This window comes from Pseudomonas sp. BS-2016 (genome assembly GCF_001806145.1).
GTDB lineage: Bacteria > Pseudomonadota > Gammaproteobacteria > Pseudomonadales > Pseudomonadaceae > Aquipseudomonas > Aquipseudomonas lundensis.
The window spans coordinates 344769-392397 of sequence record NZ_MLCT01000018.1 but is presented as its reverse complement, the minus strand read 5'-3'; the positions used below and the strand labels follow the sequence as shown (position 1 = coordinate 392397).

At 59.8% G+C, this 47629-nt stretch carries 48 protein-coding genes and 1 pseudogene (1 of these 49 running past the window's edge); 21 read left to right on the top strand and 28 right to left on the bottom strand.

Annotated features, from left to right (window positions below; all coding sequences use genetic code 11):
• The 4 genes and pseudogenes from BKD70_RS25190 to BKD70_RS10345 form a co-directional block, all read right to left on the bottom strand.
• Nucleotides 1–254 (bottom strand): annotated as a pseudogene (locus tag BKD70_RS25190) (hypothetical protein); the annotation flags it as partial.
• A 4-nt stretch (nucleotides 255–258) separates the two neighbouring features.
• Nucleotides 259–1011 carry a hypothetical protein gene (locus BKD70_RS10355; RefSeq protein ID WP_256542553.1) on the bottom strand — a complete coding sequence of 251 codons (753 nt, stop codon included), beginning with the start codon at nucleotides 1009–1011 and terminating at the stop codon, nucleotides 259–261.
• 382 nt (nucleotides 1012–1393) lie between these two features.
• On the bottom strand, nucleotides 1394–2137 hold the full coding sequence (locus BKD70_RS10350) for a hypothetical protein (RefSeq protein WP_256542552.1): 744 nt from the start codon (nucleotides 2135–2137) through the stop codon (nucleotides 1394–1396).
• Between the two features lie 382 nt (nucleotides 2138–2519).
• Entirely contained in the window at nucleotides 2520–6161 is a 3642-nt protein-coding gene (locus BKD70_RS10345; protein ID WP_047273392.1) for a toxin VasX, read from the bottom strand.
• A 402-nt stretch (nucleotides 6162–6563) separates the two neighbouring features.
• Here BKD70_RS10345 and BKD70_RS10340 point away from each other — a divergent pair, with 402 nt between their 5' ends.
• Entirely contained in the window at nucleotides 6564–7712 is a 1149-nt protein-coding gene (locus BKD70_RS10340) for an AGE family epimerase/isomerase (protein ID WP_047273393.1), read from the top strand.
• Here the strand turns inward: BKD70_RS10340 and BKD70_RS10335 are convergent.
• The 6 genes from BKD70_RS10335 to BKD70_RS10310 form a co-directional block, all read right to left on the bottom strand.
• Nucleotides 7709–8050, bottom strand: coding sequence for a HopJ type III effector protein (locus BKD70_RS10335; RefSeq protein ID WP_047273394.1), 342 nt, complete (start codon nucleotides 8048–8050; stop codon nucleotides 7709–7711). The two genes, BKD70_RS10340 and BKD70_RS10335, sit on opposite strands and share 4 nt — an antisense overlap.
• Nucleotides 8043–8339 carry a DUF1244 domain-containing protein gene (locus tag BKD70_RS10330; RefSeq protein ID WP_047273395.1) on the bottom strand — a complete coding sequence of 99 codons (297 nt, stop codon included), beginning with the start codon at nucleotides 8337–8339 and terminating at the stop codon, nucleotides 8043–8045. Before BKD70_RS10330 ends, BKD70_RS10335 begins: the two co-directional genes overlap by 8 nt.
• Before the next feature lie 30 nt (nucleotides 8340–8369).
• Nucleotides 8370–8741 (bottom strand): dihydroneopterin triphosphate 2'-epimerase, encoded by a 372-nt coding sequence (gene folX / locus BKD70_RS10325; RefSeq protein ID WP_047273396.1) that lies wholly within the window; start codon nucleotides 8739–8741, stop codon nucleotides 8370–8372.
• On the bottom strand, nucleotides 8741–9301 hold the full coding sequence (gene folE, locus BKD70_RS10320) for a GTP cyclohydrolase I FolE (RefSeq protein WP_047273397.1): 561 nt from the start codon (nucleotides 9299–9301) through the stop codon (nucleotides 8741–8743). Before folE ends, folX begins: the two co-directional genes overlap by 1 nt.
• Before the next feature lie 23 nt (nucleotides 9302–9324).
• Nucleotides 9325–10035 (bottom strand): dihydromonapterin reductase, encoded by a 711-nt coding sequence (gene folM / locus BKD70_RS10315; RefSeq protein ID WP_047273398.1) that lies wholly within the window; start codon nucleotides 10033–10035, stop codon nucleotides 9325–9327.
• A 115-nt stretch (nucleotides 10036–10150) separates the two neighbouring features.
• Entirely contained in the window at nucleotides 10151–10720 is a 570-nt protein-coding gene (locus BKD70_RS10310) for an antibiotic biosynthesis monooxygenase (protein WP_047273399.1), read from the bottom strand.
• Nucleotides 10721–10897: 177 nt separating this feature from the next.
• Between BKD70_RS10310 and BKD70_RS10305 the strand changes: the two genes are divergently transcribed.
• The gene (locus BKD70_RS10305) at nucleotides 10898–11839 is read left to right on the top strand and encodes a MerR family transcriptional regulator (protein WP_047273400.1); all 942 of its coding nucleotides are present in this window, start codon (nucleotides 10898–10900) and stop codon (nucleotides 11837–11839) included.
• A gap of 2 nt (nucleotides 11840–11841) precedes the next feature.
• Here BKD70_RS10305 and BKD70_RS10300 read toward each other — a convergent pair whose 3' ends face one another.
• Together BKD70_RS10300 and BKD70_RS10295 are read right to left on the bottom strand one after the other, a co-directional pair.
• Complete coding sequence (locus BKD70_RS10300; RefSeq protein ID WP_047273401.1) at nucleotides 11842–12447, bottom strand: hypothetical protein; 606 nt, start codon at nucleotides 12445–12447, stop codon at nucleotides 11842–11844.
• Nucleotides 12448–12506: 59 nt separating this feature from the next.
• Nucleotides 12507–12974 (bottom strand): PAS domain-containing protein, encoded by a 468-nt coding sequence (locus tag BKD70_RS10295; RefSeq protein WP_047273402.1) that lies wholly within the window; start codon nucleotides 12972–12974, stop codon nucleotides 12507–12509.
• A 160-nt stretch (nucleotides 12975–13134) separates the two neighbouring features.
• Between BKD70_RS10295 and BKD70_RS10290 the strand changes: the two genes are divergently transcribed.
• Nucleotides 13135–13590, top strand: a complete 456-nt coding sequence (locus tag BKD70_RS10290) for a flavodoxin (RefSeq protein WP_047273403.1) — start codon at nucleotides 13135–13137, stop codon at nucleotides 13588–13590.
• On the opposite strand, the gene BKD70_RS10285 is transcribed toward BKD70_RS10290, so the two are convergent.
• On the bottom strand, nucleotides 13571–14467 hold the full coding sequence (locus BKD70_RS10285; protein WP_047273404.1) for a LysR family transcriptional regulator: 897 nt from the start codon (nucleotides 14465–14467) through the stop codon (nucleotides 13571–13573). The two genes, BKD70_RS10290 and BKD70_RS10285, sit on opposite strands and share 20 nt — an antisense overlap.
• 99 nt (nucleotides 14468–14566) lie before the next feature.
• Here BKD70_RS10285 and BKD70_RS10280 point away from each other — a divergent pair, with 99 nt between their 5' ends.
• From BKD70_RS10280 to BKD70_RS10265, 4 genes are all read left to right on the top strand, one after another.
• The gene (locus BKD70_RS10280) at nucleotides 14567–14953 is read left to right on the top strand and encodes a CidA/LrgA family protein (RefSeq protein WP_047273405.1); all 387 of its coding nucleotides are present in this window, start codon (nucleotides 14567–14569) and stop codon (nucleotides 14951–14953) included.
• Nucleotides 14943–15629, top strand: coding sequence for an LrgB family protein (locus tag BKD70_RS10275; RefSeq protein WP_047273406.1), 687 nt, complete (start codon nucleotides 14943–14945; stop codon nucleotides 15627–15629). The genes BKD70_RS10280 and BKD70_RS10275 overlap by 11 nt, the downstream gene beginning before the upstream one ends.
• Before the next feature lie 488 nt (nucleotides 15630–16117).
• Nucleotides 16118–16489: a hypothetical protein gene (locus tag BKD70_RS10270; protein ID WP_047273407.1), complete on the top strand. Its 372-nt coding sequence runs from the start codon at nucleotides 16118–16120 to the stop codon at nucleotides 16487–16489.
• Between the two features lie 104 nt (nucleotides 16490–16593).
• Nucleotides 16594–16953 (top strand): hypothetical protein, encoded by a 360-nt coding sequence (locus BKD70_RS10265; RefSeq protein ID WP_047273408.1) that lies wholly within the window; start codon nucleotides 16594–16596, stop codon nucleotides 16951–16953.
• A gap of 12 nt (nucleotides 16954–16965) precedes the next feature.
• Here the strand turns inward: BKD70_RS10265 and BKD70_RS10260 are convergent, their stop codons facing one another.
• Complete coding sequence (locus BKD70_RS10260) at nucleotides 16966–17760, bottom strand: IclR family transcriptional regulator (protein ID WP_047273409.1); 795 nt, start codon at nucleotides 17758–17760, stop codon at nucleotides 16966–16968.
• Nucleotides 17761–17924: 164 nt separating this feature from the next.
• On the opposite strand from BKD70_RS10260, the gene hmgA reads away from it, so the two are divergent.
• The 4 genes from hmgA to BKD70_RS10240 all read left to right on the top strand — a co-directional run bounded on the left by hmgA (nucleotide 17925) and on the right by BKD70_RS10240 (nucleotide 22326).
• Nucleotides 17925–19229, top strand: coding sequence for a homogentisate 1,2-dioxygenase (gene hmgA, locus BKD70_RS10255; RefSeq protein WP_047273410.1), 1305 nt, complete (start codon nucleotides 17925–17927; stop codon nucleotides 19227–19229).
• A gap of 2 nt (nucleotides 19230–19231) precedes the next feature.
• A complete protein-coding gene (gene fahA / locus BKD70_RS10250) occupies nucleotides 19232–20536 on the top strand; it encodes a fumarylacetoacetase (RefSeq protein ID WP_047273411.1) in 1305 nt (434 codons plus the stop codon).
• Between the two features lie 10 nt (nucleotides 20537–20546).
• Entirely contained in the window at nucleotides 20547–21185 is a 639-nt protein-coding gene (maiA, locus tag BKD70_RS10245; protein WP_047273412.1) for a maleylacetoacetate isomerase, read from the top strand.
• A 118-nt stretch (nucleotides 21186–21303) separates the two neighbouring features.
• The gene (locus tag BKD70_RS10240) at nucleotides 21304–22326 is read left to right on the top strand and encodes a Glu/Leu/Phe/Val dehydrogenase family protein (RefSeq protein WP_047273460.1); all 1023 of its coding nucleotides are present in this window, start codon (nucleotides 21304–21306) and stop codon (nucleotides 22324–22326) included.
• Nucleotides 22327–22428: 102 nt separating this feature from the next.
• On the opposite strand, the gene BKD70_RS10235 is transcribed toward BKD70_RS10240, so the two are convergent.
• A complete protein-coding gene (locus tag BKD70_RS10235) occupies nucleotides 22429–22686 on the bottom strand; it encodes a YebG family protein (protein WP_047273413.1) in 258 nt (85 codons plus the stop codon).
• A gap of 256 nt (nucleotides 22687–22942) precedes the next feature.
• On the opposite strand from BKD70_RS10235, the gene BKD70_RS10230 reads away from it, so the two are divergent.
• Nucleotides 22943–23443, top strand: a complete 501-nt coding sequence (locus tag BKD70_RS10230; protein ID WP_047273414.1) for a phosphate-starvation-inducible protein PsiE — start codon at nucleotides 22943–22945, stop codon at nucleotides 23441–23443.
• 77 nt (nucleotides 23444–23520) lie between these two features.
• Here the strand turns inward: BKD70_RS10230 and BKD70_RS10225 are convergent, their stop codons facing one another.
• The 4 genes from BKD70_RS10225 to BKD70_RS10210 all read right to left on the bottom strand — a co-directional run bounded on the left by BKD70_RS10225 (nucleotide 23521) and on the right by BKD70_RS10210 (nucleotide 28034).
• On the bottom strand, nucleotides 23521–23949 hold the full coding sequence (locus BKD70_RS10225; RefSeq protein WP_047273415.1) for an HPF/RaiA family ribosome-associated protein: 429 nt from the start codon (nucleotides 23947–23949) through the stop codon (nucleotides 23521–23523).
• A gap of 202 nt (nucleotides 23950–24151) precedes the next feature.
• Nucleotides 24152–26488 (bottom strand): TonB-dependent Fe(3+) dicitrate receptor FecA, encoded by a 2337-nt coding sequence (gene fecA / locus BKD70_RS10220; RefSeq protein ID WP_047273416.1) that lies wholly within the window; start codon nucleotides 26486–26488, stop codon nucleotides 24152–24154.
• A 95-nt stretch (nucleotides 26489–26583) separates the two neighbouring features.
• Nucleotides 26584–27549 (bottom strand): FecR domain-containing protein, encoded by a 966-nt coding sequence (locus tag BKD70_RS10215; protein WP_047273417.1) that lies wholly within the window; start codon nucleotides 27547–27549, stop codon nucleotides 26584–26586.
• On the bottom strand, nucleotides 27546–28034 hold the full coding sequence (locus BKD70_RS10210) for a sigma-70 family RNA polymerase sigma factor (RefSeq protein ID WP_047273461.1): 489 nt from the start codon (nucleotides 28032–28034) through the stop codon (nucleotides 27546–27548). Before BKD70_RS10210 ends, BKD70_RS10215 begins: the two co-directional genes overlap by 4 nt.
• Before the next feature lie 181 nt (nucleotides 28035–28215).
• Between BKD70_RS10210 and BKD70_RS10205 the strand changes: the two genes are divergently transcribed.
• The 3 genes from BKD70_RS10205 to BKD70_RS10195 all read left to right on the top strand — a co-directional run bounded on the left by BKD70_RS10205 (nucleotide 28216) and on the right by BKD70_RS10195 (nucleotide 32432).
• Nucleotides 28216–28770: an RNA polymerase sigma factor gene (locus BKD70_RS10205; RefSeq protein ID WP_080960300.1), complete on the top strand. Its 555-nt coding sequence runs from the start codon at nucleotides 28216–28218 to the stop codon at nucleotides 28768–28770.
• A complete protein-coding gene (locus BKD70_RS10200; RefSeq protein ID WP_186347813.1) occupies nucleotides 28770–29756 on the top strand; it encodes a FecR family protein in 987 nt (328 codons plus the stop codon). The genes BKD70_RS10205 and BKD70_RS10200 overlap by 1 nt, the downstream gene beginning before the upstream one ends.
• Nucleotides 29757–29996: 240 nt before the next feature.
• Nucleotides 29997–32432, top strand: coding sequence for a TonB-dependent receptor (locus BKD70_RS10195; RefSeq protein ID WP_047273420.1), 2436 nt, complete (start codon nucleotides 29997–29999; stop codon nucleotides 32430–32432).
• A gap of 4 nt (nucleotides 32433–32436) precedes the next feature.
• Here the strand turns inward: BKD70_RS10195 and BKD70_RS10190 are convergent, their stop codons facing one another.
• Nucleotides 32437–33312, bottom strand: coding sequence for a helix-turn-helix domain-containing protein (locus BKD70_RS10190; RefSeq protein WP_047273462.1), 876 nt, complete (start codon nucleotides 33310–33312; stop codon nucleotides 32437–32439).
• Nucleotides 33313–33447: 135 nt separating this feature from the next.
• Between BKD70_RS10190 and BKD70_RS10185 the strand changes: the two genes are divergently transcribed.
• Nucleotides 33448–34344 (top strand): DMT family transporter, encoded by an 897-nt coding sequence (locus BKD70_RS10185; RefSeq protein ID WP_047273421.1) that lies wholly within the window; start codon nucleotides 33448–33450, stop codon nucleotides 34342–34344.
• 12 nt (nucleotides 34345–34356) lie between these two features.
• Here BKD70_RS10185 and BKD70_RS10180 read toward each other — a convergent pair whose 3' ends face one another.
• Both BKD70_RS10180 and BKD70_RS10175 read right to left on the bottom strand, forming a co-directional pair.
• Nucleotides 34357–35346, bottom strand: coding sequence for a D-glycerate dehydrogenase (locus BKD70_RS10180; protein WP_047273422.1), 990 nt, complete (start codon nucleotides 35344–35346; stop codon nucleotides 34357–34359).
• 127 nt (nucleotides 35347–35473) lie between these two features.
• Nucleotides 35474–36406, bottom strand: a complete 933-nt coding sequence (locus BKD70_RS10175) for a LysR family transcriptional regulator (RefSeq protein WP_047273423.1) — start codon at nucleotides 36404–36406, stop codon at nucleotides 35474–35476.
• A gap of 220 nt (nucleotides 36407–36626) precedes the next feature.
• Between BKD70_RS10175 and BKD70_RS10170 the strand changes: the two genes are divergently transcribed.
• Genes BKD70_RS10170 through BKD70_RS10155 form a run of 4 tightly spaced genes read left to right on the top strand, consistent with a single transcriptional unit; the run spans nucleotide 36627 to nucleotide 41462 of the window.
• On the top strand, nucleotides 36627–38138 hold the full coding sequence (locus BKD70_RS10170; RefSeq protein ID WP_047273424.1) for an efflux transporter outer membrane subunit: 1512 nt from the start codon (nucleotides 36627–36629) through the stop codon (nucleotides 38136–38138).
• A 58-nt stretch (nucleotides 38139–38196) separates the two neighbouring features.
• Nucleotides 38197–40383 carry an FUSC family protein gene (locus tag BKD70_RS10165; protein WP_047273425.1) on the top strand — a complete coding sequence of 729 codons (2187 nt, stop codon included), beginning with the start codon at nucleotides 38197–38199 and terminating at the stop codon, nucleotides 40381–40383.
• On the top strand, nucleotides 40373–40573 hold the full coding sequence (locus BKD70_RS10160) for a DUF1656 domain-containing protein (protein WP_016781859.1): 201 nt from the start codon (nucleotides 40373–40375) through the stop codon (nucleotides 40571–40573). The genes BKD70_RS10165 and BKD70_RS10160 overlap by 11 nt, the downstream gene beginning before the upstream one ends.
• Nucleotides 40574–40583: 10 nt before the next feature.
• The gene (locus tag BKD70_RS10155) at nucleotides 40584–41462 is read left to right on the top strand and encodes an HlyD family secretion protein (protein ID WP_047273426.1); all 879 of its coding nucleotides are present in this window, start codon (nucleotides 40584–40586) and stop codon (nucleotides 41460–41462) included.
• 68 nt (nucleotides 41463–41530) lie between these two features.
• Here BKD70_RS10155 and BKD70_RS10150 read toward each other — a convergent pair whose 3' ends face one another.
• Complete coding sequence (locus BKD70_RS10150; protein WP_047273427.1) at nucleotides 41531–41926, bottom strand: hypothetical protein; 396 nt, start codon at nucleotides 41924–41926, stop codon at nucleotides 41531–41533.
• Nucleotides 41927–41940: 14 nt separating this feature from the next.
• Entirely contained in the window at nucleotides 41941–43143 is a 1203-nt protein-coding gene (locus tag BKD70_RS10145; RefSeq protein WP_047273428.1) for an MFS transporter, read from the bottom strand.
• A 109-nt stretch (nucleotides 43144–43252) separates the two neighbouring features.
• On the opposite strand from BKD70_RS10145, the gene BKD70_RS10140 reads away from it, so the two are divergent.
• Complete coding sequence (locus BKD70_RS10140; RefSeq protein ID WP_047273429.1) at nucleotides 43253–44161, top strand: LysR family transcriptional regulator; 909 nt, start codon at nucleotides 43253–43255, stop codon at nucleotides 44159–44161.
• Here the strand turns inward: BKD70_RS10140 and BKD70_RS10135 are convergent.
• The 4 genes from BKD70_RS10135 to BKD70_RS10120 all read right to left on the bottom strand — a co-directional run.
• On the bottom strand, nucleotides 44118–44951 hold the full coding sequence (locus tag BKD70_RS10135; protein ID WP_047273430.1) for an SDR family oxidoreductase: 834 nt from the start codon (nucleotides 44949–44951) through the stop codon (nucleotides 44118–44120). The two genes, BKD70_RS10140 and BKD70_RS10135, sit on opposite strands and share 44 nt — an antisense overlap.
• 30 nt (nucleotides 44952–44981) lie before the next feature.
• Nucleotides 44982–45446 (bottom strand): hypothetical protein, encoded by a 465-nt coding sequence (locus BKD70_RS10130; protein ID WP_047273431.1) that lies wholly within the window; start codon nucleotides 45444–45446, stop codon nucleotides 44982–44984.
• A gap of 230 nt (nucleotides 45447–45676) precedes the next feature.
• Nucleotides 45677–47128 (bottom strand): mannose-1-phosphate guanylyltransferase/mannose-6-phosphate isomerase, encoded by a 1452-nt coding sequence (locus tag BKD70_RS10125; RefSeq protein ID WP_047273432.1) that lies wholly within the window; start codon nucleotides 47126–47128, stop codon nucleotides 45677–45679.
• Nucleotides 47129–47206: 78 nt separating this feature from the next.
• Nucleotides 47207–47629: the 3' portion of an alginate O-acetyltransferase AlgF gene (locus BKD70_RS10120; protein ID WP_047273463.1), read on the bottom strand. 234 nt of this gene lie beyond the right edge of the window; only the last 423 of its 657 coding nucleotides appear in the window; its start codon lies off the right edge, out of view; it ends in the stop codon at nucleotides 47207–47209.

Genomic DNA, 47629 nt, shown 5'->3' with positions numbered 1-47629 from the left:
ATAATACAGGCACACGTAAATGGTGCTCCCAACGACATCTGGTACGAGAACACTTGCGGGTTACCGCCCCCAAAGTCTAAATACACATCGTTGATGTCGCTGATATATGGGCAATACGGATGGGCATCTGTAGGAAGAGGTAATGGTGCCAGGTATGTCTTGCGACCCGTCATAAAAGACTCGATATCACCTGCTTGTGGCGAGGGAGGAGGAGTATCCGGGCGTAGTATTTGGTCATTGATTTTTTTGGGCATGCCCCTAATCCCCACTACCTGGAGCCTGCCGCTCAGCGCGATACACGTGCGCGAAAATCTCGGTGATGTCATGCCGCGGGTATTGCTTTCTCAGGGTGCGCACCTTGGCGCTGAGCCGCACCAAGGTGTTGCTGGGCTTGGCCCGTTGCTCCACGGGTAGGGGTTGCGACCAGTCGATCATGGCCTGAGGCAGGGCGCGGCGGCCAGTTTTGTCGATGCGCTTGATTTCCCACTCGACCAGGCGATTGGGCAGGGTCCAGAAGGTCATGACGTGGTAGACGTACCAGAAAAATGCGTACACCCAGCCCACTTTTTTCTCACGCAAACGCCGGTGCATATCGGTCCGCGCATTACGGAAAGTGTGCAGTCCTTCATGGAGCGGATCGTTTGGGCCTTGCAGCCCCAGCGGGTCTTGCATGGCCTTGAGGTCATCCAGTTCGTATGCCATATAAGCGCGAACGGCCTCCCAATGGGCGATGCCCAGTTGCGACCCGGCACACTGGAATTCCAGAGTGACCCATTCACCCTCATGTTCAAAACCCATGCCCATGCCGTACTGGCGAGTGGCGCCGTATTGCGTGGCGCTGTGGGACTGAATCACCCATGCGCAGAGTGATTCCCAAGGCACAAACAACGGCTCGTTATCCCCTGCGAGCGTAAAACAGACTTCGCGTCGTTGCCGATTGAAGCGGGTAGGGATGACTTCGGTGAAGTGTTTATGGGCTTTGAGCCAGACGTAGAGACACATGGCAGTCATGAAAAGCCACATCATTATGGCTATGGGCCAGCTAAAGTAGAAAACGTCCTCTATCACTTCCCTGATCAAATCGGGAGAAAAGTCGTTCAGGACTGCCAAAAATCCGCTAATCACCGGGAAACCAAAAGCGACGATACAGGCGCACGTAAATGGAGCTCCCAACCATGTTTGATACGAGAACACGTTGGGGTTACCGCCCCCAAAGTCTAAATACACATCGTTGATGTCACTGATATACGGGCAGTACGGATGGGCATCTGTAGGTAGAGGTAACGGTGCCAGGTATGTCTTGCGACCCGTCAGGAAAGGTTCGATATCACCTGCTCGTGGCGGAGTGGGTGTAGGCGAGTCTTTTTTCGCTATGTGTTTTTTGGCCATGTCCCTATTCCTTTCCAGGCGACGCTGGCCGCTCGGCGCGATAGACCGCAGCGAAAATCTCGGTGATGTCATGCCGCGGGTATTGCTTTCTCAGGGTGCGCACCTTGGCGCTGAGCCGCACCAAGGTGTTGCTGGGCTTGGCCCGTTGCTCCACTGGCACGGGTTGCGACCAGTCGATCATGACCTGAGGCAGAGCGCGGCGGCCGGTTTTGTCGATGCGCTTGATTTCCCACTCGACCAGGCGATTGGGCAGGGTCCAGAAGGTAATGACGTGGTAGACGTACCAGAAAAATGCGTACACCCAGCCCACCTCTTTCTCACGCAAACGCCGGTGCAGGCCGGCCCGGGCATTGCGGAAAGTATGCAGCCCTTCATGGGGCGGATCGTTTGGGCCTTGCAACCCCTGCGGGTCCTGAATGGCATTGAAGTCATCCAGTTCGTATGCCATATAAGCGCGCACGGCTTCCCAATGGGCGATGCCCAGTTGCGATCCCGCACACTGGAATTCCATGCATAACCATTCGCCCTTATGTTCAAACCCCATGCCCATGCCGTACTGGCGGGTGGCGCCGTATTGCGTGGCACTGTGCGACTGAATCACCCACGCGCAGAGTGATTCCCAAGGCACAAACAACGGCTCGGTTTCCCCTTCGGGCGTAAAACAGACTTCGCGCCGTTGCCGGTTGAAGCGGGTGGGGATGATTTCGGTGAAGAGCTTGTGGGCCTTGAGCCAGACGAAAAGGCACATGGCACTTGTGAAAAGCCACATCATTACGGCAATGGGCCAGCAAGCGAAGAAAACGTCCTCAGTAAACTCTCTGACCAGCTCAGGAGAATAGTCGAGCAGTGTTGCCGCAAAGCCGCTAATCATCGGGAAACCAAAAGCGATAATACAGGCACACGTAAATGGTGCTCCCAACGACATCTGGTACGAGAACACTTGCGGGTTGCCGCCCCCAAAGTCTAAATACACATCGTTAATGTCGCTGATATACGGGCAGTACGGATGTGCATTTGTAGGAAGAGGTAGCGGTGCCAGGTATGTCGTACGACCTGTCAAGAAAGATTCGACATCACCTGCCCGGCGTAACGCTTCAGGCGCAGAGCTCAAATGCGATTTGTTTGGGTATTCACGCATCAGGGATTTCCTTTAAGGCCAAAACGTCGACAGCTAACAAGGTCAGCGCAGGGGAGGGTAACGGGTGAGCGGCTGAGGGATAGCGACCTTCCTCAAAGGGGTTAAAGTGGATAAGGTGCGAGCGCACGACCGGTTGGCCCTGTTCATCCAAAGACTTCAGCTGAAGTTCAAGTAACAGCTCTTCATGCAACTTGTCGTTAATGCGTTCAGGGTGATTCGGATAACTCAGGTTTAACCTCAGCCCCGGCGTATTAGGTGCGCCCGTTTCCACACGAAACAGCCCGGCCTGTACCGGTTCACTGAGTTCTTGCGCGTACTTTCTGGGGCGTCTGCCCCCGTCCAATACCGTGATAAAACGCCGGGCCCCGACCTTTAACCCATGAGGGGGCTGCCCGCCTAACGGCGCTTGAAAGTCTTGCAGGCTTAAACCCGGCAGATTGATGGTGATCTCCCCGACGTGAGTGGCTGGGAACCAGCCTGCCAAATACGAGCGTTCCGGGCGGCGCTCGACCTGAACAAAGGGCGCTTGCAGTAAAGCTTGAAGGTGACTTTGAAAGCCGGCGAGGCTGAGGTTTTTTTGTTTGTCTGTTTCCAGCCCCCACGGTGTGCTTTGTAGCCACTGGTCGTGAGCGCTGGTGTTGTAGTGGTTGTACATCCAAGTTCCTGCAAGTTCGAGCAGGGTGAATAGTCCTCCTACAAGACTGAAGCGGAAAAACACCTGGGAAAGACGAGCGCCTGAAATTATCCAGGCAGTGTTTCTGGCTGGGCCTTTAGCTGCACTAAATACCTGAGCTACTGAGCTAATACTGTTTAATAGACCATATGCATTGCTGGCGCCTAAACCGCTGGCACTGATCAGCTGTAATACTGCACCGTTTTGAGTACCTCGATTGCCGCTTCGTACAGCTTCTACCCAATTGCCGTGGTAAGTACTGGAGCTAATTAATGCTGAGTATAAGCCAAAAGCATACGTCCCAACTCCCAATCCAACATGCAACTTCCCCAGAGTGACTTGTAAACTACTTGGAGAGGTCATTCTTAAACTGGCTTTCAAATTTTCAATCTGAGCATTCAATGCTGTATCAAAAGCGCCTTGAGCAGCAGCAAAACCACTTGCACCGGTCGCTGCCAGAGAGCTTATAAGTGGCATAAATTTACGATCTTTCCGCGAAACACCTAATGTCTCTTTAAGTACCTGATTCAAATTCACCATCTGCGCGAAAAACAACAACAGCGCTGCCCCGTCCCCCAGCACATTCATCACCGGCGCACGGTGAACGCCTTCTTTAAAGTTGCTCATTAAACTTGCGACTTGGCGATGGCCTTCCGGGGCGAAAATGACGGTCATGCCTGCACGCCCGGGTGCCGATCCGAAGAGCCTTACATGTTCGTCGGGCAGTTCCGGGATGGGGCTGATGCTGGCGGCCAGTCGGGCCTCTCCTTGGGTCAGTTGCCCGCGCAGGGTGTTGATTTCGTGCAGTAGCTGTTGGGATTTGAGCGAGCGGTGGCCGTCAACGCGGTTGACCTGCTGACGCTTATGCTTGAGTTTCAACAGCCTTTCGCGCTGGTCCAGCACCTCTTTCAGGGTTTCGCGCAGGCTGTCCAGCTCGGCCGGGGTGGCAAAGTGAAAGGTTGCGCCTTCCGTTTTGGCCGCCTGCAAAATGCGCAGGGTCAATGCCTGGGGCAGGTCGCGAAACAATTGGTCGAGGTCCGGCATGGTGTTGCCTTTGACAATGCCGTCAAAACTGGCAACCAGGGATTCCAGCCCGCGGTTCAGGGCCGGGCTCCAGGCGTGTTGTGCGGCATGGGCCACGTTGCGCGTGCTTTCTGGTAGCTCGTCCAGCGCTGGCAGGCGACCGCGTTCCAGGGTGTCCAGACGCGCCAGTTGCTCGGGCAAGTTGTTGTACACGGCCACGCTGCTGGCAAGTAAAAAGGCGTATTGAACCCACAACGCCGTTTGTTCGCTAATGGGCAGGGTGTAGTACAACCGGACAACGAATTGCGGGTTGCCTTCGAGGTAGGCCAGCAATTGGTCGCACGCTTCATCGCTGCGGCAAATATCTTTCAGGCAGGCGTATTCAAGTGAGAACGCGTGATCCACTTGCCCCGCCTGTTGGGCATCGAAGTACCAGGCGGCGTTGTGAAAGGCGCCGCGGGTTATTAGAGCAACCCGGTCAGCGGTGATGTTGTCCAGCACACGGTTCCAGCGCTCAAGCCCATCACGATGTGCCTGCAGCTCGCGATCCATGGCGGGGCGGTCGATGAGTTCGTTCACGCCTCGCTGGCCGAACCGTGCGCCAAACAGGATGTCTTGGGTATCCCGGCTGCGTTGTTTACCCAGGGTTATCAACGCCTCGAAATGGGCCTCGACAAACGCAGCAGGTGCTACGCGAAAATGCGCTCGCGTGTAATAACAGCGATCGATATCTTCAACGGCTCGCACCGCGAGCAATTGTAGGTCTGGCACATACGCTTGATACAGCGCTGCCTCCATCTCAGCCTCACGCCTCAGGGCTTCAAGGTCTGCTGGAATCGATGTGTTGGGGGGCGGCGTCATCAGTCCGCCTCGATTGAGGTACTCGTGTATCGCTTTGCCCGTCACCGCGCGCTCAGGCTCAGGCAGTTTTTTGAAGTCTTCCAGCAGTGCCTGGATGGCCGGGTCATCGAGGGTGGCCGCGAATGTTTGCCAGTCCGATTCGGCCAACCAGGTGAGGGACTCGATGTAACACCCCAACAGGTAATTCCGCTCGTTGTGACCCTTTTGCGCTCCACCGTTGGCCCAGTCAGTGACCCAGCCTACGACTTCATCCTGATAATTGGCCAAGTCACGTAAAACGCCCAGGGTGTCTTCCAGCACTAAATAGAGAATGTCATGGTGGTACTCCGGCGCCACGCTGCTGGCCAGGGTGCCCATGGATATCTGTTGGAAGCGTCGGGGCTGTTCCCACAGATAAGGCTGGCGCTCGTGTTCAGGGGTTTTGGCCAACTGTCGCTGGCGTTCGGCAAAAGCCGCGTGTTCGGCCAACGTCGCGGTCTGGTCAAGGTGCTGCTGGTGATAGTCCACATATTCAGTGGCCACTTCGGCCAGCCATTGCTCGGCCATTTGCGGGGTGAGCAAGTGCGTACCGCCCGTTTGGCAGTTCGTCAGGCCGGGATGCACCGCTTGCATAAAATGAGTGCGTTCTTCGGCCGAGTTGAGCACTTGCTGGCATTTTCTGGCCGTCCACTGTGTCTCGGCATACGTGACATACAAGGTGCTGTGCCTGGACACAATCAAGTGAGGCGGGCCGATTGACGTCTGCCGCTCATCTTCTGTGACGGTTGTGCTTTTTAGCAGCAACTGCGTGAGCAGGCCGTCAAGCAACCGGTATTCGGATAGTTCGCCTGTGGCACTGTCGATCACATACAGCCAGCCGTCACGGGGCAAACGTATCCCGAGCGGGCGGCTGCTCAGGCGGTACGGCATGGACAGGGCAGTGGCCGGGTCCAGCGCCGGGTTGTCTACCAAACCGTAGCGCAGTGGCACCAGTTGCAGGGTGGGCTTGCTAAGCGGACATACGCCGAGCGCGACTTTGGCGTCCAGTCGGCTTCGGTTGATGTTGTTGGGGTTTCGGCGAGGGATGCTATTGGCCATGTCTGAGGCTCCCGCAGGTGTGACGCCCGCGACGGTTAAAAGTCAGCCTCACTCAAGACTTATGCCAGCCTCCCCGCCGCCCTTGTAAACCGGCACTTTGCGCCGCAAGCCCGGTGGATCCCGGTGTTGTATGTCCGTCAATTTGCGCAAGTTGTTGCGCAGTGCTGCGCAAGTTGTTGCCCGATACGCCAGAAGGCGTTGTCTGCGGGGGCTGTAGCCTTGAGGTCGGGGCTTATCCGAAAGTCGCTGCGCAGCTTTCTGCGCAAATTGGCCTGTTTTGCCAAAACAGCGCTGGCACGCCGTTTTCTGTCCCTGCGCCGAGCGGTAAACACCCTCATCGGTGCCAGCGAACTTTGGGTGTATCATGTCGCGCAAACGCCCCAGCCGTGACGAATCCTGCCGATGCCCGATGTAACCAGCCCTGTTTTTCCTTCCGAACTGATTGCCCGGTTTGCGGCCGTGCAGCAGCATTTTCGTCAGGTCATCGTGCCGTTGTGGCAAGGCCCCGGCTGGAATGCCGAACTGGCGTTGCCCTATGAAGCGTTGAGCGCCGCCCATCAACCCCTGGCGCCTCAGCGTTACCGCGCCATGGCCTGCGCCCGTCAGTTGTATGTGTTTGCCAGCCTGATCGGTGACCCGGCCTTCCCGGGCGCGGCCGAGCGGGCAGCGGCGCTGTTTCGCTCGTTGCAGCAGCACTTTCATGACGCCGAGCACGGGGGCTGGTTCTACAGCATCGACCCGCACGGCGCGCCGCAGGATCAGCGCAAAGACCTCTACACCCATGCGTTCATCATTTTTGCCTGTGCCCATTACTGGGCCAAGGTGCGTGAGCCGCTGGTTGAATCGGTGCTCAATGCCGCGCTACAGGTCGTGGCTGAGCGGTTCAGCGATGGCGAGGGGTTGTATGAAGCCAGCCTGGACCGGGACTGGTCGCCGCTGGGCAGCGGGCCGCTGCAAAATCCGTTGATGCACCTGGCTGAGGGGTTTCTGGCCACGCTTTCGGTGCGTGACGATGTGCCCACCCGCCGTGCATTGCTGGCGCTGGCCGAGGGCATGCAAACACGTTTCATCGCCCCCGAGCATGGCGTGATGCTGGAAAAACCCCGTGGCGCGGCAGACAACTGGTTCGAGCCTGGGCATCAATTCGAATGGTATTTCCTGCTGCACTCGTCGACGTTGCTGCGCACCACGGCGCTGCACGGCTCGCTGGATCGCGCGTTCAGTTATGCCGAACAGGTCGGGGTGGATGCGCAGACAGGCGCGGTGTGCGGCATGTTGGGCAGTGATGGCCAATTGCGAGATGGTACTCAGCGAATCTGGGCACAGGCCGAGTATGTGCGGGCGCTGACATTGCGCAAGAATTGCCTTGAGCGTCTGCCACGCCAGTTGCAGGCGTTGCAGCAGCATTTCTTGCACCACGGGGGCTGGTACGAGTGCCTGGATCCGCAAGGGCATGTCAGCCGCGCCGACATGCCGTCAACAACGCCCTATCACCTGGCCACGTGTTACAGCGGCCTGGCGCAGTACTTCGCGTCAGTCGGCCCGATTTAAGCCTTGCGCGTCAGTGGCCGGGCGGTGAACTTCACCCCGGCCAGACCATGAGCGATCAGCGCGCGAATGTTGCCGTGATCGCTGCCCTCGGGGGTCGCCAGGACTGAGCGGTAATGTTCGCCAAACGCCAGCAAAGTCTCCTGATCGCTCAACCCTTCGAGCAACGCCAGCCCCACTGTTTTGCACGAACCCTCGTTTTGCTTGGCCGCGTTTTCCACGTCGCCGTTGGTGAATGCCTGCGGCTGGTAATCGTAGTGCTCGACGATGAACGCCAGGGTATCGGCAAAAACGTGTTCGCCGCTGTTCAGGCTGGCGCGCAGGGTGTTCAGGTCAGTCATGCTTTTTTCCTTGGGCAAACGCCGCCGCCTGTTCGGCAGAGGCTTCTTTCTGGTACTGGGCTTTCCACTCGGCGTAGGGCATGCCGTAAACCACTTCACGGGCGTCATCGAGGCTCAGCTCGATCTGGCGCTCATCGGCCGCGGCCTTGTACCACTTGGACAGGCAATTGCGGCAAAACCCCGAAAGGTTCATCAGGTCAATGTTTTGCACGTCCTTGCGGCTGTCGAGGTGGGCGACGAGGCGGCGAAAGGCGGCGGCTTCGAGTTCAAGGCGTTGCTGGTCAGTCATGTTGGGCTCCGGGCATAAGGGCAGGCCAGCTTAGCGGCTGGCGGCCAGGGTAATCGATACCGATTCGGCAAAACGCAGGGCGTGCGGTTTGTCGACTTCGACCTCGGCATACAACACCGCCGTATTGGCCATCACCAGATCCAGTAATTCCTGGGTCAGCCGCTCCAGCAGGGCGAAGCGGTTTTCTTCAACGTGGGCAATCACCGCCTTGGTGATGGTGCGGTAGTTGAGCGCGTGATCGATGTCGTTATCGCGCACGGCTTCTTGCGCCGCGTACAGGATGGTGAGGTTGATCAACACATCCTGTTTGTTGCGGATTTCGTCTTCATTGATCCCGATGAAGGTGCGCAGGCACAGGTCTTTGACGCGAATACGGGCCATTCCTGGCTGAAGTTGTGGCATTACGGCTTGCTCCGTCCAATCAGTTGCAAGAACTCCATGCGGGTGCTCGGTTCACGAAACGCGCCGAGCATGACCGACGTGTTCATGGTGGAATTCTGTTTTTCGACGCCGCGCATCATCATGCACATGTGCTTGGCTTCAATGACCACCGCCACGCCCGCTGCCTGGGTGATGCTTTGAATGGCATCGGCGATTTCCCGCGTCAGGTTTTCCTGAATCTGCAGGCGCCTGGCGAACATGTCGACGATGCGGGCGACTTTCGACAGGCCGAGCACCTTGCCGGTCGGGATATACGCCACGTGGGCCTTGCCGATGAAGGGCAGCAAGTGGTGTTCACACAACGAGTACAGCTCGATGTCGGCGACGATCACCATCTCATCGCTGTCCGAGGCGAAAAGGGCACCGTTGACGATGTCCTCAAGGCTCTGGCCATAGCCGTGACACAGGTATTGCATCGCCTTGGCGGCGCGTTTCGGGGTGTCGAGCAAGCCTTCGCGGTCAGGGTTTTCACCGAGACCCACCAGGATCTCGCGGTAATGCTCAGGCAACGATGTGCTCATGAAAATACTTCCTCGCGGACGGCTTATTTAAGATGCCGACCGCCGTTAACGGTCAGGGTGGTGCCGGTGACGTAGGGGTTGTCCAGCAGATAACGCAGGCTGTGGTAGATGACCTGCGGGCCGGGTTCTATGCCCAGCGCAGATTTGGCCAGCGCCTTGGTACGGTATGCCGCGTCGTCGTCCGGGTTGAACATCAACAGCGCCGGTGCGATGCCGTTGACTTTGATGCGTGGCGCCAGTTTAGCCGCGAATGACAAGGTCAGGCTGTCGAGACCGGCTTTGGTCGCGCAATAGGCAATGTGCTTGCTGCTGCCCTTGCGCGTGACATCGTCGCTGATATGCACGATGTCCGCCGGATTAGAGCGCTCCAGCAGTTCACTGCAATGCAGGTTGATCAGGTAGGGCGCAAGCATATGGACGCTGAACATCTGCGTGAAATCACTGGTTTGTGTGTCAGTTTTTTCGGGAAGCCAGGCCGAAGCGTTATGCACTATGGCACGCAGGGTGTCGGTGTGCTGTTTGAGTTGTTCGATAAACCCGAGGATGCCGTGCTCGGTCGAAAAATCCGCCTGAAGTGCCGTTGCCCCCAGATCCCTTAGCGTCTGCACGCCGGGTTTTTCAGTGCGGTAGCTGAAGATGACGTCGTAACCGTCGGCCAGTAATTGCTGCGCGCAGTGCAGGCCAATGCGCTGGCCAGCGCCCGTGATCAAAATGGGGGCAGAGTGAGAAGGCATGGCAGGCTCGGGTCAGAAGAACAGGAGAGTGCAGCGGCGTAATGGCAAAACTATACCAGCGTCCACTGGACCACGGCCATGCCCGGGCGGACTCTCCTGTTTTGAGGGGGGCGACTCAGCGGCTCTGCGGGGCGGCGGCGGTGCGCAGGCTTTTCTCAGGCGTGCTGTGCAGCCAGCCCGCCAGCAGGTGGGTCGACAGCGGAATAAACCAATACACCATCAACGGCGTTAGGGCCAACGTGCTGACCAACACGCGAGTCACCAGTCCCAGCTCGCCCAGCCACGGGCTCAGCACAACGTTGAACAGCAGCGATACCGGGAAAAAGGCGAGCCATATGGCGATTGCTTGCTTCCAGCGGGGCGGACGTTGCCCGGCTGCGCCAAACCAGCCATCGATGCCTTTGACGCGGTGCTCGTGGGGATGGGCAAACAGATCGCTGCCGCGCAGCAACCAGGATTTGCGCGAAACAGAATGTTCCCACGCGTTTAGGGTTGCTTCGTCGACAAAGCGGAAAATGATTTGGAATTCGTCGTCGCCGGGCGGCGGGGCCAGTACGCCCGACCCCAGATAGCCGGGGAAGTCCGTGGCCAATTGTTCGCCTTCGTGTAGCCAGGCGATCAGTTCCTGATAACGCCCTTGGGCGACACGGCGTGCAACCATCAAGGTGACTGGGGAGGTATACATTGTGTATCTCCATCAAACGGATGCGGCCCGGGTAGGGCAAGCATTAAGGGCAGCGCCGGGATGGTGGGCTGCAAGGCCATCAAGCAAGGATTGTTCCCAAACCCGGGTCACACGCCATTTTGAACAGCCGTGAATGCGCGTTAGACTCGCTTCTTTACCGTGAACGTGGCCCATTCCATGCCCGTGATTATTGATCGTGCGCCTGCAGTCTTGCCTGCGGCCGAGCCAGACATCGAAGGTCTTTACCCGATCCGCGAGGTCGCCCGCCTGACCGGCATTAACCCGGTCACGTTGCGTGCCTGGGAGCGACGTTATGGCTTGATCGAGCCAAAACGCACCGAAAGTGGGCATCGGCTGTATTCCATGACCGATATTGAGACAGTGCGTCAGGTTCAAGGCTGGATTGAACGGGGCGTTTCTGTCAGCAAAGTGGGTGAGTTGCTGGCCCGCCGGGCCGAGCTTGACCGCGCTGAGTCCACCCCGCAGGCGGATGAATACGCGCAGTGGCAATCACGCATCAGTGAGGCGCTCAATGCCTTTGATGAGTGCGAGTTAGAGCGGCTCTACGGGCAGATTTTTTCCAGCTATCCGCCGCAGATTGTGTTCAACGATGTGTTTATGCCGCTTTGGCAGCATTTGTTGCGTCAGCAAGACGAGTTTGGTCGTACCAGCGAGTGGCTGCTGCTCGACAGTTTCCTGCGCGGCCGTGTGCTGCAACGCCTGAACATGCAAGGCGCAACCGAGCATGCGCAGTGTGTCGTGCTGGTGGGTTTGCCAGAGCTGTGCCATGAGCTGCAATTACTGGTGACAGGCTTGTTGCTGGCGCGCAGTGACCGGGCGATCCGCGTGTTGGCTGTCGGGCAGCCGCTGAATGAACTGTCGTTGATTTGCGAAAAGGTCAATCCCCAGGCCCTGGTCCTGTTGGGTACACGCGCGCTGAGCTCTTCGCGGATCGAGCGTTTATTGCGTGTGGTACACGGCGTGAGTTGCGCGGTGTGGCTGGCGGGCGAAGCGTGCGAGTTGGCACACGACCATTTGCTGGACTCATCCATCGGTTGTCTGGGGTGTGAACCCGGCGTGATGAGTCAACGACTGGATGCGTATCTCAAGGGTGCCTGAGGCTAGGCATGCAAGGCGGGGTGGGCGAGACGATGCTGTTGCAGGATGAACTGGCGCAGGCGTTCTGTTTCACCTGCATCGCGCTGGCTTAGACGGTAAGCGTATTGCCCCAGCTCGGTCTTGCGCTCCAGCGTGCCGCGCACGGCAATGCGCTCATAGCCGGTGGGGCTGAACCATTGGCAAAACTGGCGCGGCGGGCGACTGTCATTGCGCACATCAATCAGCATGCCCTTGAACGACACCTCACTGACCCACAGTTGGCCACTGCGCCCGCGAATATTCTCCAATGCAACCGGTTCAGCGAGCGTGAAACGCCACGGGCGAATCAGCGGCCCCTCTTCAAAAATGCTCGGCGCCCCCAATTGCAAGTGCTGCGCATGGAATTCATCTTCAACCAGACGCAGCGGGAAACTCATTTGCTGGTTGGCGATTTGAGCCTGGAGCGTCACTTGCTCATGGGCGGCCAGGCGCGTGAGCAGATCGCGAATTTGTGCCACACCGTTGAGCGTCAGGCTCGACGACGCATCCCGCTGATTGAGCAGCGGGTTTTGATGCATGGTCTGAATGAAATCCAACTCGTCCTGAGTCAGAAGGGCATCGTGTGACATGGTGAAACTCAGAAGCGGGTCAATAAAAAGTCGTAACTGTTTACAACAGACCATCGATTCTACATTTTGTTGAGGCCGCTCGTCGCCTTGAGGGTTTGCAGTTCCTGCCGGACCGCCGCTAACTCGACTTCCAGTTGCGCTACACGCTGCTCAGCTTTCACTTGTTGAGAGACATCCTTCTGCACGCCAATGAAATACGTCAGTTGATCGCTTTCGTTGAAAACCGGGGTGATCGACAGCTCGTTCCAGAAGTGCGTGCCATCTTTGCGGTAATTGCGCAGCCGCTGACGGACCGGCTCGCCACGGGCCATGGCATCGCGGATCACTTGCAGCGCGACCTGGTCCCGATCACCCGCCTGCAAAAACCGGCAGTCCTGGTACAAAACCTCGTCACTGCTGTACCCCGTGAGTGTTTCAAAGGCTTTGTTCGCGTAAATCAGGATGGTGTCGTCCCCCTCAAGCTCGGCTACCACAATGCCGTCTTGGGACGCGTCAACCATGCGTTGCAGCAAACGTGCGTTGATCATCAAGCCGCTCTTCTGAAAGTGAGTGAATGGTTTCCGGACAAATGCGCCTGCAGGCCCCATGCATTCTAAGACAAAGGTACGAGCTGTCCACGTGCCATCACCGAAACGTGGCGTCACCTGCTAATATCCCAGCCTTTTAGTCAGTGACAGGATCAGATTGATGAAAGTCGCCATCCTTTGTGGCTCGGTGTATGGCACCGCAGAAGAAGTTGCCCGTCATGCCAAACAATTGCTGACCGATGCCGGGTGCGAGGTTTTGCTCAATTCTCGCGCAACCCTGGCCGATATCCAGGCATTTGCCCCCGAAGCCTTGCTGGCGGTGACCTCGACCACCGGCATGGGCGAGCTGCCGGACAATCTGGCGCCGTTATACAGCACCATCCGTGACCAACTGCCTGCGGCCTGGCGCGGCTTGCCGGGCGGCGTGATCGCGCTCGGTGATGAAAGCTATGGCGATACCTACTGCGGTGGCGGTCAACTGATGAGCGAGTTGTTCGCGGAACTGGGATTGCGTGAAGTGCAGCCGATGTTGCGCCTGGACGCCAGCGAAACCGTGACCCCGGAAAGTGACTGCGAACCGTGGGTCGAAGCCTTCATCAAAGCACTGACCCAGTAACCGGCCGTTCGCGCAGCAGCTCCAGCCACGCTTGCGCTGCGCGAGACAAATACGCCCCTTCGCGCCAGATGAACGCGATGTCCCATCGCAGATCTTCAGGCGCGATGAGTTTTAGCCTCACCACGCCGGGGCGAACCAGCCCGCGTGCCACCACGCTGGGCAGCAACACCACGCCCTGACCGGCGGCCACCAGCGCCACCAGAAAATCCGACTGCCCGCTGCGGCCCCCCTCTTTGGGGGTAAAACCCAATTGCTGACAGGCCTGCAGTAACCGATCGTTCAATACAAAACTGCGCTGATACAGCAAGAACGGGGTTTCAGACAGCTGCTCCAGTCGCACGCTGCCGTCTTCAGCCAGCGGATGATCGGCAGGAAGCAGTGCGTCCAGTGGCTCATCACAAAACGGTTGATAGGCAAAGGTCGGGTTTTTCGGCGTCAAACTGCCGCCCAACTCCAGCTCGCCGCTCAACACGGCCTGCTCAACCACCAGGCTGCCGCCTTCGAGCAATTGCACTTGAATATTGGGATACCGGCGCCGGTATTCGGCAAACAGGCTGGCGAATAGCGCATCGCTGCCCAACAGCGGCAAGCCCAGGCGCAACTCGCCGCGGGTCAGTTGACTCAAGTCGTCCAGTTCGCTCAACAACTCTTGTTGCAGACGCAACATCCCCTCAGCCCGTTGCAATACCACCGTGCCCGCTGCGGTCAGCCGCACGTGCGAACCGAGGCGGTCAAACAGCGGCGTGCCAAGGTTGTGTTCAAGCTGCGCCACCTGCTTGCTCACTGCCGATTGGCTGATGTGCAAGGTATGGGCGGCCGGTGTGAAGCCCCCGGCGCGCGCAACTTCAACGAATGTGCGCAATTGTTTGAATTCCATTTTTCAAATTCCTGTTTGGAATGGCTGTCAGTCTAACAATTCGTTTTCGGGATGGAAGGGGCGTCTTTACACTGAAAGCCTGTTTGGGATGGACACAAAATGAAACGCTTCGATGTAAAACGCTTGGGCCGTCTAGTCAGCGAAATCGCCGTATTGCTGGCTATTTATTTTCTCGGTTGCCAGATTTCGGTGTGGTTACACCTGCCCATTCCGGGTGGGGTAGTGGGCATGGCGCTGTTGCTGCTGGCGTTTGCGCTGAGTTGGGTCAAACCGGCCGCGCTGCAACTGGGCGCGGGTGTGCTGATGGCTGAAATGCTGCTGTTTTTTATTCCGGCATTGATGAGCCTGCTCGACTACGGCGCGCTGGTACGGGACGAAGGCTGGCGAATTTTGCTGGTGATCGGGATCAGCACTTTGTTGGTGATGGTCGTCACGGCGTTCACCGTCGAGGCCGTGTGCCGCTGGAGGTTGCGCCATGAAGTTTGAATGGATGCCGATGTTCTGGCTGCTGCTGACCTTGGCGACCTATGGCTTGAGTCGCTGGTTGTATCGGCGCACAGGGCGCTACCTGCTGTCGCCGCTGATCCTTGTGCCCGCGTTGCTGCTCGCCGTGGCGGTGCCCCTGCACACGGCGTACGCCGAGTACGCCAGCAACACCCACTGGCTGATGCTCGTGCTGGGGCCGGTCACGGTGGCCTTTGCTGTACCTATCTGGCAACAGCGGCTCTTGCTGGCCAAACACTGGGTGGCGTTGCTGCTGGGGATGCTGGCGGGGAGTGCGGCGTCCATCGCCAGCTCGTTCTGGCTGGCCAGGGCGCTGGCGCTGGACACCTCGTTGACCCTGTCGCTGGTGCCACGCTCCATCACCACGCCCTTTGCCATGCCACTGGCGCAAGATCTGGGCGGCGTACCTGAGCTGACCGCAGTCTTCGTCATGTTTACCGGCGTGTTTGGCGCCTTGCTCGGGGGCATCCTGCTTAAGTGGTTGCCGCTGCACAGCAGTTTGGCGCGCGGAGCGTTGTTCGGGATCGGTGCCCATGGCGCGGGCGTGAGCCGTGCCCGTGAGGTCGGCAGCGAAGAAGGCTCCGTCGCGGGGCTGGTCATGGTGCTGACCGGTATTCTCAATCTCTTTGCGGCACCGCTGTTGGCGATGGTGTTGTAGTCACCACGCTCATTGCCTGCCGGGCACTGCTATGCCCGCCCCTCAAATCCCGCTCATAAAAAAGGCCGCTGTAAAGACAGCGGCCAAGGAAGACGTTCGATCAAGGAGCTACAAATCAACGTCAAGGTGAACCTGGATGGCCCATGACCTGTAAGGCTTGGGACTGAATTCGGTCGGCAGAATCGTCGCGACTCAATGCCCGTGGGGCTCTGGCAGTGCGCCTGAAACCGGGGGCAAGAATACGGCGTGGGCGGAGCGGGAGTAAGTCTGCTTTCAGACAATCTCTGTTACAACTTCGGCAATAGTGAAATGCCTGATGCGGCTCTCTAGCCCGCATCTCTTGGGACTCTTCGCGACTATCCCGTCAATAACTATGTAGTGCATCGCCCCGTGTCAGATCGCATTTAATAAGCCATCGACAGGTTTCTGCCTGCTTTCCAATTTCAGCATGAGGCTGAAGGGCAGGTAGTTATAAAAGGAGTTTTACCTTGAACACGATTGATAAAAATGCTGCTGACGTCGACTTCACCCTCAAGCCAAGCCCGGAAATCGATACGCGCGTACGTGAATTCCTGAACGCCAAGCTTGAGGCGCACGGCACAGACAGTCAGCAGGTATACATCACCACCGTCAGCAATGCCGCCGAGCCTGTCGTGACATTCAGCCAGGACCTGAATGCCCTGGGCAATGACACGCTGGAGTGGGGCAATGTTCAAATTCACGACACCGCAGTGACCGGGTGCTTCTCGAAGCATTGGGTCTATGACGAAGCTGTTCGCGTGAGCAGCCCGTCTGTCCGTGAAGTGGAAGCGCTTATGCAAGAGCTGTTGGCGCATGCCAAAGAACACTGGAACAGCTGATATTCCCTTTCATAACCCCCGAAGTTCGCTGAAAACCTGAGGTATTGACAGGATCATGCTGTCAGAACGAACGCACTGGGGGAGATCCTTACAGGAATGGCAACGTGAACAACGTTATTGATGACTCAAAAGATCCGCAATTGTTGAACGCCTTAAATGATCGCATCCGGACCTTTTTGAACAAGCAGCTTGAAGGGTACGGTCTGGATTGCGGCGAGGTGTACATCAACATCGTGGACGATCCGGTCACGCTTGAACTGGTCTCCAGCGAATCGCTGCTCGAGGTCGGTTTTGCGTGTTTGGTGCAAGACCGTGAACCGACCTACGTCCAGGGGCTGACCCAGGCTTTCTCCAAGCCCTGGACGTTTGATGAAGCCGATCGCATCCGCAAGCCTTCGTTGTATGACATCGAAAAAATCATGCGCAAACTGCAGGATGAAGCCAAATATCAGTGGAGCAGGTAAGCCCTGAGGGTATCAGCGCTGCTGATACCCCATGCGCCAACTGATCGCCTGGCTGGCAGCCAATACACGGCTGGCAGCCGGGCCTTGTTGATCGGGATGGAACAGCGACGCCGGGCCCACCACCGTCAATACGGCGGCTACCTTGCCGGTCGCATCAAACACCGGCGCCGATAAGGCATCGACGCCAGGCATCAACAAACCGTGAACCACGTGGAGGCCGCGTTCACGAATCTTCTCGCACAACTGCTCGTAGGCTTCAGGTGCTTGTAGCGGGTGCAGGTGCTCACTGCTGAGCTCCAGTGCGCGCAACTCCCGGGTTTCGCGGTCGGGCAGGAACGCATTGAACACCAGACCCGTCGACGAGCTTAAAAGCGGCAAGACCGACCCTAATTGCGTCACCACTGTGACGGCCCGCACCGCTGGTTCAATGTGGACAACCGTTGCGCCCTGGTTGCCCCATACCGCCAAAAAACAGGTCTCGTTCAAGTCATCGCGTAACTCGGACAAGGACGCTGCGGCGACCTTCACAACATCCATGCTGTTCAGCGCGGCCAGACCGACCCGCAAGGCTTCACGCCCCAGACCATAGTGGTTGGTGGCGGGATTCTGCTCGGCAAATCCACTGGCAATCAGGGCCTGCAAATAGCGATGCACTTTGCTCGCGGGCATCTGCACGTGCTCAGCCAGACGCGACAGCGAGGTGGAGGGCGACAACTCGGCCAGTGCCTTGAGAATGTCCGTCCCGACTTCAGCGGAACGTACTTTTTGCTTGCCTGTGGTGTCGGCGCTGGGGCTGGGCTTGTCCATGGAATGGCTTACATCTCGGGATGAATGGGCGTCTTTATAGCTTGACGCTAATCGGCAATCAAATTACGTTATGCGTAATTGAATTACGATAAAAATAATGCAGTGGTGCGCGCACTGATTCAGCGCTGAGCGCAGTTAACTGCTTTCTCCACTCTGGAGGCTCCATGACCCTCGAACTGTCCTCGTCGACCCTTGAGTATCAATCCGGGTTCGGCAACGAATTTTGCAGCGAGGCACTGCCCGGCGCCTTGCCGGTTGGCCAGAACTCCCCGCAAAAAGCCCCTTACGGCCTGTACGCCGAATTGTTGTCGGGCACCGCCTTCACCATGACCCGCAGCGAAGCGCGCCGCACGTGGATGTACCGCATCCAGCCTTCGGCCAATCACCCTGCGTTCAGCAAACTTGAGCGGCAACTGGCTGGCGGCACACTGGGGCCCGTGACACCGAATCGCTTACGCTGGAACCCGCTACCGATCCCGGATGCGTCGACCGATTTCATCGACGGCCTGGTGGCAATGGCCGCCAACAGCACGGCAGACCAGCCTTCAGGCATCAGCATTTATAACTACTGCGCCAACAGCTCGATGCAGCGGGTGTTTTTTAACGCCGATGGCGAACTGTTGATCGTGCCTGAGCTGGGCCGCCTGCGGATTGCCACTGAGTTGGGGCGTCTGGACCTGGCGCCTCTGGAGATTGCGGTCATTCCGCGCGGCATGAAATTCCGCGTTGAGCTGCTGGATGCGCAGGCGCGCGGTTATGTGGCTGAAAACCACGGCGCGCCGTTGCGCCTCCCGGACCTGGGGCCAATCGGCAGCAATGGCCTGGCCAATCCGCGAGACTTCCTGAGCCCGGTGGCGCACTACGAAGACCGTCAGCAACCGACCCAACTGGTGCAAAAATTCCTTGGCGAACTCTGGGGCTGTGAACTGGATCATTCGCCCCTGAACGTGGTCGCTTGGCACGGTAACAACGTGCCGTACAAATACGACCTGCGCCGCTTCAATACCATTGGCACGGTCAGTTTCGACCATCCCGACCCGTCGATTTTCACGGTATTGACCTCGCCCACCAGTGTTCCGGGCCTGGCCAACCTGGACTTCGTGATCTTCCCGCCCCGTTGGATGGTGGCTGAAAATACGTTCCGGCCACCGTGGTTTCATCGCAACCTGATGAATGAATTCATGGGCTTGATTCAGGGCAGCTACGACGCCAAGGCGCAAGGGTTCCTGCCCGGCGGCGCATCGTTGCACAGTTGCATGAGCGCCCACGGCCCGGATGGCGAAACCTGCAGCAAAGCCATTGCGGCCGACCTGCAACCGAGCAAGATCGACAACACCATGGCCTTCATGTTCGAGACCAGCCAAGTGTTGCGTGCGACCCGGTACGCCCTGGAATGCCCGCAACTGCAAACTCAATACGACGCGTGCTGGGCCTCCTTGCCCGTCACCTTCACCCCGAACCGGAGATAAGCATGACCCAGTCCACTCTTGCCCGTAGCTGGATCGCCTCTGCCAACGGGCACAGCGATTTCCCGTTGCAGAACTTGCCCTTGGGCGTGTTCAGCCTCGCCGGTTCGACACCCCGCAGCGGTGTTGCCATCGGCGATCACATTCTGGATCTGGAAGCGGGGCTGGCGGCCGGTCTGTTCGAAGGCCAGGCCAAGGTGGCTGTTGAAGCGACACTGGGCGGCACATTGAATGCCCTCTTCGCATTGGGCCGCCGTGCCCGGGTCGCGCTGCGCGAACGCTTGATTGAACTGTTCGTTGAAGGCAGCACGCTGCGTGCAAAGATCGAAGCGCAGAGCGCCAGCCTGTTACCACTGGCTGCCGATTGCACAATGCACCTGCCAGCCCGAGTCGGTGATTACACCGATTTTTACGTGGGCATCGAACATGCGAAAAACGTCGGTAAGTTGTTCCGTCCCGATAACCCGCTGTTGCCCAACTATAAATATGTACCGATTGGTTACCACGGTCGGGCGTCCACCCTCCGCGCGTCGGGCACCGAGGTGCGTCGCCCTAAAGGTCAGACCCTGCCAGCAGGCCAGACCGAGCCGAGTTTTGGCCCGTGTGCCCGTCTGGACTACGAGTTGGAGCTGGGTATCTGGATCGGCCAGGGCAATGAGATGGGAGATGCCATTCCTGTCAGTGAGGCGGGCGAGCATATTGCCGGTTTTTGTCTGCTTAACGACTGGTCGGCCCGGGACATTCAGGCGTGGGAATATCAACCGCTGGGCCCATTCCTGTCGAAAAGCTTCATTACCTCAATTTCACCCTGGGTGGTGACGGCCGAAGCGCTGGAGCCGTTCCGTCGTGCCCAGCCCCAACGCCCGGAGGGAGATCCACAGCCGCTGGCGTACCTGCTGGATGAGCAGGATCAGGCCACTGGCGCGCTCGACATCGAACTGGAAGTGCTGCTGCTGACACAGGCCATGCGCGAACAAAACCTGGCACCTCATCGTCTGGGGCTGAGCAATACCCTGAACATGTACTGGACGGCCGCGCAGTTGGTGACGCACCACAGCGTCAACGGTTGCCAACTGCAAGCCGGTGACCTGTTTGGTTCGGGCACGTTGTCGGGGCCTGAACGCTCGCAATTGGGCAGCCTGCTGGAACTCACCGAGGGCGGAAAACACCCGGTCGAATTGGCCTCCGGCGAGGTGCGTAAATTCCTTGAAGACGGCGACGAAATCATTCTGCGTGCCCGTTGCACCCGTGATGGTTTTGCCCCGATCGGGTTTGGCGAATGCCGTGGCAAGGTGATCGCGGCGCGTTAAGGAGCGAGTCATGGAACTCTTTACTTACTATCGCTCAACGTCCTCGTATCGGGTGCGTATCGCGCTGGCGCTCAAGGGGCTGGATTATCAGTCGGTCGCGGTCAACCTGATCGCGGCCGGGGGCGGTGAGCATCGCCAGCCACACTACCTGAAGCTCAACCCGCAAGGCCGTGTACCGGCTTTGCGCACTGACGACGGCGAGGTGCTGACCCAGTCCCCGGCCATCATCGAATACCTCGAAGAGCGTTATCCGCAGCCGCCGCTGCTTTCTGACAACCTGATCACCCGCGCACATGAGCGCGGCGTGGCCAGTGTGATCGGGTGCGATATTCACCCGTTGCACAACGTCAGTGTGCTCAATCAACTGCGTGCCCTGGGGCAGGGCGAAGCCCATGTCACGCAGTGGATCAGCCACTGGATTTCCTTAGGTTTGGCCACCATCGAGCAGTTGATTGGCGACAGCGATTTTTGTTTTGGCCCGCAGCCGGGCCTGGCAGATGTGTACCTGATTCCTCAGTTGTATGCGGCCGAGCGTTTTAGCGTGTCGCTGGCAGGTTATCCACGCATCGCGCGCGTGGCGCAACTGGCCGCGCAACATCCGGCGTTCATCAACGCACACCCGTCACGGCAGCCCGATACCCCGGCCTGAGCCCAGCAACATATGCCCGAAACCGCACAGGTTGTTCGGGCTTATGCCTGCGCACTTCAACGACTTTTCAGGCGACGCCTATACTGGCGATTACCTGTCACCTCTCGAGGGCCGGAACATGTTTGCTCTCATGCAAAGCGCTCGTCTGGAGTCGCTTCATCTCAGTGTCGACCCTGTCACCGGGCTCAAAGCGGTGATTGCCATTCACAACAGTCAATTCGGGCCTGCACTGGGCGGTTGCCGTTATCTGGCTTACCCCGATGACGAAAGCGCGATCAATGATGCGATCCGCCTGGCCCAAGACATGAGCTACAAGGCGGTACTGGCCGGACTGGCAGCGGGCGGCGGCCAGGCCGTCATCATGCGCGCCCCGCATGTTGAAAGCCGTGCGGCCCTGTTTGAGGCATTCGGCCGTTGTGTCGAGCAACTGGATGGACGCTACATCACGGCCATCGACAGCGGAACGTCAACGGCCGACATGGACTGCATCGCCCAATACACCCAACACGTCACCAGCACCACTGCGGCGGGCGATCCCTCGCCTCATGCCGCGATGGGGGTGTTCGCGGGCATTCGCAGCACGGCGTCATGGCGACTGGGCAGCGATAATCTGGAAGGGTTGCGGATAGCGATTCAAGGGTTGGGCAAGGTCGGGTTCGCGCTCGCTGAACAACTGCACGCAGCAGGCGCCGAGTTGCTGGTCAGCGACACCGACGCGGGCAAAGTGCGACTGGCGATGGAGCAATTGGGTGCGCACCCCATTGCCCCGGAAGCCTTGCTCAGCACCCCGTGCGACATACTCGCGCCCTGTGGTCTGGGCGGCGTGCTCAACTGGCACAGCGTGGCGCAATTGCGCTGTTCGGCCGTGGCGGGGTGCGCCAACAACCAGCTGACCAACTTGCAGGTGGGCGACCAACTGGAGCGCCGGGGCATTCTGTATGCGCCGGACTACGTGATCAATTCGGGCGGTTTGATCTTCATGGCGTTGACCCATCAAGGGGCGCAACCTGAAGCCATCAACCAACAACTGCTGCGCATCAGCGAGCGACTGACTGGCATTTATGCCCACGCACAAGCCGAAAAGCGCTCACCGGCAAGGGTGTCGGATGAACTGGCTAAAAAAATGTTGTACGGCGAATAACCAGTACCGCATGCCTCGGGGCTCGATTGATTGCCCGCATGCCGGTCGGTCACAAGGTCGGGCTCTGCTCGCTGGCCAGAGCCCGGTGACGGCTGCAGGTGTTTACTCGCTGTCAGTCAGCAGCTCAGACAAGGCGTCCGGCTGGCTCTTGAAGGCCTTGGCAAAGATATCGCGATTTTTCGCCATGTAGATGCCTGCTTCTTCGACTTGCTGCTCGTTCAGGGACGGCACAGCTTTTTGCAACACTTCAGCCAGTAACTCTGCCAGCTCCAGCATTTTGTCATGACGGTCAGCTTCGGCTTTATCCATGAACAAACGCTCCAGATCTCGGCTGCTGCGGTATACCACTTCGACGGCCATTTACCACCTCATATGCCTTCACGATAAGTTGTCTTGCGATTACTGTATTTATATACAGCTAAAAGGATAAGCCAATCGCCAGCATTTGAATAGCGGCTTTTTTACTCTAGCTGCAATTGGGGTGTGAAGCGCAGGGCGGACGTGTCTAATGGCGCCCGGCCACCTTCTCATTCGCGGTGCTGGCCTTTTTTCTGCATGCAAAAAGTGTCATGAGCATCGCGGATTATCCGTTCGAGTCGTTTCAAGGAGCTGCATCGTGAGAGTGAACAAAGCCGAAAAGCTACGGCGCCAGGTCCATGAACTGGCCGAGTCGATGGGCAACCTGTTTGTCGAAACCTTCCATTATTTGGCGCTGTTCGCCATAGGCGCGGTCACGGCCTGGGCCGCTGTGATGGAATTTTTGCAAATGGTGGAGAAGGGCAATATCAGCATTGACGACATCTTGTTGCTGTTCATCTACCTCGAACTGGGCGCCATGGTCGGGATTTATTTCAAGACCAACCACATGCCGGTGCGCTTCCTGATCTACGTGGCGATCACGGCGTTGACCCGCTTGCTGATTTCCAACGTGTCGCACCACAACCCGCCAGACATGGGCGTTGTGTATTTGACGGGCGCCATTTTGTTGCTGGCGTTTGCGATCCTGGTGGTGCGATACGCGTCTTCGCAGTTCCCGTCCGTGAAGATCGAGAACCCGCATCGCAAGACCGGCGCAGGCTCGGGCGAGCACCCTGAAGTGGAGAAGGGCGAGCTGTAACGCCACGTTCGGCACACAAAAAAGGGCGGGTCTACCGAAGTAGACCCGCCCTTTTTTAGTGCGTCCTTTTGGCTAAATCAGCTGATTTTGTCGAGTTCTTTTTCTTTCTCCAAAAACTCTTCTTCCAGCAAATCGTCAGCGCTTTCTTTGGGTTCTTTTTCTTCAAACCCTTCAACCGCCAGTTTTGGCGAATGCTTGCCACGCAGTTTGCCGAACAGATGTTCCAGCGCGTTCTCCAGTTTTGCTGCAGCGCCTTCCACGGCTTGCGTCAGCGAATCGGCGTCCTGGGAAACGGAAATCGGTTGATGGCCTTTTGGCCGTGCTTCCATTTTGCAGCGTTTGTCCTTGGGACCGGACTTGCCACCATTCTCATCACTCAGATGCACTTCGACCCGAGTCAGGTCCTCCAAGTGGCGTTCGAGCGTAACCTCAACAGTTGCTTGTACCCATTCCTGAGTGCGTTTGTCGCTGTCGATGTGTTTATCGGAAAAGACGTTAATTTGCATAATGCTTCCCTTATTTCAGCTTGCTCGAGTGAGTTGTGACGGCCTCGAGTGGACAAAGGTTCATCGTCATCGCTCAGTTACAGTGTTTGAGCCGATGAGCAAATATTTCAAGCACTATTTTCAGCAAACGTTGCGCACTGTGATCGGCGTCAGTCTTTGGCAGCCATAAAGGCCCGGGCAGCCGGGCCTTTAACGATTTGAATCAAAATGCGACAGATGTCTGCAGGTACACGGTGCGCGGTTCTCCTACGTACTTGCCCTTGTTGTTGTCGTCGAACGAGCGGGTGAAATACTCGTGGTTCAGGATGTTTTTGATCCCGACGGCGACGTTGAGGTCCGCCAGTTGTGGGCCGAAGTCGTAGCCCACGCGGCTGCTGAACACCATGTAGCCAGGGATCTTTCCGGTGCTGCCGTCAGCGCTTTCTGCGCGTGTATTGGCATTGTCCGCAAACTGATCGGTCTGGTAGCTGCTGTCGAGGTTGGCTTTCCACGGCCCTTGCGTATAACCGATGCCCAAGGTGCCTTTGTTTTTGGAGGAGAAGGGCACACGATTGCCTTTGTTAGGCCCCTCTTCGCGGATAGTCGCATCCACGTAGGCATAGGTGGCATAGACATCAAACCCGCTGAGTATCGGGCTCACGCCCTCCAGCGCGTAATTGACACTCGCCTCGATGCCCTGATGCCGCGTCTTGCCCCGGGCAATGACGGTGTCGGTGGTCTGGTTGCTGTCGTACTGGTTATTGAAGTTGATGAGAAACGCGCCGATCTCCGCCCGCAGGTTGCCATTGTCATAACGGGTGCCGAGCTCCCACGTACGGGCTTTTTCCGGTTTGACCTCGCCACCGCTGACCCGGTTTGGCATCTGGCTGTATTGCACACTGCCAAACGAGCCTTCGGTGTTGGCGTAGAGATTCCAGCTGTCGTTGACGTGATACAGCACGTTCAGTGCGGGCAGCGCCGTGTTGTAGTCGCCTTTGTATTTAACGTGGGTCAGCAGGTTGGTCTGCTGCTGTTCAATCATTTCGTAGCGAATACCGGGTGTGAACGTCCATTTGCCGATGTCGATCTTGTCATCGATGAAAAACGCGTGAGCCTCGGTCTCACCCCGTGTGTCGCGGTCATTGCGGCTGTTGGTGGTCGGTAATTGATTGGCAGCAATCGGGGTGCGATAGCGCAGTTCGTGCCCGGCTTCGTTGATATAGCGATAGCCGACGCCGACTTCATGGGTGGTGTTGCCCAGATCGAACCCCTGGGAGAAGCGTGTTTCGATCCCGCGCACCCAGTACTCACGGGGTGACAGTGACAGGAAGGTGCCCTGGTCCAGATAACCGCTGCGCAGGGTTTTGGTGAAGAAGCTGTTGACCGTGAATTCGCGACGCTCTTGCTGATAGCGGTAACCGACGTTGACCAGCGTGCGACGGCCCCAGAATTTGTCGTTGGGGCGTGTCGACTGATACGGATCCGCTTTGTAGGCCGCTGTACTCAAACCGCCCGGCATGTCGGCTTCACCCTCGTAGTACTGGGCCATGGCATGCACGCTGTTGGCGTCATCGATTGAGTAATTGCCCTTGAGGATCAGGTCATCAATGCGCGTGTCGCTGTGTTCGCGCCAGTCGCCCCCGCGCGTGCCGGAGTACAGCAGCGCACCGCCCAGGCCGTTGTCGGCCGTGCCGCCCGCCAGCACGTTGCCGGTGGTCTTGAAGCCGTCGTGGCTGGACGAGGGGCTGGTCTGGGTCTGAAAGCCGGCCTTCACCGTGGGCGCGTCGGGAATGGCGCGGGTCACGAAATTGACGATCCCGCCCACGTTTTGCGGGCCGTAGCGCACTGCGCCGCCACCCCGAACCACGTCGACCGCGTCCATATTGCCCATGCTCACTGGGGCAAACGACAACTGTGGTTGCCCATAGGGCGCGAACGGCACGGGGATGCCGTCCATCAACACGGTGGAGCGGGTGGCCAGACGCGGGTTGAGGCCGCGAATGCCGAAGTTCATGGCCATGTCATGGCTGCCGGTGCCGTTGTTTTCGGGCGCGTTGACGCCCGGGATGCGGTTGAGCACGTCCCGCGCCGAGGTGGCGCCCTGGCGTTCGAAGTCTTCGCGTCGAATCACGTCCCGGGCGCCAGGGTGTTCGAACACATCGGTTTGTGCCGCCTCGCCCAACCAGTCGCCGACCACTGTGGAGGCGCCCAGCTCGATGCTTGCGGGCACTGCGGGCGTGCTTGCCGGTTGCAGGCTGAACGCACCTTCACCCTCCGCGCGGGCTTGCAGGCCAGTGCCTTCGAGCAGGGTGTGCAGCCCTTGCTCGGTGCTGAAGTCACCGTCGAGGCCACGGCTTTGCAGGCCGCTGGCAGTGGCCGAACCGAATGAAATCAGCACACCGGCTTCGCGACCAAACTGGTTCAGCGCGGCCTCCAGCGAAGCAGGGGCAATGTGATAGGTCCGGGCGTCGGCCAGCGCCTGGGGAAGTACGCCCAGGCTGAGGCTGGCGCCCAGCACCAGACGGGCCAGTGGAGAGAGACGTGAAGGCTGAACAGGCATGACGGGTTTCCGAGCAGGTCAAAAGTGAGGGGGCTTACCTGCTCTGTCACGCGAGATGTGAAATCGGCTCACGGCGGCACATAAAAATCAGCCGCTTAAACGTTGGACTCAACCGTCACCCAATAACGGGTAAATCGCTTGACCCGCACGGGCAGGCTGACGTGCAGCAGATCGAGCACGCGTTCAGTGTCGTCAATCGGGTAGGTGCCGGAAATCAGCAGGTTGGCGACTTTGGGATCGCAATGGAGCTGGCCGCGACGGTATCGGCTCAGTTCGGCGATAAAGTCTTCCAGGCGCATGTGCGCGGCCACCAAAACGCCATCGGCCCACGCGCCGCTGCCCGCGTCGAGTGCGTGTGGGGTGCTCCATGCCTGAGGGGTAAAGCTTACTTGCTGGCGCGCTTCGAGTTGCAACGGGCTGCCGGGGTAGGCCTGTGGCGCCAGTTGCACGCGTCCTTCAAACACGGCGATGTGGGTGCGGTCGCGGAATTGGCGCAGGTTGAAACGCGCCTTGTCCGGCTGCAACACACCGTGAGCCGTGTGCACGTGCAAGGGGCGCGCCTCTTGGGCGACGGTCATTTGCACCTCGCCGTCGAGCAAGCGAATCAGCCGTTGTTGTGCATCGAATCTCACGTCCACCGAACTACCGGTGTTCAGGCGGATCTGGCTGCCGTCGTGCAGGTTCACAGTGCGCCGTTGGCCGATCGGGCTGCTGTAATCGGCCAGCAGCGGGGTCAGCGGCAGTTGCTCGCGCAGGCCGTAGGTCATGGCCGACCCGGCGCCTAACAGCAGCAACAGTTTCAGGGCCTGACGCCGGGTGCGCGTTTGCGGGGCGTTCAAGGCCGCGTGGGCGAGGGGCGACGACAACCCGCGCAGGCGCTGGTTGACTCGCTGAATGTGGTCCCACGCCCGCTGGTGTTCAGCATGGGCGTCGAGCCACTGTTGCCACGCGCGCTGGCGCCGCGGGCTCAGCGCGCCGCCTTGCATTTCCACCAGCCAGCTCACGGCCTGTTCAGCGACCTGTGGCGCGATCTCTGGCGGGGTGTTGAAGACGCCGTTCATAGCGCGAAATAGCAGCGCATGGCGGCATTGTTCAAATGACGTTTGACGGTCGCAATCGAAATGCCCAGTTGCGCAGCGATGTCGGCGTAGCTGAGGCCATCGACTTGTGCGAGTAAAAAGGCACGCTTGACCGGGGACGGCAGGCCGTCGAGCAATTGGTCCAGCTCCATCAGGGTTTGCAGGATGATGGCGCGCTCTTCTTCACTGGGCGCCAGCGCTTGCGGTTGCTCGGCCAGGGCCAGCAGATAAGCACGCTCAAGGTCTTGGCGACGGTAATGATTGAACAGCACGCGCTTGGCGACCGTGGTCAAAAACGCCCGGGGCTGCGCGATGTCCGGCGTCTCCCGTGCCGTGAGCAATCGCATGAACGTGTCTTGTGCCAGGTCGGCGGCGCCTTGCGGGCAGCCGAGCTTGTGCCGCAGCCATCCCGTGAGCCAGCGGTGGTGGTCCAGATACAGGCCTTCAATGGTATTTGACTGCGACAACCACCACCCCGAGTGCACCGAGCGCGCTTTAGAGAACAAGAATTGTTCGCATTGTAGGGGTGAGCCCTTGTCTTGAGCAATCACTGACGATCGTCAGGCGGATGCGCAGGCCATCATCTGCTTTTGCATATGAGAATATTTATCATTAGTATCGCTTTCCTTTAGCCCACCTTCGACGCCCATGAATCCTCCCCAACATCAGGAAGGCCCTGACAGCGAATCGCGCCATGGACGTGCGCATTTCCTTCAGGTGTTTCTCTCCCAGCGCCCGCAAATGGAAGCCTTGGTCAGTCGTCGCGTGGGCTGTCGGGCCACCGCGGCGGATCTGGTGCAGGATTTGTTCGTGCGGTTTTGGCGTCGCCCGCTGGTGCAGGTCGAAGAATTGGGCACCTATTTATTGCGTTGCGCGGGCAATATCGCCATTGACCATTTGCGCAGCGAAGGCTCGCGCGGGCGGATCAATCAGCACTGGCAGCAAGACGCTGACACCCACGGCTGCGAGCCGCAGGCTGCGTTGGAAGCGGGCAATGATTTGCGTCAAGTCGAGGCTGCCTTGCGCGGTTTGCCGGAACGCACGCGGCATATCTTTTTGCTCAACCGCATTCATGGCCGCACCTATGCCGAGATCGCCAAGGTCATGGGCGTGTCCCAAAGCGCCGTGGAAAAACATATGATGCGCGCCCTTGAGGCCTGCAAGGCCAGCCTGCGTGAGCCGCCGACCGGGAAAGCACCGTGATGAACCGTTCGACGATTGAGGTAACGCCCGAGCAAGAGCGCACCGCGCTGGCATGGTTGAGCGTATTGCACGACCAGCCCGACAGCGGCGATCAGGCCACCTTCAGCCGCTGGCTGCACGCCGACCCCGCCCATGCCGAGGCCTACGCACAAGCCCAGGTGGTGTGGGAGTTGAGCGAAGTGGCGGGCAGCCGGTTGGCCGGAGAAGAGGCGCTGGTCATGCAGCGCTACCTGTCGGCCATGAACGTCTCGAAACGCAACCGCGTCTGGCAATGGTCCAGTGGCGTGGCCGTCGCGGCGTGCCTGCTGCTGATGCTCGGGGTATTCGCCGGGTGGCAGCCGGCGCGCTGGATCGACGACCTGGGCGCCGATTATGTCAGTGCGCCAGGCCAGGTTCGGACCCTGACACTGGCGGACCAATCCCGGGTCACGCTGGATGCCGACAGTGCCATTGCGGTGAACTTCAGCGGCGGCGAGCGCCATGTGCAATTGCGACGTGGCGTGGCGTTTTTTCAGGTCAGCCACACGGGCGAGCCTTTTGTCGTGGACGCCCAGAACGGCGAAGCGCGAGTGCTGGGCACCGAATTTGAAGTGCGCAGGCAACCGGAAGGCGCGCAAGTGACGGTGTTGTCCGGGCGCGTCGGCGTGAAGGCCGGTGCGCACGCGCCTCAGCAGATTCTCAGCGCCGACCAGCAAGTGGCGTATGACGGCGGGGTGTCGGGTGCTGTGCAGGGGGTCGACAGCAAGGCTCGGCTGGGCTGGCGATCAGGCTGGCTGACCTATTCGAAAACCCCGCTGGTGGACGTGGTGGCCGATCTCAAGCGCTACTTCCCGGGCCAGATCGTACTGTTGAATACCGAGTTGGGTCAGCGACGTATCAGCGGCAGCTTCCCCAGCCATGACCCCCAGGCCGTGCTCAATTCGCTGCAAGGTGTGCTGGGGTTTGAACAGAACACCGTGTTTGGGCGCTTGATCGTGTTGCGCTGACACGGCCCTCACGGTAGAGACCGGGGACATCGTTTACACATGAGACCGGGGCCGGTAGCAGGTGAACCTCAGTTCACGCACATCCCGTTCCCTCTCCTTGCGCAAGAGGGGGCGGGGGAGGAGAAAACGGCGCAATTATTTTTCAGTCTGGGGGTGAGGTATACCCCGCGCCCATCCGTGTAGTGCTTGAAAATGCGAAAAATTCGCATTACGTAACAGGTCGGCACACAGGTCATGAGCATGAAGTCCCAGGCAAGGTCAGCGCATCGCGGTTCGATTACACAGGGGTTAGGCGCTTCGGCGTTGTTGATGGTCGGTCTGGCCTTAACCCCGTTGAGTGTGGCCATCGCGGCTGACACCCCGGTGCAGCACAGCGCGACGCAATTTGCGTTCAACCTGCCCGCAGAACCCTTGCCGCAAGCCTTGAATGACTTCAGCCGCGTGACCGGCCTGAGCGTGGTGTACACCGACGAAGCGCCCTATGGCCTGCAAGCGCCCGCCATCAACGGCCGCATGAGTGCCGAGCAGGCGCTGCAACAATTGCTTGCCCAGTCGGGCTTCAATGCGCGTCGCACCGACGCCAATACCTTCGCCCTTGAGCCTGCGCCCACGGCCGGGGCCTTGAATCTGGGGGCGACCAGCATCACGTCGCTGGCCATGGACGACTTCAGTTACCAGCCGCCTGCCGTGACCTCGGTCATGCGCGGGCAGGGCGACAGCATGGAGATCCCGCAAACCGTCAACGTGGTGGCCGCGCAGGTGATCCGCGACCAAGCGCCGCGCAATCTGGATGACGCGCTGAACAACATCAGCGGCATTACCCAGGGCAACACACTGGGCAGCACTCAGGACTCGGTGATGAAACGCGGGTTTGGCGACAATCGCGACGGCTCGATCATGCGCGACGGCATGCCGCTGGTGCAGGGCCGGGCGCTCAATGCCACGGCTGAGCGGGTCGAAGTGCTCAAGGGCCCGGCGTCGTTGCTGTATGGCATTCAAGACCCCGGCGGTGTGGTCAATGTGGTGAGCAAAAAGCCGCAACTGGCGCAGTTCAACGCGCTGACCGTGCGCGGCTCGACCTACGGTTCGGGCAAAAACGGCAGCGGCGGCCGTTTTGACAGCACCGGCGCACTGGGCGAGTCGGGGCTGGCGTATCGGATGATCGTTGACCACGAAGACGAAGATTACTGGCGCAATTTCGGCACTCACCGTGAAACGCTGATCGCGCCTTCGCTGGCGTGGTATGGGGACACTACGCAGGTGTTGCTGGCGTACGAGCACCGCGAATTCCTGTCGCCGTTTGACCGTGGAACGGCCGTCAACCCGGCCACCAACCACCCGTTGGACATCCCGGCCACCCGCCGTCTGGATGAACCTTTCAACAACATGGAAGGGCGCTCGGACCTGTACCGGCTGGAAGTCGACCACACCCTCAACGACAACTGGAGCGCCCATGTTGGCTACAGCTGGAACCGCGAAACCTACGACGCCAGTCAGGTGCGGGTCACGGCGGTCAATCCGAAGACCGGCACGCTGACGCGCAAAATGGACGGCACCCAAGGCGCAATCACCACCGACCGCTTTGCCACGGTCAGCCTGCAAGGCAAGGTGCAAGCGGCGGGCATGCAACACGATCTGGTGGTTGGGCTGGACGACGAGTACCGCAAAATCTATCGCGCCGACCTGATCCGCCAGAACAGCCAGTACCCTTTCAGCTACCTCAACCCGGTGTACGGCAAGGAGGTGGCGGGCACCACCGTCAGCGCCAGCGACAGCAATCAGACCGATGTGCTGCGCAGCGACTCGCTGTTCCTGCAGGACTCGATTCACCTCACCGATCAATGGATTTTCGTCGCGGGCGGGCGCTTCCAGAAATACGACCAACTGGCAGGCAAGGGTCGCCCCTTCACCGCCAACACCGACACCGACGGCCAGACCTGGGTTCCGCGTGCCGGGCTGGTGTACCGCTACACCGATGAGCTGTCGTTTTATGGCAGCTATACCGAGTCGTTCAAACCCAACTCCACCATTGCCCCGCTGACCGGTGGCGTGGTGCTGGACTCGGCCATAGCCCCCGAACAGGCCAAGTCCTGGGAAGTGGGCGCCAAACTGGACATGCCGGGGCGCATCACGGGCACGCTGGCGCTGTATGACATCAAAAAACGCAACGTACTGGTGTCTACCACCGTGGGCGACGACACGGTGTATTCGGCGGCGGGCGAAGTCAGCTCGCGCGGGTTGGAACTGGACGTCAGTGGCCAGCTCAGCGAGCAGTGGAGCCTGATCGGCAGCTATGCCTACACCGATGCGCAAGTGACCAAGGACCCGATCTACAAGGGCATGCGCCTGCAAAACGTGGCGAAAAACAGTGGCTCGCTGTCGGCGGTGTATGACTTTGGCACGGTCGTGGGCGGCGATAAATTGCGCGTGGGGGCGGGTGCCCGGTATGTGGGCGAGCGCGCCGGGGATGCGCTCAATGACTTCGACCTGCCCGGTTACACCGTGGCCGATGCCTTCGCCACTTACGACACCCGGGTCGAAGGGCAAAAGGTCACACTGCAACTCAACCTCAAAAACCTGTTCGACCGCACCTACTACACCTCGGCAGCAAGCCGCACCTTCGTCTCCATGGGGGATTCTCGGCAAGTCTCGGTGGCCAGCACGCTGGAGTTTTGAGGCGTCAGGGCCTGAACGCCGCGCGGTATTCGCCCGGCGTCGCGCCCAGGGTTTGCCTGAACCGGTTGGTGAAGTGACTGGCGCTGGCAAAACCGCAGGCCAGTGCAATCTCGCCCAATGCCAGTGAGCTGTGGCGCAACAACTCCCGCGCCCGGTTCAGGCGTCTGGCCAAGACGTATTGATGCGGCGCCAGACCAACACTTTCGCGAAACATCCGGGCGAAGTGATAGGGCGACAACGCGCACTGCGCCGCCAGTTGGCCGATGCTCAATGGCTCGGCCAGTTGCTGCTCGATGGTCTCGACCAACTGCCGACGTTGATACGCCGCCAACCCGCCTTTCAGTGGCAAACCGTCGCGTTTGCCGACCTGACTGAGCACGGCATGATCGAGCAATTCATTGGCCAGGCTGCTGGTGAGCAGGCGCTCGCCCGGTTCGGCCCAGTTGAGTTTTAACAATTGATGAAAGCGCCCGGTCTGCTGTGCGTCGTCCAGGAACGTGAACTCGCGCAATTGCAGGGTGCGCGGTTCTTTATCCAGCAAATGAATGCAGCCCAGCGCGAATTGCTCCTGACTCACGTACACGTGGGCCAGGCGAATCGCGCCATTAATCACCCAGGCCGACGCATGCTCGGCGGGTAATACGCAGAGTTTGCCCGGCGCGCCTTTGGTGCCCGGTTGTTCCCGGCGAAACGTGCCGGTGCCGCCCGAGATGTAGCACGACAACGTGTGGTGGGTCGGGGCTTGGTAGTCGCGGGCGTCGTGATGGTTGCTCCAAAGGGCTGCGGCCATGCCGTCACCGAGCTCGGCACTGTGCTCAAGGCGAGCATTGGGCGAGCGGCTCATGGATTGAAACACTTGCAGGGTATCGAAAGCAGGCATGGTCAGTTCTCCAACGTTTTGCATCCTACTCCTGCGTGCGCGCACTGCCAGCCCTGCGCCCAACAAAAGCGCAAGAATCTGCAAGTGCGCCCACGGGCGCGGATTCACACTGAGGCCCACCTTCAGGAGCGCGCCATGAACCTATCGTTATATGTGTTGACCGTGTTGATTTGGGGCACCACCTGGATCGCCCTCAAGTTGCAACTGGGTGTGGTGGCGATTCCGGTGTCCATCGTGTATCGCTTTGGGCTGGCGGCACTGGTGCTGTTTGCGCTGTTGTTGCTCAGCCGCACATTGCAGGTCATGAACCGGCGCGGGCACCTGATTTGCCTGGCTCAGGGGCTGTGCCTGTTTTGCGTGAACTTCATGTGTTTTTTAACCGCCAGCCAATGGGTGACCACCGGTTTGATCGCGGTGGTGTTTTCCACCGCCACGCTGTGGAACGCGTTGAACGCGCGGATCTTCTTCAAGCAGAAAATCGCCCGCAACGTGCTGCTGGGCGGTGGTTTGGGGTTGACCGGACTGGGCTTTCTGTTCTGGCCCGAGGTGAGTGCACACACCGCAACCCCTGAGACGATGTTGGGCCTGGGGTTGGCCTTGCTGGGTACGATGTGTTTTTCGGCAGGCAACTTGCTGTCGAGCCTGCAACAAAAGGCCGGCCTCAAACCCCTGACCACCAACGCCTGGGGCATGCTGTATGGCGCCAGCCTGCTGGCGCTGTACTGCGTGATAAGGGGCATCCCGTTCGACATGGAATGGAACACCCGTTATATCGGCTCGTTGCTGTACCTGGTGATCCCCGGATCGGTGATCGGCTTTACCGCGTACTTGACGCTGGTGGGGCGCATGGGCCCGGAACGCGCCGCCTATTGCACGGTGCTGTTCCCGTTGGTGGCGCTCAACGTGTCGGCCTTCGCGGAGGGGTATCAGTGGACAGCACCGGCCTTGATGGGGCTGGTGCTGGTGATGCTTGGCAACGTGCTGGTGTTTCGCAAGCCCGCCCGGCCGGTGTTGCAGGCCAAAGTGGCTTGAGGCTGCCCGGCGTCAGCCTTTGAACACCTGCGGGTTGACCAGATCCTGCGGCCGCTCGCCGAGCAACGCGCTGCGCAAGTTAGCCAGCGCGCGCTGGGCCATGGCGTCGCGGGTTTCGTGGGTCGCGGAGCCGATATGGGGCAGGGTGACCGCATTCTTGAGCTGGAACAGGGGTGAGTCGCTGAGCGGCTCTTTTTCGTACACATCCAGCCCGGCCCCGCGAATCGTGCCATGTTGCAGGGCGTGGACCAGCGCGGCTTCGTCCACCACGGGGCCACGGGAAATATTCACTAAAATGGCGCTGGGTTTCATCAGCTGCAACTCACGCTGACCGATCAGGTGACGGGTCTTCTCGCTCAACGGCACCACCAGACACACGAAGTCAGCTTCGGCCAGCAACTGCTCAAGGCTGCGGTATTGCGCGCCCAGCTCGTGCTCAAGGTCGGTCTTGCGGCTGTTGCCGCTGTAGAGGATCGGCATGTTGAACCCCAAACGGCCCCGGCGTGCCACCGCCGCGCCGATATTGCCCAGGCCGACGATGCCCAGCGTTTTGCCATGCACATCGCAACCGAACAGCGCAGGCGGCACGCTGGCCTGCCATTGACCGGCCTTGGTCCAGGCGTCCAGTTCTGCGACACGCCGGGCGCTGCTCATGATCAGGGCAAAGCCCAAGTCCGCCGTGCTTTCGGTGAGCACGTCCGGGGTGTTGGTGAGCATGATTCCGCGTTCGTTGAAGTAGTCGACGTCGTAATTGTCGTAACCCACTGAGACGCTGGACACCACTTCCAGCTGCGTGGCGTTTTCCAGCTGCTGGCGGCCCAATTTGCGCCCGACGCCGATCAAACCGTGGGCGTGGGGCAGGGCCTGATTGAACTGTTCATTGATGTCGCCCAGCTTGGGGTTGGGCGCGATGACGTTGAAGTCCTGTTGCAGGCGCTCGATCATCTCGGGGGTGACGCGGCTGAAGGCGAGAACGGTTTTCTTTGTGCTGGAAAGGCTCATCGGAACAAGGCTCATCGGCTGGCGGGAATGTGAGCACGCTAACATTCATGGCCGAAGATTGCAGCGTTTCAAGCCCTTCCCGATCCTCCCTCGCGGGGGGAGAAGATCAGGAGGGGCTGGCTGCGGGTCAGCTGTACGTCGCCAACTCTGTCTGATGCGCGGTCAAAATTTCCGGCAGCGAACCGCGCAGGTATTCCACCCACGTTTTGATCTTCGCATCCAGGTACTGGCGCGACGGATAGATGGCGTACAGGTTCAGTTCCTGCGAGCGGTACTGGGGCAGCATGCGCACCAGGGTGCCGTTGCGCAGGCCGTCGATGGCCGCATACACCGGCAACACGCCCACGCCCATGCCACTGGTGATCGCGGTTTTCATCGCGTCAGCCGAGTTGACCAAAAACGGTGAGGTGTTAATCAGCACCATTTCCTGGCCTTCAGGGCCGTCGAACACCCATTTATCCAGCGGTATGACCGGGCTGACCAGCCGCAGGCAGGCGTGGTTGAGCAGGTCGCTGGGTTTGGTCGCGGTGCCGTTGGCTTTCACGTAACCGGGCGAGGCACACACAATGCTGTAGGTAATGCCCAGACGCTGGGACACAAATCCCGAGTCCGGCAGCTCACTGGCCAGCACGATGGACACGTCATAGCCTTCGTTGAGCAAGTCCGGGACGCGGTTGGCCAGGGTCAGGTCGAAGGTCACGTCCGGGTGGGTCTTGCGATAGCGGGCAATGGCGTCGATCACAAAGTGCTGACCGATGCCGGTCATGGTGTGCACTTTCAATTGCCCGGCAGGGCGCGAGTGGGCGTCGCTGGCCTCGGCTTCGGCTTCTTCTACATAGGCCAGGATTTGCTCGCAGCGCAGCAAGTAGCGTTTACCGGCTTCGGTCAGGGCGATGCGCCGGGTGGTGCGGTTCAGTAAGCGGGTTTGCAGGTGGGCCTCAAGGTTCGAGACCGCGCGCGACACGTTAGCGGTAGTGGTATCCAGCATGGCGGCTGCCGCCGTAAAACTTCCGGCTTCAGCCACGCAACTGAACGCGCGCATGTTTTGCAAGGTGTCCATGGGGTGCTCTCAGAGGGCAATAAAAGGGACAACAACAACGTAGACAGCAACAAATTGTGACATGAAGTTTCAGTGTTTACCGAGGCTTATGCATTCGACCAACGGATTATCCTGATAACGGTAATAAAGATTCACAGTTATGCCAGCTTATCGTTGCGTGTGCCAACCCATAGACTTATCCGACTCAAGCCTTCTCCCCCTCATGCAGGAATTTGCAGCAGTGCCGCGTCGCATCAGCAGAGAGCTTAAAGCCCTCAGTGTTCTGGCTTTATCGTTAGCATTAAACGGCTGTATCGGTTTCGGTGGCATCGGCCCCAAAAGCCAGATGATGTCCGCCAATACCCTGGCCACGGACGAAGCGATTCAAGACGCCGCTAAAGACGCAAACTGGCCCAGGGCCCAGTGGTGGCACGCCTATGGCGACCCCCAACTGGATGCCTGGATCAGCCTCGCGGTGCAGGGCAGCCCCACCATGGCCATGGCCGCCGCCCGTGTGCGTCAGGCCAAAGCCATGGCGGGTGTGGCCGAGTCTGCCGAGTCGCTGCAAATCAATGGTGAATCGACGCTCAAACGTCATAACTGGCCGTCCGACCCCTTCTATGGGCCGGGCGCGCTGGATAACGCCACCACCTGGGACAACAACGCGGCGCTGGGCTTCAGTTTTGCCCTCGACCTGTGGGGCCGTGAAAGCAATGCCACCGAACAGGCCGTGGACATGGCGCACATGAGTGCCGCCGAAGCCCGCCAGGCCCAGCTCGAATTGCAGAACAACGTGATCCGCGCCTACATCCAGTTGTCGCTGCATTACGCCCAGCTCGACATCATCGAGTCGACCCTGCACCAGCAGGAGCAAATTCTCGACCTGGCGCAAAAACGCCTGGATGGCGGCATCGGTACACATTTTGAAGTGAGTCAGGCGCAAGCCCCGCTGCCGGAGATTCACCGTCAGATCGATGCGCAGGAAGAAGAAATTGCCTTGACCCGAAACCAGTTGGCCGCATTGGCCGGTAAAGGTCCGGGCGAGGGCGCCCGATTGAAGCGCCCGACACTGGCGTTGGGCACCGCCCTCAAATTGCCGTCTGCCTTGCCTGCCGAGTTGCTCGGCCAACGGCCTGACGTGGTCGCCAGCCGCTGGGAAGTCGCCGCTCAAGCACGCGGCATTGACGTCGCCCATGCCGGTTTTTATCCCAACGTTGATTTGGTGGGCAGCATCGGTTTCATGGCCACCGGCGGCGGGGCGCTGGAGTTCCTGACCGGTAAAAAACTCACTTACAACGTGGGCCCGGCCATCACGTTACCGATCTTCGATGGCGGCCGATTGCGCTCCGAATTGGGGGTGGCTTCAGGCGGGTATGACATGGCCGTGGCCAAGTACAACCAGACCCTGGTCACTGCGCTCAAGGGCATTTCCGATCAACTGATCAAACGTGAGTCGATGGAAAAACAGCAAGCATTCGCCGCCGAGTCGGTTGAAGCGGCGCAGAAAACCTACGACATCGCCATGGTCGCCTTCCAGCGCGGCCTGACCGACTACCTCAACGTGCTCAACGCACAAACCCTGCTGTTCAAACAGCAGCAGATTCAGCAGCAGGTTCAGGCCGCGCGCCTGAGTGCCCATGCCGAGCTGGTGACGGCGCTGGGTGGCGGCCTGGGGGCGGGCAACGACGTGCCCAAGGACGACCGCTATGTCCCGGACAAACCGCCAGCGGTGATGGCGATTTTCAACCATTGATCTTCGTTCGCCTTCCATGACTTCCAAACCCCTGATGGCTAACGCTGAGAGCCTATAGATGAACCATTTGCCCGCCCCGGTACGCTGGCTGTATTCGCTGGAATGGCGCCGAGGCTTTTTTGACTGGGCACGCAGCGATGGCGTGACCTGGGTGCATATTTTCAAAGTACTGGTCGCGGCGTTTCTGACCCTGTGGCTGGCCATGCGCCTGGAGTTGCCGCAGCCGCGTACCGCGATGATCACCGTGTTCATCGTGATGCAACCGCAGAGCGGTCAGGTGTTCGCTAAAAGCTTTTATCGCTTTTTGGGCACCCTGACCGGCTCGGCCGTGATGGTGGCGCTGATCGCGCTGTTCGCGCAAAACACCGCCCTGTTTCTCGGTGCCATGGCGATCTGGGTCGGCATTTGCTCGGCCGGTGCCGCGCGCTGCCGTAACTTCCGCGCCTATGGCTTTGTACTGGCCGGGTACACCGCCGCGATGGTGGGCTTGCCCGCGCTGGCGCACCCCGATGGCGCGTTCATGGCCGCCGTGTGGCGGGTGCTGGAAATCTCGCTCGGCATCCTCTGCTCCACCGTGATCAGTGCCGCGATTTTGCCGAAAACCGCAGGCGCGGCGATGCACAACGCCTTGTACCAGCGCTTCGGTGTGTTCGCCGGATTCGTGGCCCAAGGCTTGCGCGGCCAGTCCACCCAGCAAGACTACGAATCCAGCAACGTGCGTTTCATTGGCGAAAGTGTCGGGCTCGAAGGCATGCGCAGCGTGACCGTCTTCGAAGACCCGCACATGCGCCGCCGCAGCGGTCGCCTCAGCCGCCTGAACAGCGAGTTCATGGCCATCACCACGCGCTTCAATGCGCTGCACCAATTGCTGGCCCGTCTGCGCAGCCGTGGCGTGGTGCAAGTGGTGGGCGCCATTGAGCCGGAGCTGGAGCTGCTGGCGCAGTTGCTCGACACCTACAGCGGCCGTTCGCTGACCGACAAGGACGCCGCCGTGCTGGCTGAACAACTGGCGGCGTTCAAGGCCGGTTTGCCGGAGCACGTGCGCAACCTGCGGGTCCAGTTTCTGGAAACCGACCCCAGCCCTTCGGACTTTCTGGACTTCAACACCGCTTATGAGCTGTTGTACCGGTTTGTCGACGACATGCTCAGCTACGCACTGACCCACGCTTCGCTGGCCGATCACACCCACGAGCGCGAGCGCTGGGATCAACCGTTCATCTCGCAAACCAACTGGTGGTCGGCAGCGGCCTCGGGCATACGGGCCTCGTTCATTCTGGTGGTGCTGGGCACGTACTGGGTGATGACGGCCTGGCCCAGTGGCGCCACCATGACCCTGATTGCCGCCGCCACGGTGGGCCTGTCGGCGGCGACGCCCAACCCCAAGCGCATGGCTTTTCAAATGGCCTGCGGGACGTTCATCGGTGCGGTGGTGGGTTTTTTCGAGATGTTCTTCGTGCTGCCCCACATCGACGGTTTCCCGTTGCTGTGCCTGGTGCTGACCCCGGTGATCATGCTCGGCTCATTCCTGACATCGCGTGCCAATTACGCCGGGGTCGGGCTGGGGTTGTTGATCTTTTTCAGCACCGGCTCAGTGCCCGACAACCTGACCGTTTACAACCCGTACCAGTTCATCAACGACTACATCGCCATGGTCATCGGCATGCTGGTCTGCGCCGCTGCTGGCGCAATCATCCTGCCGCCTAACAGCCGCTGGTTATGGAGCCGTCTGGAGCAAGACCTGCGCGAGCAAGTGGTGTACGCCATCAGCGGCAAGTTGAAAGGCTTGAGCTCCAGCCTCGAAAGCCGCACCCGCGACCTGATGAATCAGGCCTACGGTTTGGCCGCCGGTCAGCCGCAGGTGCAACGGACCTTGTTGCGCTGGATGTTCGTGGTGCTGGAAGTGGGCCACGCGATTATCGAATTGCGTAAAGAACAAGCGATTTTGCCGATTCACCCGGCCTACGCCGAATCTCAGCCCTGGCGCCAGGCGATCCGCGTCATGGGCCGGGCCTTGGTGCGCCTGTTTATCAGCCCCGGCGAAAGCAACCTGGAACGCGCCCTGATCGCCGTGGACCACGCCATCAGCCGGGTGCAGGCCACCGACGAACCGTTTGCCCGCAACTTCGACACCTCGGCGTTGGTCCGGGTGCAAAGCTACCTGCACTTCATTCGTACCTCACTGCTGGATCCGCAATCGCCGCTGGCCGCCTACGCGCAGCCGCAAGGACTTGAACATGCCTCGTGAAATCGCCTTCCACGGCGTCTATATGCCCACCATGACCCTGATGTTTTTTATCGCGGCGGGGTTGGCGTGGGGCTTTGACCGACTGTTTTCCGGCTACGACCTGTACCGCTTCTTCTGGCACCCGGCGCTGCTGCGCCTGAGCCTGTTTGCTTGTCTTTTTGGCGCCATGGCGCTCACTGTTTACCGTTGAGACCGATCCGATGAAAAAGTTCTTCAGCCTGCTTGCCACCTTGCTGGTTTTGGCCCTTGCAATATGGATCGGCCGAACCCTGTGGGTGCATTACATGAACACCCCCTGGACCCGCGACGGCCGCGTGCGCGCCGACATCATCAACGTCGCGGCGGACGTCAACGGTTACGTGGTCAACGTGCCGGTCAAGGACAACCAGTTGGTGAAAAAGGGCGACGTGTTGCTGGAAATCGACCCCGAACACTACGAAATTGCCGTTAAACAGGCCCAGTCGCTGGTGGCTTCGCGCAAGGCCACGTGGGAGATGCGCAAGCTCAACGCCCATCGCCGGGCGGACATGGACAACCTGGTGATCTCAAAAGAAAACCGTGACGACGCCACCAACATCGCGGACTCGGCCCTGGCCGATTACCAGCACGCGCTGGCCCAGCTCGATGCCGCGCTGCTGAACCTCAAACGCACCCAAGTACTGGCCACGGTCGATGGTTACGTCACCAACCTGAATGTGCACCGGGGCGACTACGCCCGGGTCGGTGACCCGAAAATGGCGGTGGTCGATAAAGACTCGTTCTGGGTGTATGGCTTCTTCGAAGAAACCAAACTGCCGCACATCCGCGTGGGCGATAAAGCCGAACTGCAAATGATGAGTGGCGAAGTGCTCAAAGGTCACGTCGAGAGCATCTCGCGCGGCATCTACGACCGGGACAACCCCGAAAGCCGCGAGTTGGTGGCCGACGTCAACCCGACATTCAACTGGGTGCGTCTGGCCCAGCGGGTGCCCGTGCGTATCCACATCGACGAAATCCCCGAGGGGTTCCTGCTCGCTGCCGGCACCACCTGTACCGTGATCGTGCAACAGGATGACGTGGACACGCATCCCGAGCACTAAGTGGCTGTGCGCCTACCACCTATAGCCAGCGACGCGGCTTGCCATGACGCGGGAACACACCCTGAGGGTTAACCCGCGACAAACGTCTCATGCAGATGACGCCACAGCAACGTGCCGTGAGCGTCTTGCTCAAACACAGCGGTGGCCCGCCGATCGGTTCGGTTGCCGTTGTGTTCTTCCTGCACTTCGCGGTAACCGATGACCGCCCCCCCTGCGTATAAGGCGATGCCTTGAAATTCGCTGAGGGTGATGACCAGCCCCGGGCGTGCCCCGCGCAACTGTTCAAACAGGGCTTCCATGCTACTTAAATTGAGCGTATTGCCGCTGGGCGTGATCATCGAAAACTGTGCTGAGAAGCGGGCAAGCAACGTGGGCAGTACGCCCGGTTCCAGCCCGCAAAACCAGCCTTCAATCTCGACGTGGGTTTCTTGGACCAGGTCGAAGTAGCGCGAGTAGTCAGTCATCACATTCTCTTGAGTCAGGGCGCCAGCAAGGCCAGCACGCGTGGAGTATTGAGGCGTAAAGCGGGAATGAGCGGCACCAGCGTCATGCCAGCGCCGATGGCAAAGCATAGGGCAAAGGCGTGGGACGTCGAGGTGATGCTGCTCAAGGCACTGAACAGGCCCATCATCAGCGCCGGGCCCAGCAGAAAGCTCAACTGCCGGTTGAGGTTCCAGAGCGCGCTGGCGGGTGCCATGTGTTCAGCGGATACGTCAATGAAGGCGGTGTTCTGTGCTGTGCTGCTGCACAGGCTGCCGCCAAACCCCATCAGCGCGTAAAGCGCCATGGGCAACCAGAGGGGGCCGTCCTGCAGCTGGATCAACAAGGCGATGCCGAGTGCCTGCGCGCTCATGCCTGCCAGCAACAAGGGTTTGGGCCCCCACCGATTGAACCGGTAGCGGCTCAGGGCAATACCCAGTGCGGACGCCAGCGCCCAGGGCAGCATCAGCGCACCGGTCTGTGCCGGGCCGTAACCCAACTGATGCACATACAAAATGCTCACCAGCTGTGTGCCAATGAAAATCCCCGGAATGCACAGGTACGTCAGCATCGCGACGCGCAGCAGCGGGCTTTTGAGCAGGTGCGCCAGGGTCGCCAGCCGCACCGGCGCGGGCCGTGCCGATTGAGTGACGGGCCGGACCCAGCACTGCGTCAGTATCAGTGCAATCAGCGCCAGCGGCAGGTTGGCATAAAACACCCAGCGCCATGACGTCGCCTCTACCACCCAGCCGCCCAGCACCGGTGACAGGGCCGGCACCATCAGGGCCACCAGCAGGATCACCGATGTCAGCCGCGCCCGCTCATGGGGGCGAAATTCGCGATACACCATGGCTTGTCCCACCGGGATCAACAACCCGCCGCCCAGCCCTTGCAGCAGGCGCCAGCCGATCAGCGTTTCAATCGAGGTCGATTGCGCCACCCCCCAGGTCGCCGCCGTAAACACCCCCAGTGAAATCAGCAGCAGGCGCTTTTCGCCCACCACGGCTGCCAGCCACACACTGGGCAGAATAATCAGGGTCAGGCCCAACATGTAGGCATTACCGATCCAGGCCAGTTGCGATACCGATGCCTGCAGATCCACACCGATTTGCGGGTAGGCAATCGACACGGCAAACATGTTCACCAGATCCAGCGCAAAGCTCAGCAGGTACACCGCGGCGATTTTAGTGCGATAGGCCATGACCGCCTCCTTGATCAGAGGCCGCACAGTAGGCGTCTTTTAGGGCTGGAGGAACGGGGTATGCGCTGCTAGATTGTCAAAATATTTTTGACAATAGGTGGCATTTTGCGTGGTCAGTCTTGATCGTTTCGACACTTTCAAAGCCGTGGTGGAAGCCGGTTCCCTGACCGCGGCGGCTGATTTGCTGGGGCAGACCCGGGCCGTGGTCAGCTTCACCATCAAGCGCCTGGAGGCTGAACTGGGCGTCACCTTGCTCACCCGCAACACTCGGCGGCTGGCGCTGACAGAAGCGGGCGAACGTTTTTATGTGCGCTGTTTGAGCATGCTGGAAGCGGCGCAACTGGCCATCGACGAAGCCCGTGGCGAACACACCGGGCTCAAGGGCACGCTGCGCGTGACCACCACGGTGGAATATGCGCTGGCCAGCGTGGTGCCTGCGCTGGAAGTGTTTGGCGCGTTGCACCCCGATCTCACGGTGCACCTGTCGACGTCATCGACCCACGCTGACTTGATCTCCGAGCGCTTCGATGTGGCCCTGCGCCTGGGTCGCATCCTCGACTCCAGCCACCGCGCCGTGCAATTGAGTACCTTCGAGATTTTACCGGTGGCGTCACCGGGGTTTGTGCGGACTCAGCCGCCCATCGACAGCGTGCGGGCACTGGAGCACACCCCGTGGCTGGCGCATGGTCGGGTGGGGGAATTGAATGTGACGGAGCGCAGCACGGGTGCGGTTCGGCCCTACGCGCCCGACCCAGACAAGGTGCGCCTCAAGGCCGATCATGCCTCGGTGCTGCGGGCGTTTGCACTGAGCGGGCAGGGCGTGGCGATTCTGCCCGACTGGTTGATTGACGATGACCTGCGAAGCGGCCGCTTGGTGCACGTGTTGCCGCAGTGGCAGTTCACCCCCCAAGGCGTGTATGCGTTGTACCCCGACACCCGCCACTTGCCCCTCAAGGTGCGGGCGTTTATCGACTTTATGAAAAACCGCGAGGCGGGTTCAGGCCGAAACGTTTCATAAGGATGTTTTGCAGCAGCCAGCGCGGCATCAATGCGGCCAGCAGCGGCAGGGCGCGGCTGCCGTTGCCGTAACGCAACAAGGCCGGAGGCCGGGGCTTGCGGCTGGCCTTGAAAACCACCTGCGCCAATGCCGCGACCGGGGTCGGGTTGTCTTGCGATGCCGTGGCGCGGGCGCGAATCCCCTCACGCATCGGCCACCACGGCGAATCCTCGGCGATCAACACTTCAGCGCAGGCGCTGGCGTTTTTTGCAAAGTGGGTGTCGATGGCGCCGGGCTGCACTTCCATCACCCGCACCCCCAGCGGTGCCAGCTCCATGCGCATGGCTTCGCTCAAGGCGTGTACGGCTGCTTTCGACGCGCAGTACGCCCCGGCAAACGGCGTGACCAGCACCCCTGAAACGCTGCCGATATTGACCACCAGCCCGCGGTTGCTGCGCAGCGGCTCCAGCAGGGATTGGGTCATGCCCACAATCGAGAACACATTGGTTTCAAATTGCAATTGCAGTGCCTCAACCCCGCCGTCGAGCACGGGGCCCATGGCGCCATAGCCAGCGTTGTTGATCAACACGTCCAGGCCTTGGCCGTGCTGCTTGATGCGCTTGCTCAGCCGGTCGACGTCAAGGCTGTCGTTGACATCCAGTTGCACGGCGACAAAGCCATCGGCCTTTAATTGCGCCACATCGGCCGTTTTGCGGGCCGTGGCCCACACCTCATAACCGGCGTGTTTATAGGCATCCGCCAGGGCGCGGCCAATGCCGCTGGAACAGCCAGTGATTAAAGCGAGGGGCATCAAAACGTCCTTGAGAGCGGCTAAAAAAGATCAGTTGGAAAAACTGCCTTGCAGGCGTTCAGCCCGAAATTCCAGGGTTTGCGCACGGTAACCGGCACGCAACGGCGGCAAGGGCAAGCAATCGTGCCACACCGCGCCTGCTTGCAGTTCACCCGGCCCACGGTAACGCGGGGCAGTGTAGAGGTTGTCGGCCAGGTTGACCGTATCGCCCGGCGCATAAGCCGCCACGCGCCAGCCCAGTTCAAGCAAGGGCACATCGTTGCCATTACGCAGGGTCAGGCTCAGGGGACGGTCGGCCGGGCACTGCTCGGGCGCATACACCATGCGCAGTTCCAGGCGGGCCAATTGTTGGGCTTCACGGTGATCGAGCCAGGCGACCGAAGCGGCCACAACCGCCAGCCCCGCCACGGCTGCCAGTGAAACCGGCAAGGCTTTGGACGGGTAGCGCAGCAGCAGGACCAACCAGGTGATGATCAGTAGAACGCCGATAAGCATGACGCTCGCCTCGCAGAGAGTGGAGGGACATCCTACTGAAGCTTAGGTGGGAATGGCGAATTCGGATGACACCAAGGCCGGCCCTCACCGCGCCCTCTCACAGTGGGAGAGGGGACTGAACGGGTGGAATTCAAAACCCCGGCTCGCCGGGAGGCCGAGCGCACATCTAAGCGCCCTCTCCATTAGGGAGAGGGCCGGGGTGAGGGCAGGCGGCCGGGCAGGTAACGCGCTTACTGCGCAATCGTCTTGACTGACACGCCACGTTCAACGGGCGTCGAGCGACCGTACACGTCTTCAAACCGCTCGATGTCGTCTTCACCCAAATAGCTGCCGGACTGCACTTCGATGATTTCCAGCGGGATTTTCCCCGGGTTGCGCAGGCGGTGTACCGAAGCAATCGGGATGTAGGTGGACTGGTTTTCGGTCAGCAGGAATACGTTTTCGTCACACGTCACTTCTGCCGTGCCCGACACCACAATCCAGTGTTCGGCGCGGTGGTGGTGCATTTGCAACGACAGGCAGGCCCCCGGCTTGACCGAGATGTGCTTGACCTGGAAGCGCCCGCCCATGTCCACCGAGTCGTACGACCCCCACGGACGATAAACTTCGCAGTGGTTCTGTGTTTCGCTGCGACCCTGTTCGTTCAGGGTGTTGACCATCTGTTTGACGCCCTGAACCTTGTCTTTGTGGGCAATCATCATCGCGTCTTTGGTTTCCACCACCACGATGTTGTCCAGGCCGATCACCGACACCAGTTTGCCGTTGCCATGGATCATGCAGTTGGTACTGTCCTGAATCACCACGTCGCCTTTGCTCACGTTGCCATTGGCGTCTTTCTCATTGACATCCCACAGCGACGACCAGCAGCCCACATCGCTCCAACCGGCCGTCAACGGCACGACGCAGGCGCGCTGGGTTTTTTCCATCACGGCGTAGTCAATCGAGTTGTCCGGGCAGCAGGCGAATGTGGCGTCGTCGATGTCCACGGTGTCGGCGTCTTGCTGGCTGCGTTCCAGGGTCAGCAGGCAGGTGTCGTAGATGTCCGGATCGTGTTTTTTCAGTTCTTCCAGAAAGCGGCTGGCGCGGAACATGAACATGCCGCTGTTCCAGAAATAGCCGCCACTTTTGACGAATTCGGCAGCCCGCTTGGCGTCGGGTTTTTCAACAAAGGAGGCAACACGGCTCACGCCTTCGGGCAGCAGGGCGTCGGCGGTGGACTTGATGTAGCCATAACCGGTCTCAGGTTTGAGCGCAGGAACCCCAAACAGCACCATTTCGCCGCGTTCGGCGGCCACGGTGGCCAGCGCGAGGGCGCGTTGCAGGGCTTTCTGGTCTTCCAGCACGTGGTCAGCCGGCAGCACCAGCATCAACTCGTCGCGGCCTTCGTTAATCAGCATCATCGCGGTCAGGGCAACAGCGGGCGCCGTGTTGCGGCCGAACGGCTCCATCAGGATGCGTTGGGTGTCCAGCTGGCGAGCCGCCAACTGTTCATTGACGATGAAACGGTGCTCCTTGTTGCACACCACAATCGGCGCGTCCATGCCTTCAAACACCAGGCGCTCAAGGGTTTGCTGAAACAGGGTCTGCTCGCCGGTCAGGGCCAGAAACTGCTTGGGGAATTGCTTACGCGACAAAGGCCACAGACGCGAACCGCTACCACCTGAAAGAATTACCGGAATCATGTTGTCTCTCCAAAAACTGAAATAGTTGTGTCTGATGGCGCGAGGCTCGCTCGCGCCGGCACAGAGCAAAAAATTGAATTAACGGGTAGAAACCGGGCGCTTGACCCACGTCGGCGACACGCTGCTGCCGTTGCCGGTGACGTACAGCACCGCGGCTTCACCGCGTTCCAGGGCGACAGGTTTGAGGTCGCTGACTTTCTTATCGCCCTCAAACAGCGCGAAGCTGACTTTCACCGGATTGATTTCACGCTCGCCACGCCCCTTGGCAGCCACGGCCTTGACCACGTCTGTCTTGCCGTCAGCGGTTTTGAGCGTCAGCGCCTTGTCAGTCAGGTTCTGTACGCGGACCAGGGATTTTTGCTTGTTCTTGAACGGCGGCTCTTCGATCAGTTGCGGTTGGCCGCTGCCGGTATTGACCAGGGTGTAGTAGTGGTCGGCGCTCAGTTTGACCGGCAGGTTGTGGCTGCCGACTTTGGCGCTGTAGTCGCCTTGTGGCAGAAA

What these genes read in the sequence shown, in the direction of transcription:
- BKD70_RS10185 (WP_047273421.1), top strand. Translation starts at nt 33,448, where the DNA reads ATGAACCTATCGTTATATGTGTTGACCGTGTTGATTTGGGGCACCACC.
- BKD70_RS10190 (WP_047273462.1), bottom strand. Translation starts at nt 33,312, where the DNA reads ATGCCTGCTTTCGATACCCTGCAAGTGTTTCAATCCATGAGCCGCTCG.
- BKD70_RS10180 (WP_047273422.1), bottom strand. Translation starts at nt 35,346, where the DNA reads ATGAGCCTTTCCAGCACAAAGAAAACCGTTCTCGCCTTCAGCCGCGTC.
- BKD70_RS10150 (WP_047273427.1), bottom strand. Translation starts at nt 41,926, where the DNA reads ATGACTGACTACTCGCGCTACTTCGACCTGGTCCAAGAAACCCACGTC.
- folE (WP_047273397.1), bottom strand. Translation starts at nt 9,301, where the DNA reads ATGAGCACATCGTTGCCTGAGCATTACCGCGAGATCCTGGTGGGTCTC.
- BKD70_RS10335 (WP_047273394.1), bottom strand. Translation starts at nt 8,050, where the DNA reads ATGACTGACCTGAACACCCTGCGCGCCAGCCTGAACAGCGGCGAACAC.
- BKD70_RS10305 (WP_047273400.1), top strand. Translation starts at nt 10,898, where the DNA reads ATGCCCGTGATTATTGATCGTGCGCCTGCAGTCTTGCCTGCGGCCGAG.
- BKD70_RS10125 (WP_047273432.1), bottom strand. Translation starts at nt 47,128, where the DNA reads ATGATTCCGGTAATTCTTTCAGGTGGTAGCGGTTCGCGTCTGTGGCCT.
- BKD70_RS10165 (WP_047273425.1), top strand. Translation starts at nt 38,197, where the DNA reads ATGAACCATTTGCCCGCCCCGGTACGCTGGCTGTATTCGCTGGAATGG.
- BKD70_RS10355 (WP_256542553.1), bottom strand. Translation starts at nt 1,011, where the DNA reads ATGACTGCCATGTGTCTCTACGTCTGGCTCAAAGCCCATAAACACTTC.
- BKD70_RS10205 (WP_080960300.1), top strand. Translation starts at nt 28,216, where the DNA reads ATGAATCCTCCCCAACATCAGGAAGGCCCTGACAGCGAATCGCGCCAT.
- BKD70_RS10130 (WP_047273431.1), bottom strand. Translation starts at nt 45,446, where the DNA reads ATGCTTATCGGCGTTCTACTGATCATCACCTGGTTGGTCCTGCTGCTG.
- BKD70_RS10200 (WP_186347813.1), top strand. Translation starts at nt 28,770, where the DNA reads ATGAACCGTTCGACGATTGAGGTAACGCCCGAGCAAGAGCGCACCGCG.
- BKD70_RS10145 (WP_047273428.1), bottom strand. Translation starts at nt 43,143, where the DNA reads ATGGCCTATCGCACTAAAATCGCCGCGGTGTACCTGCTGAGCTTTGCG.
- BKD70_RS10135 (WP_047273430.1), bottom strand. Translation starts at nt 44,951, where the DNA reads ATGCCCCTCGCTTTAATCACTGGCTGTTCCAGCGGCATTGGCCGCGCC.
- BKD70_RS10160 (WP_016781859.1), top strand. Translation starts at nt 40,373, where the DNA reads ATGCCTCGTGAAATCGCCTTCCACGGCGTCTATATGCCCACCATGACC.
- BKD70_RS10295 (WP_047273402.1), bottom strand. Translation starts at nt 12,974, where the DNA reads ATGATCAACGCACGTTTGCTGCAACGCATGGTTGACGCGTCCCAAGAC.
- BKD70_RS10280 (WP_047273405.1), top strand. Translation starts at nt 14,567, where the DNA reads ATGAAACGCTTCGATGTAAAACGCTTGGGCCGTCTAGTCAGCGAAATC.
- BKD70_RS10240 (WP_047273460.1), top strand. Translation starts at nt 21,304, where the DNA reads ATGTTTGCTCTCATGCAAAGCGCTCGTCTGGAGTCGCTTCATCTCAGT.
- maiA (WP_047273412.1), top strand. Translation starts at nt 20,547, where the DNA reads ATGGAACTCTTTACTTACTATCGCTCAACGTCCTCGTATCGGGTGCGT.
- folX (WP_047273396.1), bottom strand. Translation starts at nt 8,741, where the DNA reads ATGCCACAACTTCAGCCAGGAATGGCCCGTATTCGCGTCAAAGACCTG.
- BKD70_RS10195 (WP_047273420.1), top strand. Translation starts at nt 29,997, where the DNA reads ATGAAGTCCCAGGCAAGGTCAGCGCATCGCGGTTCGATTACACAGGGG.
- fahA (WP_047273411.1), top strand. Translation starts at nt 19,232, where the DNA reads ATGACCCAGTCCACTCTTGCCCGTAGCTGGATCGCCTCTGCCAACGGG.
- BKD70_RS10310 (WP_047273399.1), bottom strand. Translation starts at nt 10,720, where the DNA reads ATGTATACCTCCCCAGTCACCTTGATGGTTGCACGCCGTGTCGCCCAA.
- BKD70_RS10285 (WP_047273404.1), bottom strand. Translation starts at nt 14,467, where the DNA reads ATGGAATTCAAACAATTGCGCACATTCGTTGAAGTTGCGCGCGCCGGG.
- BKD70_RS10330 (WP_047273395.1), bottom strand. Translation starts at nt 8,339, where the DNA reads ATGACTGACCAGCAACGCCTTGAACTCGAAGCCGCCGCCTTTCGCCGC.
- BKD70_RS10235 (WP_047273413.1), bottom strand. Translation starts at nt 22,686, where the DNA reads ATGGCCGTCGAAGTGGTATACCGCAGCAGCCGAGATCTGGAGCGTTTG.
- BKD70_RS10215 (WP_047273417.1), bottom strand. Translation starts at nt 27,549, where the DNA reads ATGAACGGCGTCTTCAACACCCCGCCAGAGATCGCGCCACAGGTCGCT.
- folM (WP_047273398.1), bottom strand. Translation starts at nt 10,035, where the DNA reads ATGCCTTCTCACTCTGCCCCCATTTTGATCACGGGCGCTGGCCAGCGC.
- BKD70_RS10290 (WP_047273403.1), top strand. Translation starts at nt 13,135, where the DNA reads ATGAAAGTCGCCATCCTTTGTGGCTCGGTGTATGGCACCGCAGAAGAA.
- BKD70_RS10175 (WP_047273423.1), bottom strand. Translation starts at nt 36,406, where the DNA reads ATGGACACCTTGCAAAACATGCGCGCGTTCAGTTGCGTGGCTGAAGCC.
- BKD70_RS10155 (WP_047273426.1), top strand. Translation starts at nt 40,584, where the DNA reads ATGAAAAAGTTCTTCAGCCTGCTTGCCACCTTGCTGGTTTTGGCCCTT.
- BKD70_RS10345 (WP_047273392.1), bottom strand. Translation starts at nt 6,161, where the DNA reads ATGGCCAATAGCATCCCTCGCCGAAACCCCAACAACATCAACCGAAGC.
- hmgA (WP_047273410.1), top strand. Translation starts at nt 17,925, where the DNA reads ATGACCCTCGAACTGTCCTCGTCGACCCTTGAGTATCAATCCGGGTTC.
- BKD70_RS10300 (WP_047273401.1), bottom strand. Translation starts at nt 12,447, where the DNA reads ATGTCACACGATGCCCTTCTGACTCAGGACGAGTTGGATTTCATTCAG.
- BKD70_RS10260 (WP_047273409.1), bottom strand. Translation starts at nt 17,760, where the DNA reads ATGGACAAGCCCAGCCCCAGCGCCGACACCACAGGCAAGCAAAAAGTA.
- BKD70_RS10275 (WP_047273406.1), top strand. Translation starts at nt 14,943, where the DNA reads ATGAAGTTTGAATGGATGCCGATGTTCTGGCTGCTGCTGACCTTGGCG.
- fecA (WP_047273416.1), bottom strand. Translation starts at nt 26,488, where the DNA reads ATGCCTGTTCAGCCTTCACGTCTCTCTCCACTGGCCCGTCTGGTGCTG.
- BKD70_RS10350 (WP_256542552.1), bottom strand. Translation starts at nt 2,137, where the DNA reads ATGTGCCTTTTCGTCTGGCTCAAGGCCCACAAGCTCTTCACCGAAATC.
- BKD70_RS10225 (WP_047273415.1), bottom strand. Translation starts at nt 23,949, where the DNA reads ATGCAAATTAACGTCTTTTCCGATAAACACATCGACAGCGACAAACGC.
- BKD70_RS10340 (WP_047273393.1), top strand. Translation starts at nt 6,564, where the DNA reads ATGCCCGATGTAACCAGCCCTGTTTTTCCTTCCGAACTGATTGCCCGG.